The following is a 43,952-nucleotide window of genomic DNA, read 5'->3' on the forward strand; positions in this document are numbered from 1 at the left end:
ATCCGCACCGAGTACGTGAGGCGCGGCTACCAGGCCGGGGCCCTCGGCTGGCCCGTGGCCGAGGCCGAGCAGCTCGATGGAGGCGGGTCCCGCCAGCGCTTCCAGGGCGGCACCATCATCACCTCCGAGCACGGAACGTTCGAGATGGACGGTGAGATGGAGGACCTCTGGAACCGCCTCGGCGGCGTCTCGGGCCTCGGCTACCCGCTCACCAACGCCAAGCGCTTCAACCAGAACGGCGGGGGCTACGCGACCGACTTCGAGCGCGGCTCCATCCACTGGACCAAGACCACGCGTGCCGTCTCCGTGCGCTCGGGCGCCATCCGCACCGAGTACGTGAGGCGCGGCTACCAGGCCGGGGCCCTCGGCTGGCCCGTGGCCGAGGCCGAGCAGCTCGATGGAGGCGGGTCCCGCCAGCGCTTCCAGGGCGGCGTGATTTCTGTTAGCAATACTGGTTCTGTGTCGGTTAACACTAATTATTAGGGATTTCAGAACCCTGCTTACTTTTATCAGGTAAGCAACCGATCAGTTTCTATTCCTCACCAGGGGCAGGGGATATTTGGCTACAGAACCCCCCCCCTTCGCGCATTAGTCTTTATGCTACGAGAAACGACTGTATAGAAGCTGCTATTAGTCGTGCATACGATTATTTGGGTACTCCATTTCGATGGGATTATTTATGCTAATAACGTGTGGGGCGATCCAAGATTTAAGCACCTCTCGTTTTCTCAGGGGCGCCGTGTCGATTTGATTTGCTATCCGGGTCATACAGCGATTTATCTTGGAAACGATACGATTATCGAGGCATATCCACCGAGAGTTCGAATTTCCAGCGTTTATAGCAGTGGAAATATTAGAGGCGTCCTTAGGCCATTTTTGTAGTCCTCTCGTTTGGGATAGAGTTTTTATTGCTGAGAATTCTGCAGGAACGTTTTCGATGCTAAAGGGTGGCTTATATCCGATTTCTTTTTATGCTCATATGCATCAAAAGCTGCTAAGAGAATATCAGTTTTAAAACCTTTTTTGATTCGATATGGCGCTGCACCATCCTCGATATTGCTTCGATGGTGCAGCGTTTTGCTGTTAGATGCCTTTACATAAGGTGGAGCGTCAGGGTTTGGCCTGTCAGCGAACAGTTCTATTACGTCATTCCATCTAGTGCAGTTGTGGAATCTTGAGATGGGCCTTTTGCACCCGTATCCATTTCCTCTTGATAGAGTACGCAATTCAGGGATTGTCATTGCTGTCAAATAGCTGGATTATTGTCTTTCCTTCTTCATGTGATGAAAGGTGCCTCGTTTTTGTATTCGTTTAAAGCAGTTTTAAATGGTTATGCCTGTATAAATGCGGTATGCATTCTGCCTAATTCGATAAAGCTGTCGCGAAATATAATTAAACGAAAAGGATATCGACTTGTGTCGATATCCTTGAAACGGATGCATCTTTTGTCTTGAAGGCTGGCTTGTCTCGAAAGAATTTTTCCGGTTACTGAGCGCTAAATACTCCGCACGTTTTCTTGAGAATATCTTTAATCAATCGTTTGTTTGCTATCGTATGGATGGTTAACGCAAAAAGGATAATGGCAAATGCAAGCTTGATATCAAGCGTGGCGCAGGCAATTAAAAAGACAAGAGTAAAGCCTGCTTCTCCAATAGCTAGTCTGCTGTGAGCGATTTCTTGTCGTTTGTTTAAAATGAACTCGGAAATATTTGCGCGTAACGCGATGCTAAGCACCATGGAATACAGTATGCAATTGAGCGAATTAAATGCCAAGCTTATCATTGTGAATATGGCGCTCATGGCGACAGTGCTCAAATTAATCAGTAATAGCTTTCTTTCTAATCGCAGAACTTTGAAGTAAGTTGTGCCACAAATACTCATTTTTGCGTCATATGCACAGATGGGAAGCAGTACTGCAAAATAGGTCAGGCTGTCAATGTATTGCGGCAGCCAACTGCCGAGAATAATTACAGCTGGGAAATAGCAAAGGTATATGTAGGGCATAAAAAGCTCGAGTGAATCTCTGAGGTTAATGTAAAGGCCAACCTGCTCTTCTTTTGTTCCTCTGCGCAATGCTGGAAAGAGAACCATCGATGCTTGGTTCACAAACATGCTGAAGAAGTTAACTAATGAAAGCGCCATAGATACTTTGGCAAATACGTTTATGCCCCAGTTTGAATCAATAGCTTGGCGAGCTATTCCAGTTATAAGCATACTTGCAATTCCCGCAAACATCAGTTTTATGCCGACTTTTATGCTTGCGAGTGTTTCTTGAATAGCCGGTCCTAGAGGTAAAAAGCCCGAAGCAAGAAAGTCGCGCAATTGATTGGCGCAGTAGATGAAGCAAACTAGCTTACTTACGATAAAGAAGATTATATAAGGCTCAAATGACGTGCATTTCAGTGCTATGAGTATAACCAAGAAGGCTGCAAAGGATCCTCTGTCTAAAATTACTGATTTTGAGTATGATTTGGTTTCATTTATTGTCTGCAAAATGTAACCAAGGCCTGCCGACATTTGGCTAAGCACAGAATACAGTGCTGTTAAATAGAGCACTTCAACACGCGCTGCTTCGCTAACAAAACGCGATGCGGTGAGAGCAAATAGAAAGGAGAATAAAGCTACATAGCCGGTAGAAATCCAAAACTGTGAATTGATGCTGCGTTTGTTAATCGATTCTCGAGTCTTGCCGCCATTGATCAGGTAGACACCATCGATTGCACCCAGTGCGAAAAACCCCACGTAGGATGAGTAGAATATGAAGAGCTGCCAATATCCGAAATTGCTTACGGATAGAAGTTTAGGAACAATAAGTGATGTCATGCAGCTTGCAAGCATCGCTACAAATTGCGACGCGAATGCCATTGCTGTATTTGATAAAAGGGATCGCGTATCAATGGACCGCTTTTTTGCGGAAGGACTATTGGACATCTGCATTCTTTTCTAATCCATTTATGGAATGAACAAAGGTTTGTAAATCGGCTTTGAAGACTTCTTTTTCACCTTTAATCATCGATCTATAGGGTGAAAATTCCTCGATGAGCTGTTCGTAGTTATTAAGTACGTACTGGATGGTTTGCACGACTTCAATGGGGCTGACATCTGCTTGGTTAATGCTTGCCCATTCGGGAATCGGATAGTCGTTTTCAAACGCTGCTGCACCTTGTTTTCCAGTTATGACACACGTTCCACATGCAGCCGCTTCTCTGGGGAGACGATCTTTCCCCGGATGGAAACCGAAATCGATGTAAAGCATGCTTTCCTTCATTAAGGATACTAATTGCTGGTTTGAGTAGCCCTGCAGGGGAATCCAATGAAGGTTTGGGGCTAATTTAATGAGCTGTTCGGTGTAACGGCGCCCCTTCTTGGGGTTATAGAGTACGTTTTGCCTTCGATTGGAGAAGGATAAATAATCGATTCCAGTTCGATAGTCATCGTTCACGTAATCAGATAGTTTTATAAGAGCAGATGGTGCTATGCCGTGGGAAATGGCATACTGACGCGCATATTCTGATTGGTATAGATGAATAGGAGCTTTTTTTATCGAAGCAAATGCCCTCTTTTTTGTTTGAAGCATAAGGGCTTTGATTGCTTGTGGAATGCCCTGATTTTCAAATTTGTACTTTGGATCGCACTGGATTTTGAAAAAGTCTACTGATAGCCACCAAAAAATGGTAGTTGCGTTTTTGAATTGTTTTACATAAAAGGGTCGAGTTTCTGGAATTACGACATAGCTGTCTTTGGTATCGGGGATTAAATCTGCGGTAATAAATTCGCTTACATATCTTTTGTATTGTTGAGGTATGGAGGGCTCCATGTTGTTTTTAGAGCATCGGTCGTAGGCGATTACAGCGTCTAAGCCCATTTGATTAAGCTCGTATACAAGCTGATGGAGCAGTTCCGGGCCGCCGGTTGTGACATTTGCGGGCGCAATTATGTAAAACAATTCAATTCGCTTTCTCTTGCTAGGTTGTGAGATTATGTTAATAGAAATAAAGCGTGGCGATAGTATTTTCACCGTCTTTGCTTGAACCTTAAACGACTAATGTCTATTTGGGAAAAACATGAATTGCTTTTCAGAGAATAACGCTCAATCAATTTTTGTCGTCATTTTTGCTGGCGGTGTCGGCTCAAGGATGCGTGGGGCTAGAGTTCCCAAGCAATTTCTCGAACTCGGCGGAAAGCCCATTATCGCGCATACCGTTGATCATTTTGAGCAGCACAGCATGATAGATGGCATTGTTATCGTATGCGTTGAGTCTGGCATGGAGCACATGCGTGAGATCGTTGACAAAGCCCATTACCAGAAAGTACTTTCGATTGTTCCAGGTGGCGAGACGGGTCAGGATTCCATCTTTAATGGTCTTTCTGAGCTTAAACGACTTGGCGTAACGGATGAGGATTCCATTGTTTTGATCCATGATGGCGTTCGACCGCTAATTGACGAGCAGACTGTCACTGCCTGTATCGAATCTGTTTCCCAGTATGGTCCTACCGCAACGGTTGCTCCTTCGCCCGAAACGATTATCGAGGAGGAGAATGGCGTGGTAGAGCGCGTCGTCGACCGCTCGCGCTGTAAGCTTGCACGTGCTCCCCAGGGCTTTAAGTTTAATGATATTTATGCCGAGCATCTCCGCGCACGCAAAGAGGGCAGACATGATTTCATCGATTCAATCTCGCTCATGGCGCACTATGGACACAAGGCGCATACGGTTGAAGGACCTGCGGACAATATTAAGGTGACCACGCAGCGCGATTTCTTTGCGTTTAAGGGGTTTGTCGACTACAAGGAAATGGAGCAGCTATGGCCGCTGTAGATGGGTATTTGTTTGATCGAGCTGCGAAGATTGCCGCTGAGGTCGATCTTCCCTGGGCTGAGTTGGACGGTAAGACCGTTTTGGTGACAGGATCAACGGGTCTCATAGGATCTCAGATCGTGAGGACTCTGCTCTCTAGAAACGATCGCGTTGATGCCGGCATCAACGTGGTTCTGCCCGTTCGAAATACTAAAAAAGCGCAGGCTCTGTTTGGCGACCGAAGTGACGTTTCTGTTCTGGAGTGGTCGCTTGGCGATGAGCTTGTTGGTTCCGAGCACGTGGATTATGTAGCCCATGCTGCCTGCGGAACATCAAGTAAGAGCTTCCTCGAGACTCCCGCCACGACGATTATGCAGATTGTTCATGGTGGGGAGGCTGTACTGAGGTACGCTTGCTCTGTAGATGCGAAGAAGGTGCTGTTCCTCTCTACCATGGAGGTTTACGGCGAGGTCGAAGGTGTGGCTACTGAGGATAACCTTGGTAAACTGGACCCCATGGTCGTTCGCAACAGCTATCCCGAGGCCAAGCGTCTTGTCGAATGCCTGTGTGCTTCGTATGCCACTGAGCACGGTGTCCCTTCGGTTGTTATGCGTTTGGCTCAGACGTTTGGCGAGGGTGTCCATCCCGACGACATGCGAGTGTTTGCCGACTTCGGCCGTCATGCTATCGAAGGCAAGGATATCGTTCTGTTGAGCGACGGGCTTAAGCGCAATGGTTACCTTTCGGTCGACGATTCCGTGCGCGCTATCCTAATTGCGCTAGTTAAGGGTAAACCTGGCGAGGCTTATAACGCAGTTAACGAGGATGCGTATTGCAGCATCAGGGAAATGGCGCAGTTGGTTTTGGACCAGTTTGGCGCTGAAGGCGCACAGGTCCGCAGGGAGTTTGATCCTGAGCGTGAGGCAACGTTTAGGAAGGCTTCTGACCTTATGCTCGACTCGTCCAAGCTCAAGGCATTAGGCTGGAAGCCTTACGATTCGCTCTCTGATATGTATCGTGCCATGATTGACTGCTGGAGTGTTCATGACTAACGAGATAGCGCGAAAGCCGTCCGTCCTTGTGATGATGGCTACTTACAACGGCGAGAAGTATGTCGCTGAACAGATCGATAGCATCCTTGCTCAAGAAGGCGTGAATGTCACGCTTTTGATATCGGATGATGGTTCGAGCGATAGTACGCCTTCGATTTGTAGCCGTTATGCCCAAGATATGCCTAATGTTCAATTTGGCGTCAATGAGAAAAACAAGGGTCTCGCTCGAAACTTTATGGACATGCTTTACGGTGCTGATGCAATGTCCTTCGAATTTTTTTCGTTCTCAGATCAAGACGACTATTGGATGCCCAATAAGCTTGGAAAGGCAATTGAGGCAATTAGTTCAGCTGGCGAGGGCCCTCGCCTGTATTACAGTGACGTGTGCAATGTTGATGAGCATCTAAATGGCGGGTCTAGAGAATACGGCGCCTTTGCTTCGCATGCAAACTCTTTAGGGTTGTTACTGACTGTAAATTGGGCGTCCGGATGCACGATGGTGTTCAATTCGGCTTTTGCGTCTGTCCTTCAACGTTATGTGCCGCGGGATTGGCCTCGTATTCACGATGGCTGGGTTCACTTAGTCGCTAGAGTGCTTAATGCTCAAGTTCCCGATCTTGAGCATGCTTACATTAAGCGCCGCATCTCGGGCCAAAATCAGGTTGGCGAGCGTGGGCTAAACAGTTTGAGCGGCAAGCGTATAAAGAGTATTGCTAGTTCGCTTCTGTCGCCCTCGGAGCATGGTCTTACTGAAGCAGCTTCGCTTTTGCTTGATGGCTATGCCGATAGCATGAGTTCTGAGGACAAAGAACTCGTATCTTGCTTCGTTGATGGACGTCATAGCATTGTGAAGCGCTTGGGTATGATGTTTAATCCAGCTTTTGCGCAACCATTTCCGCTTGAAAACATTATGTTTAAAGGCAAGATGCTTCTAAACGTCTATTAATCCTGTGACAATTTTAGTTCTTTTACGTAGTGCACTCCCGCTCGACGCTTTTCTTTGGGCGGGAGCTGCATATAGTTGCCGTAATGCTTTGTTAGATAACCATCCCAGTCGGCAAACGTTTTGTATTTCTTGCTCTCAAACTCAATGGGGGCAAGGTCGTGCAGTCTTGCGAGTTCCTCGGTCTCAACTTCAATGCTGTAAGCTCCGCCAAATGGCATAGCATAGTGGCACGAGTCGTCTTGATCGTAAGTGCGCATTGCTTTGTCAATTTTACTGATAATCCAGTGTTGGGGAATGAAGAGACACAACGCCTTTGCCACATAATAGGCAGCTTTTTGTATTCCGCCCTTATTTTGAGGAAACTTATATCCGCATTTGACGATATATAGGTTCTTGAGGAACGAAACCTTACGATATTGTTTACTGCGTTCGGTCGAATCGTTCGAAACTCGATCATAGGGGAAAATATCTATCCATACACCCTGCGACATGTCGATATGAGAAGAGTAGGTTTCTGAATACACCGTTCCCTTTTTACGGGTCTTGCCAAAAACAAGGCCGCAATTAGGCTCGGTGTTCATGTCTTGGAATATAAAGCCATCGCTCAGTTCGGTTTTACAAGCTTGTGCAAAGCGGTCGTAGTCTTCGCGGAGCATGCCAACATCAATGTCGTCGTCCCACGGAATGAATCCCTTATGGCGTGCGGCGCCCAAACAGGTTCCGCCCGAGAGAAAATAGTCGATTCCGTTTGCATCGCAAATGCGGACAAACTCATCGAGCATTTCAAGCTCGATGAGTTTCAGTTGACATAGTTGATCGTGTGTAATGTCCATTTGCCCTTCTTATGGTTGATTTGCGTGGGTAATAACTTGATTCAAATTAAATGAAGTAAGAAATTCAAGATATCTCATCTAATTATTATTTTAAATTAGATGGTTTGTATTAAGTCGAGCCTTAAAAACGTGACACTTAATGACTGCTGTTAACTTATATTCAATAAATCATTAGTTTTAATATAGGGTTCATTTAAAGGCTGGTTATTGCTTTCGTACCGTATTGATTCAAGTCATTTAACAGGTCAGTGCTAATTGCTATTGATTTAACACGGCGTTATTTAAGCGCACCATATAGCGAACTGACATTAATTGCTGTGCGGTTAAATCGACGTGGTTCTATTAATGTGCCCCTTTAACTTGCTTTAATTGAATTTTTCGCATGAAAAAACTCGAGTCGGCAATGATCTGATATTCGAATGAGCCATATCGGCTCGAAATGCGGCTCTCTATTGTTTCGTAATTAGATTCGTTAATTGAGTGTTATATGCTTTACAGTCTATTCGATAATCGCATCAACGCAAATTTGACATCGAATGGCAAAAAAGAAAACGCCTTCATCCTTTTTGAGATACTTTTGTATGGCTTGGAATTGCGTGAAAATAACGCCATAAATCGTATTGGCGCTTCAGCTAAGCTATTCTATTAAAGTGAATATATTTGCCTGCTTGAGTTTTGATTTAAGGACATGCTTCTGTGGAAACTTCAAAAACGAAAAAAGTTAGTATCATTGTTCCATGCTACAAAGTTGAGAAATATCTTCCTCGATGCTTAGATTCCTTGGTGAGTCAAACGCTTGATGACATTGAAATTATTTGTATAAATGACGGTTCTCCTGATCATTGCATCGATATCCTACGTCAATACGAGGCGCGTTTTCCCGGAAAGATTGTCGTTATAGACAAAGAAAACGAGGGTGTATGGCGCGGTCGTCAGGATGCGATTTCTATTGCGAAGGGCGAGTACATCGGTTTTCTGGATAGCGATGACTATGCTGCGCCAACAATGATCGAAGATCTTTATACTGCCGCAAAGAATAACTCTGCTGATATTAGTGTCTGTGGTTTTTATCGGGTTGACGCTTTAACGGGCAAGCAACTTACGGAAGAGATGTCTGACATCCGTTCTTGTTTTTCAATCGTTGAAGACCCCAAGAAGCTATTGCAGCTCAACGGAGCTCCGTGGAACAAGTTATTCAAAGCTTCACTATTAAAAGGGATGTTTGACTTTAATAATCCTCCTAAAATATTCGACGACATGATGATGCATCTTCTTGTATATCCAGATGCTGATAGAGTGTGTTTTGTGCCCAAGGCGCTTATTTACTACGGTATTCGTAATGATTCCATTATGACGACTATCGGAAAGGAAAAAGTTGAGTCGACATATGCCTGCATGAAAGAAATTAAAGAGTTATATAGAAAGAAGCTCGTCCCTCCATCCCTTGAAGAGTTTCTGGATTTAGCAGCGCTTCTCCATCTGGGAATCTCTCTCATGTTTAGGCTTGCGTATGATCCAACGGCTAATTTGAGGGAGCTTGAATTTGAGAATCGTGAGTTTCTTGATAATAGTTTTCCATTGTGGAGAACAGCAGCGATTCCGATGAGCGACAAGGCAATGCGTAAGGTCGCTTTTTCTCGTCTCATTTATAAGCTTCATTTATTACGTCCCTCGCTTTCAATTTATCGTTTTATGATTGACAAGCTTGGGGTTGATATTAAATGGTAGCAACTAATCGGGATTATTTAGCCTTGAGAAATTACCGCATTTACGTTGGCTTAGGTATGGTCAGCAATTAGTTTAGATACTACAAGTGTCGGCCAAACATCATGAGAGATTATTGTGAATACACTAATTATTATCCCTGCTTATAACGAAGAGGAGTCTCTCGGGTCTACGGTCAGCAGGCTGACCGCTACCGTTCCCGATGTTGACTACCTGGTCGTTAATGACGGTTCCATTGATGGAACTGCCCAAATTTGCCGTGACAATGGCTATCCGTTTTTGGATCTGCCCTGCAACCTAGGTCTTGCTGGTGCATTCCAGGCGGGTATTAAATATGCCTATCGGCATGGGTACGACTGCGCCATTCAGTTTGATGCCGACGGTCAGCACTTGCCTCAGTATATCCATGACTTGGAACAAGCGCTCCAGACATGTGATATCGCGATTGGTTCTCGATTCGTCGATCAGCCCAAGGGCAGCTCGCTGCGTATGTTTGGCAGCAATATCATTCAAGGAGCTATTAAAGTCACGACAGGTCAAGTCATCCATGATCCCACCTCGGGCATGCGTGCTTTTAACAAGCGCATGATTAAGCTGCTTGCTCTCGGTCTCAATATGGGTCCTGAGCCCGATACCGTTTCGTATCTCATTCGATCGGCCAACGCCAAGGTTGTTGAAGTTCCAGTAACTATGGCAGAGCGCGAGGCGGGGGAGAGCTATCTTAACTGGAAATCTTCCGTTAAGTACATGCTTCGCATGACTCTGTCTATTCTGTTTATCCAGTTCTTCCGTAAAAGCCTGGAGGGCGATGCCGCATGACGCTTCCGCTTCGCATTACATTGTTTGCCGCGTCTCTGCTCACCTTTGGTTATATGACCGTCAAGATTCGCGATTCAAAAATGCGTCTTGAGGACTTTCTGTTCTGGTTTTGCTTTTCGGCGCTTTTGCTGCTTGTCAGTATTTTTCCACAGGTGTTTTTCTGGCTTTCGAATCTCGTTGGCACCATGTCGCCTTCGAACTTCGTGTTTCTGTTCTTCATCTTCATCTTGCTTATTGTTTGCTTTAGGTTGAGCGTTCGTCTTTCTCAGCTCGATACGAAGCTTCGCGAGCTTACCCAGCAGTTGGCGATCGAAAAGCTTGAGCGCCATCAAAATGACGAGCGTCATGCGAAAAGAGGCTAATTCATGAAAGGCATCATCCTCGCCGGCGGGTCCGGCACGCGCCTGTACCCGCTCACGCTCGTGACCTCCAAGCAGCTTTTGCCGGTCTACGACAAGCCCATGATCTACTACTCGCTGTCCACCCTCATGCTGGCGGGCATCCGTGACATCCTGGTCATCTCCACGCCGACGGACCTCCCCAACTTCGAGCGCCTGCTCGGGGACGGCTCGCGCTACGGCGTGAACCTGTCCTACGCCGAGCAGCCGAGCCCCGACGGCCTGGCGCAGGCCTTTACCATCGGCGAGGACTTCATCGCCGGCGAGCCGTGCGCCCTGGTGCTCGGCGACAACATCTTCTACGGCAACGGCCTGTCGCGCCACCTGACACGCGCCGTGCAGAACGCAGAGTCGGGCCGCGCCACCGTGTTCGGTTATCACGTCGACGACCCGGAGCGCTTCGGTGTCGTGGAGTTTGATCGCGAGGGCAGAGCCGTCTCCATCGAGGAGAAGCCCGCCGAGCCCAAGAGCTCCTACGCCGTCACCGGCCTGTACTTCTACCCGGGCGACGTGGCCGCCAAGGCCCACGAGGTCGAGCCGTCGGCCCGCGGCGAGCTTGAGATCACCGACCTCAACCGGATGTACCTGGAGGAGGGGACGCTGTCCGTCGTCACCCTCGGCCGCGGCTACGCGTGGCTCGACACCGGCACCATGGAGAGCCTCCACGAGGCTGCGGAGTTCGTCCGTGCTGTGGAGCATAGCCAAGACCTGCCCGTTTCGGTTCCCGAGGAGATTGCCTGGGAGAACGGCTGGATTACAACCGATCAACTTCTCGAGGCCGCGAAGGCCTACGGCAAGTCGGTCTACGGCCAGCACCTCAAGAAGGTCGCCGCCGGCGAGATTGTCAACAGCCCGCGCGAGTACTAATCCGATCCAATGGGAGATAGGAATATGTCTGAAGAGCTCTTCGAGCCCAGGAACATCATCGTCACGGGCGGCTGCGGCTTCATCGGCAGCAACTTCGTCCACTACGTGGTGGACAACCACCCGAGCGTCCACGTCACCGTCCTGGATAAGCTGACCTACGCCGGCAACCCCGAGAACATCGCCGGGCTGCCCTCCGACCGCGTGGAGCTCGTCGTGGGCGACATCTGCGATGCCGAGCTTCTCGAGAAGATCGTCCCGGGCCACGACGCCATCGTGCACTACGCCGCCGAGAGCCATAACGACAACTCCATCGCCGACCCGGAGCCCTTCCTGCGCACCAACGTCGAGGGCACCTTCCGCCTGCTGGAGGCCGTCCGCAAGCACGGCATCCGCTACCACCACGTCTCCACCGACGAGGTCTACGGCGACCTGGCGCTCGACGACCCGGCCAAGTTCACCGAGGAGTCTCCGTACCACCCGAGCAGCCCGTACTCGAGCACCAAGGCGTCCTCCGACATGCTCGTGCGCGCCTGGACCCGCACCTACGGGCTTCGCGCCACGATCTCCAACTGCTCCAACAACTACGGCCCCTACCAGCACGTGGAGAAGTTCATCCCCAGGCAGATCACCAACATAATCGACGGCGTGCGCCCCAAGCTCTACGGAAAGGGCGAGAACGTGCGCGACTGGATCCACACCGAGGACCACTCCTCGGCCGTCTGGGACATCCTGACAAAGGGCCGCATGGGGGAGACCTACCTCATCGGAGCTAATGGCGAGAAGAACAACATCACGGTCCTGCGCATGATACTTACGGCCATGGGCCGCGACCCCGAGGACTTCGACTGGGTCGCCGACCGCCCCGGCCACGACCGCCGCTACGCCATCGACTCCACCAAGCTCCAGCGCGAGCTCGGCTGGAGGCCGGCCCACACCGACTTCGCCGAGGGCCTGAAGCAGACCATCGACTGGTACGTGGAGAACGAGTCCTGGTGGCGTCCGGCCAAGGAGGCCACCGAGGCCAGGTATATGGCCCAGGGCCAGTAGACCGAACCCCGGCGAACCGCACCGCGGGGCACCGCGCGGGGCCACAGGGCATGGCGATGATCCTGCGTCCCCGTACGGGCGCCCCGGCCCCCCAACCTCTTCGATAGGAGCTTTTCCCACATGGCAGACATCGCATTCGAGAAGGACCTCTCCGTGGCGGAGACCGGCATCGAGGGCCTGAAGGTCGTCGACCTGGCCGTCCACGGCGACTCGCGCGGCTGGTTCAAGGAGAACTGGCAGCGCGCCAAGATGACTGCCCTGGGCATCCCGGACCTCCGCGTCGTCCAGAACAACATCTCCTACAACGACAGCCGGGGCGTCACCCGCGGCATCCACGCCGAGCCCTGGGACAAGTTCATCTCCGTGGCCCGCGGCAGCGTCTTCGGCGCCTGGGTGGATCTGCGCGAGGGCAGCGCCACCTACGGCAAGGTATTCACCTGCACCCTGAACTCGAGCAAGGCCATCTATGTCCCGCGCGGCGTGGGCAACAGCTTCCAGGCCCTGGAGGACGGTACCGCCTACACCTACCTGGTGGACGCCCACTGGTCGCTGGAGCTCAAGAAGACCTACACCTTCGTGAACCTCGCCGACCCTGAGCTCGCCATCGAGTGGCCCATCCCGCTGGATCAGGCCACCGTATCCGAGGCCGACCTCAACCACCCGATGCTCGCCGACGTCGTCCCCATGGCGCCCAGGCGTACCCTCGTTACCGGCTGCAACGGCCAGCTGGGCCGTGCGGTCCGCGCGCTGGCCGAGGAGCGCGGCTTCGCCAAGGACTTCGACTTCTGCGACATCGACACCTTCGATATGTCCGACCCGGACGCCTATTCACAGTACGACTGGTCGCTCTACGGCACCGTGATCAACTGCGGCGCCTACACGGCGGTCGACAGGGCCGAGACCCCCGAGGGCCGCGTGACCGCCTGGAAGGCGAACGCGACGGGGCCGGCGCTGCTCGCCCGCATCTGCGCCGAGCACGGGATCACCCTCGTCCACGTTTCCTCCGACTACGTCTTCGACGGCACCGCCGAGGTCCACACGGAGGACGAGCCGTTCAGCCCGCTTTCCGTCTACGGCCAGACCAAGGCCGCCGGCGACATCGCAGTGGCCGGCTGCCCGCGCCACTACATCATGCGCTCCAGCTGGGTCATCGGCGAGGGCCACAACTTCGTCAAGACCATGAAGTGCCTGTCCGACCGCGTCGCCGACCCCGTGGACGGGCTCGAGCAGGTCACCGTGGTCGACGACCAGCTGGGACGCCTGACCTTCACGCGCGACATGGCCGAGGCCATCTTTCATGTGCTGGGCTCACACTCCCCCTACGGCACCTATAACTGCACCGGCTCCGGCGCCGTCAAGTCCTGGGCCGACATCGCCTGCGCCGTCTTCGAGGCCGCCAACGGCAACGGCGACAGGGTCGTGCCGGTTTCGACCGACGACTACTACGCCGTCGCCGAGGGCCCCGTCGCCCCGCGCCCGGTCCATTCCGTGCTTGACCTGTCCAAGCTTGAGGCAGCTGGATTCCATATGCCTGATTGGGAAGAAGAGTTGGGGGAGTACCTTAAGGCGCTCTAGATCCGTTGTGTTGTATGGCCTGTCTGTTTTTACAGTGAGTTGAATCTTCAACGGACTATTTTTAGTTGAAGGATTAATGCATTTGTTGGTCATCCGGGGAAAGGGTGCATTTTCGAACGATTCATATCACTTTATTGCATTAGCCGTTAAATGTTTAGATGTCTAATTCGTGGCTTTTGTCTACCGGGCATACAGCGGCCAGCTTTGAGCCACCCGCTTTACGGATGGGGCCTAACGGCTTTAGAAAGCCACCCTTCCGACCGATATTGACGATTGTTCAGCCCGTCGGTATTCGAGTCGAAGGGGTGGCCACTGTGGCCCAGAAGGCTTGCAGCTTCTCTCGCACAAGGTGGATGAGCAGGTGTCACATCGTGTTCACGCCGAGGTGTAGGCACAAAGTAACTACAACCAAATCCGGAACGACATAGGGGAGATTCTGTTTATGTTAACTGAGAAGTGATTCGAGGGGCTACTGTGGAAATCTTGGTCTTCCTTTGGTCTAGGATTGTTAAAGGATATCGGTTACAGTTATTTCAGAAATAACTTTGGGTTACCGGATCTCCCGAGAAGATTGTCCGAACAGGTTGCAGCAGTTCGTTCATTCTTGGGTGTCGCCTCGCTTACGGTTCTAACAAAATCAGACCTTTCGATTAGTTTTAGAAGCTCGATGGAAAACGTTGACAAGAGGACCGTTGTCAAGGCGAATGCGATGACCCAGATTGCTATTAATTTGGCCCGGAAAGTCGATGCCCCTCCGTTTGACAAATCAAAATTCGAACTTGCGGTCAATGGCGCTTTGAAACAGTCGACGAATCATGGCAGTTTTTATCCCCTAATTTGTCAAGCATTTCTTGATTCTAGCGTGGTCCTTGTTGTACTTCCAAATTTGTCTGGATCTAAGACAAATGGGGCCACTAAAAAGATAGGCTCTAAAATTATGCTTATGGTGAATGATCGTAGGCTATACGCTGATTCTTTTTGGTTCACGCTCTTTCATGAGGCTGGTCATATTCTCAATGACGATCTTGGCATTTCTTTTGATCAAGATTCTGGAGAGAAGGAGGAGCGTGCCGATCGCTTTGCAGCCGATGCGCTTATTGATCCGGTAAAATACTCCGACTTTGTTGATCGTGGGGTTTTAGTTTGTCGGCCGTTATTTCTTTTGCCAATGAAATAAACCGTGATCCCGGCATCGTGCTAGGTCGTCTGCAAAATGATGGTTTGGTTCGCCACGATGACCGTCGTTTGGTGTCTTTGCGAACGCGCTACAGGGTCATTGCTGATTAACGGAAGTGGAAAACGTTCATTATGGGTGAGGGATGCAATTATTGCGAATGTATCTACGTTTGTTGAGGTTCGTTAAGCAGCGCTTCGAGTGATTGCCGGGAATTGACTACAGCAATCGTCATCAAGATTGTGGAGAGCTTTACTTGGGTGTTGATATTCATTAAGTAGGGGACTTATTCAGGAAGTTGCGCTAAGAAGCTAAGACTTAGCCTTTTGAACTCAATTATGAGGTTTCCAATACAATAAGCGCTCTTTTTTGTTACCTTGATTGTGGAGTGGATGAAATCCGTAAGCAATGGGAGGCTTTAGACTGTTTTCAATTCGGTTGCTTCATTTGCCGGTACGCTGCTCTTTAGCATTCGATTAACCAGCGGCACTTTTAACGAGAGGTTATTAATGCGGATGTTTACTACTTCTGTTTTGATCATCGTGTTCATTTTGTTTTTCCCCGGAACCCTGTTTTTACGCCTTGGCTTCAAAAAGGTTAACCCTCAATTCGTCTGCTTTGCTCCGGCACTGTCGGCATTCTTTTTTCTAGTTGCAGGCGTTATCGGAACGGGTTTGGGCCTTACTGGGGCGGCATTTTTTGTCTTGCTGACGATTTGTTTTACCGTTTTTCTTGCCCTTCCGATTCGTTCGATTAACTCAAGGTCGCGTCTATCAGACGATGGTTTTTCTAATGTCAGTCGACTGACATGGCCGGCGGTGGGGATATGCGCAGCTGCTGGCGCTACTCTCGTTGCCGCATTGTTTTTGAGTAATATCGACGGGTTTTCTTCCTTCATTCAGTACGATGACAACCTATCGCATCTCGCCTGGATTAAATCGATCGCTGATTCGGGCAATTTCTCAACAATACGTGTGACGTTTTACGATCCGGCTGTCTCTCCTTCTGCTTTCTTGGGCAGCGGGTCGTATTATCCGATTGTCTGGCATGTACCTGCAGCTCTGCTTGTTTCCCTTACGGGGGTTCAAACGTCTGTGGCGGAAAATGCTTCTATTTTTTGTTTTATAGCGTTTGCATATCCGTTAGGTATCTTGGCATTTTTAGATTCCATCTGTAGGAACACCAAAGTGTCTCCCTTTATCGTTGCGATCTCTTCTTTTGCCTCTGTTGCATTTCCTATGCGCATGCTTGCCGTTCACGGCCCGTTTCCGAATATTGCCGCATTTTGTTTGGTGCCCGCTGCTGTTACCTTCTTAGTTCGCTCCCTCTCTTTTGGTGAGCGTTTTTGCTTTTGCGGGGCAAGGTTCTACTCTTTTGTCTTGGCGCTTGTTGGCGTAGCTGGTGTTCATCCAAATGCTGCCATCTTCACCTGCCTTTTGATTGCACCATTTATTTTGCTGAGGATCATTCCGCTTGGGATTATGTCTAGGTGTGAGAAAACCTCCTCAAATAGTTCGATTCTTAGAACTAGATGCGCTCAGGTGATCTTTTGCATTCTCTGCGCACTATTATGGGTGATTGTCTATAATCTACCGTTTATGCGGGGAATCGTTTCTTTCACCTGGGAATGGGGCATGTCGCTTGAGTGTATTCTTCAGTCAATCGTTAGTGGCTCTTTCTTCTTTGGGATTCCTCAGGTCATCCTATTTCCACTATTTGTAATAGGTTCCATCTATGTTGTTATCCGTGAAAAAGAACAACGATGGATTTTCTTCAGTATCGCCATCATATTGCTGATATATATCGGCGCCGGGGCGTTTTCACCTGAGGCCCGTTCTTTTTTTTCAGGTTTTTGGTACACGGATCCCGAGCGAGTTGCCGCTATGGTTGTGATCTCGCTTGTACCGCTTCTGTATTTTGGTTTGCACTGTGTTGCCCTAGTTATATACAGTGCCATTAGGCATCCAAAGTTTTTTCCAGGAAACTTTGGCTTCAATCTATCTGCAGCGCTGATATCCCTACTGTTCTTTTTCCTTAATTGCTATCCATTCAATTATGCGTACGCGTGGGAAGATCATTCTAGAGGTGATTTGACCAATGCTTTCACGCTTAATTCTTACGATCTATATAATGGCTATTCGCGCTACCGTGTCCAAGCCTACACTGCTGCCGAACGGGATTTTATTCAACAAGTCAAGGAAGAGGTTCCAAAAGGCAGCCTCATAATTAATCTTCCTGTTGATGGCAGCTCATTTGCTTGGTCTGTCGACGATCTTAATCTGTACTATCATGCCAAGCTCGGTTCGGTAGAATCTGAGGACAGTCACGCTATTCGCAAATGTCTTTGTAATATCTCAACTGATTCTACAGTCAAAGATGCTGTCGCGAACATTGGAGCAAAGTATGTTCTCTTGCTTGATCGTAGCGACTATACGGCGGAGGACAAGCATGTACGCTATTCTCGCGATCTTCAATACAAGAAAAAAGACTGGAAGGGGATTACTGAAATAAACGATGAGACTCCTGGTTTTGAACCGATACTATCGTCGGGGTCAATGAGACTGTATCTGATTAAATAACGAGTTTAAGGTTCTCTAATGACAATACGCCGCCACTATATGGACGTTCTCAATGTTCTTTCTTGTTTTGCCGTTGTTGTCCTCCACTGCACGACTGTCGTATACGTTAATCAAGGCAACATGCAGTGGTTTGTTTCAGTTGTACTGCAGTCATTATTTATGTTTGCCGTGCCGGTCTTCTTTATGATCAGCGGAGCAAATCTTGTTGGATACCGTTCTCGGTACTCTACCAAAGTCTTTTTCCAAAAGAGGCTCAAGCGTGTTCTGATGACGCTCGTCAGCTTTAGTTTTTTTATTTATGTCCTTAGCTGCTTTGTTCCGGCCCAACTTGGTCTTCCATCGAGATCTTTCTCCCTTTTTGAGTTCATTAATCTGTTTCTAACCAATCAAATTTGCGATGTTTATTGGTTTATGTATTCGATTTTGATTCTGTATTTGATTACTCCGCTATTGGCTTGTTTTGCGTCGAATAAGCGTTTGCTGGAGTATGCAATTTGCCTCTGCGTTGTCTCTACTGCAGTAATTCCTTTTGCAAATCGTTTTGTATCAAACCATGATCTATTCTCAGTGTTTGCCGTACCCTATTTGACGGGTGCGATAATGTACTACTTAATTGGCTACTACATCGTTACGTATTCCCCTTTTGAAGACTGTGCCGATAGAATGCGTCCCGCTTTGCTGATCGTCGCGATTTGCTCCGTTGTTTTTATGGCACTTATGACAATTAAGACCAACGTACCGCACACGGTGCTGTCCGGGGCGTATTCGGATTACGATAATTTTTACAACAATTACCTAAACCTTCCGGTTTTGGTGTACTCAGTCTCACTTTTCATGTTGTTCAGATCTTTAGAGCCGCTTTTCCAATCTGATAAGCATCCGTTCATGACTGTATTTTCTAAACTGTCTTCCCTTAGTTTTGATGTCTACGCCATACATATGGTGTTTATTTGGGCTTTGGATGTCTATGTTCTGCATAATATTTTTTGGGATGCGGTTATTCGCCCGTTCGTAGTCTTTGTACTCTCTCTTTTGTTTGCATTTGTGCTGGAGTTCCTTAAGAAGTTCTGTCAAATAAAGCGAACTGCAAAAGTCTAAGGCTGTAAGCACAGCGTTATTTGGTTCAGTTGGCGTTCATAAAACGTACCGCCGCTGATCTTGAGGCTGGGTGTGAAAATAGAACAGGAGATGGACCCTGTTCCTTCCGGTTGGATTTTGGAAGGAGCAGGGTCCATTAATGTGCAGCCTTATTGTCGCTTGCTAGATTTCGATGGCCTACTTCTTTTTCCTAAGTGCCCTCACTGCTGATTTCATCATCTCTCGCCGCGCGCTACCGACCGGTGCGATGGGATCGATGAATTTGCGAAGCGGATTATCGGGTGATATCGCATGTTCGTGTATTTTGAGAGGGGAGGAGGAAGCCGTTCTCCCCGGTCCCGCCAACATGCTCATAAGGGATTCATAAAAGGGAGTCTGGCGCGCATAAGCCCAATAGGCAGCGCTTCGGTCACACGAGGAGAACTTCCAAGGCTTTTCGAATCCTGCATAGTGAATTATTTTTTCGTGATTGCGTGAATCGTTGAAGGCGTCAAATGCAGAAGCAGGTGCAAAAGAGAAGACGTTTGCAATGCGATTATTGCAGTCGATCATGACGTTCCAGTCGTAGTCGAGCCAAGTTACACGGCCTTCGCAGTGCGCGTTCAGAACATCTTGATCGTTGTAGATAAAGCGATCATCGGAAGCGTAATCGAGCCACGTCTCAATTGAATAGAGCTCGCGCATCTCAGCGGTATTGAGTACAAGAACGCCTGCCTGAAAGTAATTGTAGGGGTTTCTCATGCCCAAGACCTTTTTGGCGTAGGTAAGCCGCTTGCCGTTTTTCATGTTAAGGTTGCCCAAAAAATCGATATCGTGGGCAGCGGCGAGGAGGTTATTGCCCAAGTCCACGCCATAGAGTTCAGAAATATCACCCTGGACAATCAGGTCGCTATCAAGGTATAGAACCTTGTCGTAGTCAGGCAAAATCTCTTGAATCAAGAAACGGTAATACGTTTCAACGCTGATATGAGGGTTGTTGGTGCTCAAATCATGGCGAAGCACGTATTCGCTTACATCACAAAAACGCAACGACATGTTGTCAAACTGTCCAAAGAAGCGCTGCATGGTCGATTGATTATCTCCAGCAATATCCCTATGGAGAACAACCACATCGTAGAAGTACTCTTTGGAGGCGTTGAGTAGCGTGGAATAAACCGTGGTGGTAAGCATGGGGACATAGTTATTGTCTGCGGCGAAAACGACCGGGATAATCTGCTTGCTGTTTGCTTTTCCGTAAGGAGCCGTAAACGACGCGCGGCGATCCGGTCTTCTAAAGTGAACACACTGCAGCTCGGCCATCTTCCAGCCTGCTCCTATGCGTTCATGATGAATGAGGTAGATATTAAGTAGCCTCTCGGCAAGATGCCCGGGTGTACGTACGCCTTCTTTTGAATAACGAGACATATCGGTTATGGAAACGAACTCTTCTAGCAGGGGGAAGAGCCATGCGCAGTAATCGTTAAAAATCTCACGCTTCATGATAAACATGTTGCAGAAGCGCCCCATGTGGCCACTGAGGAACTTGTCGGCGTCCTGCCCATATTCCGGATGCTGCTTTTTGAGGATGGAAACGATCTTGTCCAGGTCTTTAACGAATAGTTTATCTGCGGCATCGTATTGAGAGCGCAGAGTGGCATTTCGTCCAGCATAGGTGCGAATGTCCTTGCGTTCGGTAGTGATGACGTCGTACTGAGTCACAAACTTCTCGATACTCTTGTCGTCCAATGCGTATTTCTTTTGAGATGCCGCATCGATGAAATCGTCCATGATCTCGCCGTAGATGTTCTCATCGTGGCGCGTGCCCGAGAAATCAAAATAGCGACGGTAATGGCAAAAACCGACATACTCGCTCGAGGTGTTTTTCCAAGCCCAATACTGGGTTGTTAGTTCGCAGTACATTGGATTGAGGCCCGAAATGTTATTGCCCTTATCGTCGTGGAATGCCCAAGGGAACCTTTCATTACGAAGGCTGCAGCCAACTTGCACTGGCTGGAGTATTGAACTGTCAAATAGCTCGACAGGTTTGTGGGCTGAGACAAAGATACGAATGTTTCGGTTTTCATAGCTTTTGCGCTTTGCCATGTTAACCAGATCGTTTACGTGGTCGCGAGCGGCTGTGTAGAACGCCATAAAACGTGGAGAAGTTGCAGCGCCAGTTGATGCAAGCTTCTTTGCATGTTCGTACCAATCGAGGGCCATGTCATTTGCGGGGGTGTTATTTGTCTGTAGAAGGCCATACGCTCTGTCGCGAGAAAGACGCATGAGCTCTTCGGCAACGGGCATTTTGCCCATTACCTTTGCCGCTTCGTCGGCAGCATCGAGTTTTTGATCTTCTGGTACGCGAACAAGCCAATCGTTGAAAAGCAACTCGTACATTTTTACAGCGGCTTCCGAGCAGGTCTTCTTTATGTCGAAGGCATCGAAAGCGACTGCAAATGTTCTCATGTGATCGACGTTAGCTTGAAAATCGGAAGCGCTTTTGAAGAAGGCCGATACCGAGAGTGAGGAGTCGGAATTGACGCCTCGACCAAGGTAATAGCGTACACCGACAATGTCGTTGGCGGTGTATTGCGAGCGCGCGTTCGCGAGTGTGACAAAAGACTCGTATGCGTCCTCAGCTCGCTCAAGCCTGTCGTTGGTCATCGCCGCAAACATTCTGCGGAAGAAGCCTCCCGCATAGACTCGCTGAGTGATACGCCAGTCCTGAAGATAACCCTTGCGTGCACTGAAGACGGCTTCAAATATGTCTTTATTGAACAGGGGATCAACGGGTGCATTGATGTAGTTCTGGAAGTTGGAAGCCTCGTTATCGCTTACGCCAGCATTAATGACATCGATGCCAAAGTGAAGGACATCACAGGGGGTGGCGTTGAGATAAGAGTCGAACTTGGCAAGGCAGTCGTCGCCGAGCTCGTCATCTGAATCCAGGAGAATGATGTAGTCGCCGGTGCTTTTTGCAACGGCAATTTTTCGCCCGATGTGAAGCCCGCGGTTCGTATCTTGGATGAGCGGTATGACACGGCTGTCCTTTTGAGCGTATTGCTCAAGTATCGAGGCGGTGGAGTCGGGACTTCCGTCGTCAACTACGATGAGCTCAAAATCGGTAAACGATTGAGCCAGGACGCTGTCGATGCAAGCGGGCAGATATTTTTCATCTTTATATGATGAAACGCAGATGGAAAAACGCGGCATGTCGTTCTCCTTACAGGGTACATGTCTTAACTTGACCATGATAATCTCGTGGCAGGGCACTGGGGCCATGGATAGGTTGGGAGTACAAACACAGCAGAAATAGCTCAGTTCTTTTCTTGCCTCGTAGCAAATTCGTTGATTGGCCATAGCTGATATGGGTACTTTTCCAGTTTTGCATAGGCTGGTTTTACCGACACGAGGGAGGGCTATACTTTCCACAGTTGTGTTTTACGAGATAAGGAGTTGGTTTGTGGCTGACAACGTAGAGAGTCAAAAAGCGGTGGCTAAACCGGCCTCTCACGCTAAAAATGATTATGAGAAGGATAAATTTATCCTCAGGCAGTTGGTTACCAAGGATTTTAAGATTAAGTATCGTCGCAGCGTTTTGGGCGTAGCTTGGTCCGTGCTTAATCCTTTGTTGATGATGATTGTCATGTCGATCGTGTTTTCGACTATCTTTGCCCAAGGTCGTAATGGCTCCATCACGCCTGAGATGTATCCACTTTATTTGATCGTCGGTAACGTGACGTTTTCCGTCATGTCCGAGTCTACGAACCAAGCGCTTATGTCCATCATTTGGGCTTCCTCACTGCTAAAGAAGGTCAAGGTGCATCGCTGGGTATTCCCGGTGCAGAAGGTGCTGTTCTCGCTCGTTAACTTCGCCTTCTCTTTGGTTGCTGTTGCCTTGGTTATGCTTTGGTTCCATGTGGTTCCTACTTGGCATTTAATCCTGTTGCCGGTTTGCCTCCTTTTGCTCATGTGCTTCTGCATGGGCTTGGGTCTGATGCTTTCGGCGTTGGCAGTCTTCTTCCGCGATGTCATGCATCTGTGGAGTGTTGTCATTACTGCCTGGATGTATCTGACGCCGATTTTCTGGACGACTGACTTCATTGGTCAAATGGCTCATTGGATTCAGGTGCTTGTTGTGGTGAATCCCATGTACAACTATCTGCAGTTTATGCGTGATATTTTCCTGTTCAACACCGTACCCTCTGCGCTTACGCTTGGCCTGTGTGTTGCTTGGGCTGTTATCGCCCTTGCTGCTGGCTATACCGTGTTCCACAAGACCGAGCACAAGTTTATTCTCTACATCTAAGGAGTGCTGTTCATGACTGAATCTGCTATTGATTACAGCAAGCAGCCCCTTGCTGTCGAGGTTAAAGACGTCACCATGATCTTTAACATGGCGTCTGAGTCGCTTACAAACCTCAAGGAATACTTTATTAAGCTCGCCAAGCACGAGCTGTTCTTTGAGGAATTCCGTGCGCTTAAGCACATTTCGTTTGATGTGCATCGCGGCGAGGTTGTTGGCCTTGTTGGTACTAACGGTTCCGGTAAGTCTACGATGCTCAAGATTATCGCTGGCGTTTTGGAACCCAGCGAAGGTGAGGTTAAGGTCCACGGCAATATCGCGCCGCTGATTGAGCTCGGCGCCGGCTTTGATCCGGAGCTTACTGCGCGTGAGAACATCTATCTGAACGGTGCACTACTTGGCTATACCAAGGAGTTTATCGACGCTAGCTTTGACGATATCATTGAGTTCGCTGAGCTTAAAGACTTCGTTGACATGCCGCTGAAGAACTTCTCTTCGGGTATGGTCGCGCGTATCGCCTTTGCTATCGCCACGATTACCGAGCCCGATATCCTCATCGTCGATGAGACTCTTTCTGTTGGCGATGTCTTTTTCCAGCAGAAGTGCGAGCGTCGTATTCAGCACTTTATCGAGAGCGGCGACGTCACGGTCTTATTTGTTTCTCACTCCATGGAGCAGGTTGAGCGTATTTGTCAGCGTGCCGTATGGATCGAGAAAGGCGATCTACGCATGGATGGCCCCGTGGATGAGGTTTGCAAGGCGTACCACGACCAGTTCAAGTAGGTTATAATTTATTAGCCGTGTGAACTTGTACCCGCTTGGACGTGCGGCTTTTATGCTCCATTAGCTCAGTTGGATAGAGCAGGGGACTTCTAATCCCAAGGTCGACGGTTCGAATCCGCCATGGAGCACCAGAGAAACAGCTGGCCGGGCCATGTACCCGGCCATTTTTATAAAAGCCGGGTTCGCTCGTGAGCGCATGACTTCTCGCAGAGCATGGTTCTATGCACCTTTTGGGCCGTCCATCTCAAATATGCTTTAACTTAATCGTGGTTCTTTATTTCCTTGTACACCTTCAACTCCCACTGCTTACGCTCCACCTTGGCTACGGAGTCCAGGATAAAGCCCGTAGCGAGCGAAAGCCCGCACAGGAACATGAACGCCGCGGCGAGCATAGCCGTGGGGAAGCGCGGTACGAGACCGGTGGCAAAGTACTCCGTAACGATGGGGATTCCCAATGCGAGGCCGATCGCCGCAAAGACGAGCGCAACAAGTGAGAAGAACTTAAGCGGGCGGTAGTCCTTAAAGAGGGTGCCAATCATGGCAATCACTCGAATGCCGTCGCTTACGGTATTGAGCTTGGACTCCGAACCGGCTGGACGGTCTCGATACTCGATTGGTACATCTTTAATGCGCCAGCGATGGTCTACGGCGTGAATGGATAGCTCCGTCTCGATTTGGAAGCCTTCAGAGAGTACCGGGAACGTCTTGACGAAGGGCTTGCTCATGGCGCGGTAGCCAGTCATGACGTCGTCAAAGCTGTAGCCGTAGATCCATTTAATCATGCTGCGAACCAGGTTATTGCCAAAGCCGTGGAAGGCTCGCTTGTTCTCTTCGGCGTATGTACCGTTGGAAAGTCTATCGCCTACGGTCATATCCGCTTCGCCGGCAAGGATGGGGTCGCACAGTGCGCGCGCTGACTCAGCCGGATAGGTGTCGTCTCCATCGACCATGAGATAACAATCAGCCTCGATATCACGGAACATTTGACGGCAAACGTTGCCCTTGCCCTGACGGGGTTCGAATTTAACGGTTGCCCCATGCTCGCGTGCAATTTGGGCGGTGCCGTCGCTAGAGTTGTTGTCATATACATAGACAGTGGCTTCGGGCAGCTCGCGGTGATAATCGTCTACTACCTTTGCAATGGTTAACGCTTCGTTGTAGCAGGGGATGATTACGGCAATATTGTTTGAGTTCACGTTGATCTCCAGAGTTTGGTTGTTGCCGTTAGAAGTATAGTCGATACATTTTTGCATTGGTTTTAAAGGGCTGAAAACCAGAGGGGACACATGCGTCTGCCGTGGTATTGTTTAAACACGGGCTGTACGACATGGGGATGACTTACAGCCTTTTTTCTCAAATGGAAATGGTGCGTTTCGATCGCTCCATAAATAGGCCCGGCACAGCAATGAACTGTGCCGGGCTTCCTGCTTGTGTGTTTATGACCGCCTTGTTTACGCCTCAGTCGGCTCCACGCCCAGCTCGTTGCGGACGAGCTCGAAGGCGGCGGCGATGGCCTTGTCCATGTCGTAGTACTTGTAGCCGCCCAGGCGACCGGCGAAGATCACGTCGCCCTCCTGCGCCGCCAGCTCCTCGTATTGCTTGTAGAGGGCCTCGTTCTTGGCGTCGTTGATGGGGTAGTAGGGCTCGTCGCCGGGCTTCCAGTCGGCCGGGTACTCGCGCGTGATGACGGTCTTGTCCTGCGTGCCGAACTCAAAGTGCTTGTGCTCGATGATGCGCGTGTAGGGGATCTCGCGCTCGGTGTAGTTGACCACGGCCACGCCCTGGTGGTCCTGCTCGTCGAGTGTCTCGGTCTCAAAGCGCAGGCTGCGGTACTCGAGCGTGCCCAGCTTAAAGTCGTAGAACGCGTCGATGGGGCCGCAGTAGATCGTCTTGGCGGCGATATCGGGCTCTGCGGCGATCAGCTCCTTGTACTCCACGCCGCAGCGCACCTCTATGCCCTCGAGCATGTTGGCGACCATCTTGGTGTAGCCGCCCATGGGGATGCCCTGGTAGCGATCGTTGAAGTAGTTGTTGTCGTAGGTGAAGCGGCAGGGGAGACGCTTGATGATGCTCGCGGGCAGGTCGCGGCAGTCGCGGCCCCACTGCTTCTCGGTGTAGCCCTTCACGAGCGTCTCGAAGATGTCGCGGCCGACGAGCGACAGCGCCTGCTCCTCCAGGTTCTGCGGCTCGCCGATGTTCTCGGCGGCCACCTGCTCGGCGATCTTGGCCTTGGCGTCTGCCGGCGTAACGACACCCGGCCACATCTTGGCGAAGGTGTTCATGTTAAAGGGCATGTTGTACATGTTGCCGTGGAAGTTGGCGACCGGCGAGTTGACGTAGTTGTTGAACTCGGCGAAGCGGTTAACGTAGTCCCACACGTCCCTCATGGAGGTGTGGAAGATGTGCGCTCCGTAGCGGTGGACCTGGATGCCCTCGACGTCCTCGGTGTAGATGTTGCCGGCGATGTGGTCGCGGCGGTCGATGACCAGGACCGACTTGCCGGCGCGCTTGGCGGCATTGGCAAAGACCGCGCCCGAAAGGCCGGCGCCGACGACGAGGTAATCGTACTGGGACATGGATATGCTCCTTTGTATGTCAATTTGACGGTTACTTTAGATTTGGGACAAACTTGCCCGACGCGTTCGTCCCAGGGATTAGTGTAGCAGACGCTCCCTCAGCAGCTCCAGCGCGTGAGCATAGCCCTGCAGACCCTCGCCGGTGATGGTGGCGAAGCAAGCCAGGCGGGCGTAGCTCACCTGACGGAAGTCCTCGCGCGTCTCGACGGCGCTGATGTGGACTTCCACTGCGGGGATGGCGACGGCCTTGAGTGCGTCGAGAATCGCCACGCTCGTATGCGTGTAGGCCGCCGGGTTGATGACGATGCCGTCGACCTTGCCGTAGGCCTCCTGGATCTTGTCGACGATGCTGCCCTCGTGGTTGGACTGGAAGACCTCGACCTCGTCAAATCCCTGCGCGGCGCCTGCCTCCTGGCAGATCTGGACCAGGCGGTCGTAGTTGTCACTGCCGTAGATGCCCGGCTCGCGAATGCCGAGCATGTTGAGGTTGGGGCCGTTGATGACGAGTGCTTTCATGGTTGCTTCCTTTGTGGTCTGGTTGGTGGAGGGGCTTGCTGTCTGCGGCGTTTGCCCAGATAAAACCTGCCAAAATAAACCTGTCCCTTTTTGGCAGGTTTTAGAGGGTGTCGAGGACGGCGCGTGCGGTGTTGGCGGCGCAGTCGCGTGAGTCGATGATGTAGTCGGCCCACGCGCGGTAGCGCGGCATACGCTGCTCGGCGAGCTTATCGATGCCGTCGCGGGCGGTGATGGGGCGGCCCTTGTGGGCGAGCTCCTCGAGCTTGCGGTTGAGCATCACGATCTGGCTGTTTTGGTGCAGCAGCGGGTAATTCTCGTCGCGTGTGACCACGCCGCCGCCGGTGGAGAGCACCAGGCCGCTGCGCTTGGAGATGTCGGCCAGCGCCGCCGTCTCCTGCTCGCGGAAGGCCGCCTCGCCACGTTCGACGATAAAGTCGGCGCAGGGCATGCCCAGGCGCTCCTCGAGAGCACGGTCCAAGTCGATGTGCTCGCGGCCCGTGAGCTGGGCGACCTGCTCGCCCACGCGGGTCTTGCCCGAGCCCGGCATGCCGATGAGCGCGATGTTCTGCTCGCGGCGAGACAAGCGCTCCGTTACGTCCAGGATGCGCTCGCGCGGTGTAATCTGGCCGGTGTAGCGCTCAACAGCCTGTGCCGCTTGGGCCACGAGCATCAGCAGGCCGCCGATGCAGGGGATGCCGCGGCGCTCGGCCTCGAGCATGAGTCCCGTGCGGGCGGGATTGTAGACAATGTCGATGACGCCTTCGAGCGCGTCAAGTCCTTCGAGCGTGCAAGGCGCGTCGGGGCAGTGGGGAAACATGCCAGCAGGCGTGCAGTTGACGAGCAGCGTCGCGTCGGACTGCTGTGCGATGTTATCGTAGTTGACCTCGCTCGTGCGGCCGACAGGCACAACGACGGCGCCCAGGTCACCGAGCACCATGCTGGCCGTGGTGCCGGCACCGCCGGTGGCACCGAGCACGAGGACCTTCTTGCCGGCAACCTCTACGCCCAACTCCTCGACTAGACACTGAAAACCAAAGTAGTCGGTGTTGTCGCCGCGCAGGCGGCCGTCGGGTAGGCGCGTGATGGTGTTGACGTTGCCCATGCGCTTGGCCAGCGGACTCAGCTCGTCCAGGTAGTCCATGACGGCGCGCTTGTAGGGGATGGTCACGTTGGTGCCCTCCCACTCGTCGCCCGTCATAAAGGCTTCGAGGTCCTCGGGCTCGCGCTCAAAGCGCACATACTCCAGCCCTGCGAGCTCCTTGTAGATGGTCGGGGTGTAGCTGTGCCCCAGCACGCGGCCCAGCACGCCGTAGGGGCGGGTTGCGGCGGTATCGGTCATCTAGAGCACCTCCGTGTAGCTGCCAAAGTAGGTAAAGCTCTCGCACACGTCGTCAATCGAGTCGAGCAGGTCGTCGAGGGCCTTGCTGCCAAAGGGGCAGTCCAGGTCAAAGTAGAACATAAACTCAAAGTCGTGCCCGGGGATCGGACGGCTCTCGAGCTTGATGAGGTTGATGTTGAGCGCGTAGAAGCGCTCGAGCACGCGGTAGAGGGCACCCGGCTCATTGGCCGTGGTGATCATGAGCGAAGTACGGTTGGCACCGGGATAGACGCGCGGCTCGCGGCTGATGACGACAAAGCGCGTGTAGTTGTTGTCCGAGTCCTGGATATTGGGCTCCAGCACCTCGAGGCCATACAGCGCGGCGCAGCTGCGCGAGGCGATAGCGGCGACGTCGGTGCGATCGGAGTTGGCGACCATCTCGGCCGACATAGCAGTGTTGGGGTACTTGGTGGCGTGCAGGCCGTGGGCCTCGATAAAGCCGGCGCACTGGGCGATGGCCTGGCCATGGCTGTAGACCTCGCGCACGTCGGCGAGCTTGGTGCCGGGCTTGACGAGCAGGTTGTGATCGATCTTGAGGCGCAGCGAACGCACGATATAGAAGTCGAACTGTGCGAGCAGATCGTAGACGGCGTTGACCGAGCCGGCGGTTGAGTTTTCGATGGGCAGCACGCCAAACTCGCAGAAGCCGTCGCGTACGGCGCGCATAACGCCCTCAAAGGTCTCGAAGAACGCAATATCGGGCACGTCGAAGAGCTTGCATGCGGCGATTTGGCTGTAGGCGCCCTCGACGCCCTGGCAGGCGACGGAGGCCGTTTGAGGGAAGGGCGTGTCAAATGCTGCTGCCGTGGCATGGGCCTTTTGCGACACGGTGATGCCCTTGAGCTCGTTGATGTAGCGCTGCTGCTCGGCCTTGCTCATGCTCATGAGGAGGCGGAACAGGGTAATGGTCTGGGCCTCGTAGCGCTCGGGTGCTCGGCCGGCGAGGTTGTTGAGTTTGGAGCGCTCGCGGGCGGGGTCAAAGACGGCCTTGCCCATCTCGACTTTTGATTTGGCGACCTCGGTGGCAATGTCCATGCGCTCGACAAAGCTATCGAGGAGCGTGGTGTCGATGCCGTCGATGGTCTTGCGAATATCGGCAAGGTCCATGGAGACCCCTTTCGTGAATCGTTGCCTGGGGTAGCTAATTTGGGACGGGGCTTTTTTAGCTACCCTTTGACTGGCGGCGAATCGATGGGTGCCGGGGCAAATACTCACTGGCATATGGGGGTAGCTAAAAAAGCCCCGTCCCAAATTAACTACCCTCGGGGTGGGCGGGCTAGCGTTGGGCGGCGTCCTCCAGGAGGGCGTCCCAGATGGCGAGCGCTGCGGCTGCCTCGGCTACGGGGACGGCGCGCGGGACGATGCAGGGGTCGTGGCGGCCGTGGACCGAGAGCTCCGCATTTTCCATGGCGTCCATGTCCACGGTCTGCTGCTCGCGACCGATGGAGGGCGTCGGCTTTACGGCCATCCGCCACATGACGGGTGCGCCGGTGGAGATGCCGCCCAGGATGCCGCCGGCGTTGTTGGACTCGACCGCAATCTCGCCGGTCTCGGCATCAACGCGATACGGATCGTTGTTCTCGCTGCCGCGCATGGCGGCCACGGCAAAGCCCATACCAAACTCCACGCCCTTTACGGCAGGAATGCCAAAGGCGATCTGCGCGATGCGGTTCTCGATGCCGTCGAACATGGGGTCGCCGATGCCCGCAGGCAGGCCGTAGATGCCGCACTCCACGATGCCACCGATGCTATCAAGCTCGTCGCGTGCGGCGAGAATCTCCTCGCGCATACGGCCGGCAGCTGCCGCGTCGATGCACGGTAGGTCGTTCGAAAGGATCGCCTTGCGGTCGGCCTCGCGATAGACCATGTCGTCCATGGGCAGGTCCGAGATGCCACCAATCTGAGCCACGTGAGCCATCACCCGAATACCGCGCGCCTCGAGTGCCTGCAGCGCAATACCGCCGGCGATGCATAAGGGGGCCGTTAGGCGGCCGGAGAAATGCCCGCCGCCGGCGACGTCGTGCATGTTGTGGTACTTCACGCGCGCCGGAAAGTCTGCGTGCCCGGGGCGGGGCTTGCGGCGCAGCTCGGAATAGTCCTTGGAGCGCGTGTTGGTGTTCTCAATGATCGCAGCGATGGGCGCGCCGGTGGTGTGCCCATCGACCACACCGGCAATGATATGCGCGGCGTCGGCCTCGCGGCGCTTGGTCGCGGTCTCGTCGCGACCGGGGGCGCGACGGTCCAAAAAGGCCTGCAACGCCTCCTGGTCAACGGCAATACCTGCCGGAATGCCATCGAGCGAGCAGCCGATGGCGGGGGAGTGCGACTGGCCGAAGATGCTTAAGTGCAAAACGTTGCCAAAGGTCGAGGACATGCTATTCCTCCTCGAGCGTGACCTTGCCGCCCAGCAGGCGGTAGTGGTCAAAGAAATCGGGATAGGACTTGTTGACGGCCTCGGCGCCGTGGATCACAACTTCGCCGGTGGCACGGCTCGCGGCGATAGCGGCCATCATGGCGATACGATGGTCGTTGTGCGAATCGACCTCGCCGCCGGTAAAGGCGTCGACACCCTTGATGATGAGGTCGTCGCCGGCAATGCGCACCTGCGCGCCCAGCGCGGTGAGCTCGCGGGTGGTAGTGGCAAGACGGTCGGATTCCTTGATGCGCAGGCGGGCACAATCGCGGATGAACGTGCGGCCTTGTGCCAGCGATGCCACGGCCGAGATAACGGGCACCAGGTCGGGGATGTCGTGCGCGCTCATCTCGAAGCCGGCGAGCTTATCGGACTGCACGGTGGCGGCGTTGGTGGAGCGCACGATGCGGGCGCCAAAGCGCGAGAGCGCGGCAAGCACGTTGCGGTCGCCCTGCGCGGAGCTCAGTGACACGCCCTCGACGGTGATGGGGTCGGAGCCGATGGCGCCGGCACACAGCCAAAAGGCCGCATTGGACCAATCGCCCTCGACAGCCACGTTGCCGGGCGTGCGGTACGAGCCGCTGCTTACGCGGAAGTTTGTGACCTCGGGCTTGCCATTCTTGGCGGGGATACGCTCGACGTTGACCTCGATGCCAAACGCCTTCATAGCCTGGATCGTCAGGTTGATATAGGGGCGACTCTCGATAAGGCCGGTCACCTGCACACAGGAGGGCTGGGCCAGCAGCGGGGCTGCCAACAGTAGACCGGAGATGTACTGTGAGCTCACGTTGCCCGGCAGGATAAAAGTACCCGGGCGCATGCGGCCACTTGTCTTGAGCGGAAAACCGCCCAGGCCCTGCAGGTCGCAGCCAGCGGCGATGATCTCGTCGGAGAGCGGGGAGAGCGGGCGGGCGCCCAGACGGCCCTGGCCCACAAACGTGGCCTCTGCCCCCAGCGCGCAGGCGACGGGCAGCATAAAGCGGAGCGTGGAGCCGCTCTCGCCGCAGTCGAGCGTGCCGCCGGCAAGTGCTTTGAGCAGGCCGAACTCAATACTCTTCATAGTGGGATGGACTTGGAAGCCATCCTCGACGGTCTCGATGCGGGCGCCGAGCGCCGTGAGGCAGCGCACCGTGGCCTCGATATCGGCGCAGGTGGTGTTGCAGGTCACATGCGTCTCTCCGTTGGCAAGGGCGGCGCAGATGATCAGGCGGTGCGCCATCGACTTGGATGCGATGGCGGGGACGGTGCCCTTGAGTGGGGACGGAGTGATGCGGGCTAGCATGTGGAGGCGTCTCCCTTCTGGCCGAGGCCCTCGGCAATTAAATCATGAAAGGCGGAAAGCGGCGTGCGGTCGATGCTGCAGCGGCCAATGTCGTGCGGAATTACCAGGTCGATGGTGTCACCGGCGCGTTTTTTGTCGTGCAGCGCCTCGGCAAAGACGGCGTCGGCGGAAAGCTCGCAGCGGGTCTTGAGGCCGTGGCGGGCGCAGAGCTCCTCGATGCGGCCGGGCAGCTCGGCGTCGCAAATGCCATGAAGCGCTGCGGCGCGCGTGATGATACCCATGCCGATCGACACGCAGTTGCCATGTCCCAGCTCAAAGTGCTCGCAGGCCTCGACAGCGTGTCCAGCGCTGTGTCCAAAGTTGAGCAGCTTGCGCTGGTTGGTCTCGCGCTCATCGGCGACAACCACGGCGCGTTTAATGTCGATATTGCGGGCGATGATGAGCGCCACACGGGCAACGTCGCGGTTGAGGAGCTCCAGCGTGAGCGGGGTCTTCTCCAACTCGGTGAAAAGCTCGGGGTCGGCGATCACGGCGTGTTTGACGACCTCTCCGCAACCGTCGGCGAACTGCTCGGGCGTGAGGGTGGCGAGACACCCCACGTCGGCAATAACAACACTCGGCTGCCAAAAGGCGCCGGCCAGGTTTTTGCCGGCAGCTAGGTCGATGGCCGTCTTGCCGCCCACCGATGAATCAACCATAGCGAGCAGGCTCGTGGGGATCTGCACAAATTTACAGCCGCGCATGTAGGTGGCGGCCACAAAGCCAGCCACGTCGCCTACAACGCCGCCGCCGAGTGCCACGATCACGTCGGAGCGCGAAAGCTCGTGCTCGGCCACAAACTCCAGGATGGCAATGTAGGTCTCGGCGCGCTTGTGGGCCTCGCCGGCCTCGAAGGTGCAGACACTCACCGTATAGCCCGCAGCCTCCAGGCTCTGCTTAACAGGCATTTGGTAGAGCGGGCCCACGTTGGTGTCCGTCACGATGACGGCGCGCGATCCGCCGGCGGTGGCGCGCACGAGCGGGCCCGCCTGCTCCAGCAAAAACGTGCCGACGTGCACCTGGTAGGGGCGTGCGGTGTCGATATCGATGGTAATCGCCATAAGCTTTGGTCCTTTCGACCTGGCGTGATAGGTGGTCTAGTGGGTGGCCTCGTCGTCGAGCGCGCGCTTAATGCGGTCGCCCTCGGCAAGGAGATTCTCCAGATGCCGCTGGTCGCGGTCCTTGAGCGCGCGGCTGTAGGCGCTAAGCGAGTCGATCAGATGATCGATCTCGAAGGCAAGTGCGTCGGCGTCGTCGATCATGAGCTCCGACCACATCTGGGGGTTGAGGTGCGCCACGCGGGTAAGGTCGCGGTAGCTTCCGGCCGAAAAACCGTGGTGAACCTGGGCGGTCGGGCTTTTGACGTAGGCGTTTGAGACGACGTGCGCGAGCTGGCTCGTAAAGGCGATCACGCGGTCGTGCTCGGCGGCGGTGGTCACGCTGAACTTGCCAAACCCTAAGGGGCGCACCATTTCGCGCACCTGGCCTAAAAGCTCCAGCTTGAGCGCATCGTCCACTGCAGGCGGCACGAGCACGAGTGGCGCGCCCTGGAACAAGTCGGCACGGGAGTGAGCGTAGCCCGAGTACTGGGTGCCCGCCATGGGGTGCGCGCCCACAAAGTAAAACCCATGCTCGCGGGCGAGTTCGAAGGCACGCTCGCACACGATGCCCTTCACGCCCACGGTGTCAATCACCACGGGCCCCATGATGGCCTCGGTATCGGTGGCGTCGGCGAGTGCTTGGGCGTGCGCCTCGAGCCACTCGATGCAGGCCTCGGGGTAACAGGCCAGCACGATGATGTCGCACTCGCCGAGCGTCTCGTCGTTGAGCTCGCCGGCGACGGTGCCCATGCTGGCGGCCGTCATGACGTCCTCGTCGGGGTCCCAGGCCAGCACGCGGACGCCCGCCTGCGCATAGCCGCGGGCAAAGCTGCCGCCGATGAGGCCCAGGCCCACAATGCCGGCGCATTTGGGGCCGCCCTGGTTAACGCGCGCGTTTCTCACCGTACCCATGGGCTACTCCATGGTCTCTTGGCAGACGACCTCGCGGATGGCGCGGATGCGGCGCATGGTGTCGTCAAACTGGTCGGGGGTGAGGGCCTGGGCGCCGTCAGACCACGCGCGGCTAGGCTCGTCGTGGACCTCGATTTCCAGGCCATTGGCGCCGCAGGCGGTCGCGGCGAGCGCCATGGGTTCAACGTAGCGGGTGTAGCCGGTGGCGTGGCTGGGGTCGGCCACGACGGGCAGGTGCGACAGGTGGTGCAACACCGGCACGGCGTTGAGGTCGAAGGTGTTACGGGTGCGGGTCTCGAAGGTGCGAATGCCGCGCTCGCACAGGATAACGTTGTCGTTGCCCTCGCTCATGATGTACTCGGCAGCCATGAGCAGCTCGTCGATCGTGCCGGACATGCCGCGCTTGAGCAGGACCGGGGTCTTGGTCTTGCCGACCTCCTTGAGCAGGGGGAAGTTCTGGGCGTTGCGGGCGCCGATCTGCATGACGTCAATCTTCTTATCCAAGAAGACCTGCACGTCGCGCGGGTCCATGATCTCGGTGACGATCGGCATGTCGAGCTCGGCCGAGGCCTCGCATAGCAGGTCCAGGCCGGCGGGGCCCATGCCCTGGTAGGCGTAAGGGGAGGTGCGGGGCTTGTAGGCACCGCCTCGCAGCATGGTGGCGCCGGCGGCCTTTACGCGACGGGCGATGCGAATGAGGTTTTCGCCCTCGACGGAGCAGGGTCCGGCGATGACCTGGAACTGGTCGCCACCGATCTTGATGCCGTGGCCGCAGTCGATGACGGAGTCCTCGGGGTGGAACTTGCGGTTGGCACGCTTGAACGGCTCGGAGACGCGCTGCACACGCTCGACGACGTCCATAGACTCGAGCAGGAACGGGTCGATCTTGGTCGTATCGCCCACCAGGCCGATGATGGTCTCGTTCTCGCCGCGCGATACGTCGGTTTTGAGACCCTTCTTCTCAATCCAGCTGACGATGTGGCCGATGGCCTCATCGCTTGCGCTCTGCTTTAAAATTGCAATCATGGTGTGCCTCTCACCTCGATGGATAACCCTTGCAAAAACGGCCCGCAGTGCGAGCCGTATCATATGGTGCATGAGAGTTTATACTAATTATTTCACTTTTGCGTCCTAAAGTGAGCCGTTGCGCTTCGTCTCCCACGTAATTGCAAAGCTTTTTCTGTTATGTTGTTAGCTCATGGCGCACTTGGGTATAATGCCAACCGTTGGCCCTATTAGCTCAGGGGATTAGAGCGTCTGCCTCCGGAGCAGAAGGCCGTTGGTTCGAATCCAACATGGGGCACCATCGAACGTAAGACCGTCCGAACCTCGCATGGTCCGGGCGGTTTTTCTTATACCGACGCGACGTGATAGGACGTGGTATGGCAACGACGGATATCGAGCGCGGACTTTCGACCGCCGAGGTCGAGGAGCGCATTGCCGCCGGCAAGATCAACCGCAACATGGAGCTCAAGACCAAATCGGTTCGTGAGCTTATCATCGAAAATCTCTGCACGCTGTTCAATCTGATCAACGTGGTTTTAGCGATTTTGGTCATTATGACCGGATCGTTTAAGAACCTGACGTTCCTGTTCGTGGTGTTCCTCAATACCGCCATTGGCGTTATCCAGTCCATGCGCTCCAAGAAGATGGTCGATAAGCTCACACTGCTGACCTCTAAGAAGGCCATCGCGGTGCGCGACGGCGCCGAGGTGGAGCTCGACTTGGACCAGATCGTGCTCGACGACATCATTCGTCTGGGGCGCGGGGACCAGATACCTGCCGACGCCGTGGTGGTATCGGGCGAGGCGCTCGTTAACGAAAGTCTGCTGACGGGTGAGAGCGACCTTATTAAGAAGCTACCTGGTTCCGAGCTCATGAGCGGCAGCTTTATCGACTCGGGCCTGTTGCGTGCCCGCGTGGTCCATGTTGGTGCGGATAACTATGTGGCCAAGATCAACAACGAGGCCAAGTACGTCAAAAAGGTCAATTCCGAGATCATGAACGCGCTCAACGCCATCGTGCGTTTTGCGAGCGTCATCATGATTCCGCTTGGTCTGGCTCTGTTCGCCTCGAGTGTAAGTGGGTTGTGGGACGCCGCGGGCGCGCCGGGCGATAGCGCGCTTTCGTGGTGCTTTTCCGAGCTGCTGGCCGGTCGCGTGCCTTCGTCGGCGCTGCTGTCCACGGTGGGCGCTCTTTTGGGCATGATTCCGCAGGGCCTGGTGCTGCTGACCTCGTCGGTGCTTGCCATCGCCACGGTGCGCCTGGCGCGCCGCAAGGTACTCGCGCAGCAGCTCTATTGCATCGAGACGCTCGCGCGCGTCGACGTGCTGTGCCTGGACAAGACGGGCACTATCACGTCGGGTCGCATGGAGGTCGAGGGCACCTATCCGTTGCCCGTTGAGGGTGTGGGCTTGGCCCCGGACGAGGCACCTGTCCCCGTCGATACTACCGTGCTCGATTTTGCGCTTGCCAATGTCGCGCGCGCGACCTCGGCTGATGCCAATGAGACCTGCCAGGCGCTGCTCAACTACTACGCCGACCGCCCGGTCGAGGTGTCCGAGCCGCTGTCGGTCATTCCGTTTTCGTCCTCCAAAAAGTGGAGCGGCGCCTCGTTTGCGCAGGGCTCCTATGTGATGGGCGCGGCGCAATTTGTGCTTTCGGAGCGTATCTTTGCGCAGGTCGAAAATCGTGTGGCCGAGCTTGCCGACACCTGCCGCGTACTTGTGGTGGCCCGTGTGGACGGCTTTACGCCCGATGGCGATATGGTGGGCGAGGCCGAGCCCGTGGGCTTTGTGACCATTCGCGATGAGATTCGCACTTCGGCCGCCGAGACCATCGGCTACTTTAACGAGCAGGGTGTGACCCTTAACGTGATCAGTGGCGACGACCCGCGCACGGTGTCGTCGATCGCACGCGTGGTGGGCGTGCCGGGGGCGGACGCTTATGTGGACGCCACGACGCTCGATACGCCGTCCAAGATTGATGCGGCGGTGGACCGCTATCACGTCTTTGGCCGCGTGACCCCGCAGCAGAAGCGCGAGCTCGTGCAGGCGCTCAAGCGTCGTGGCCATACCGTTGCCATGACGGGCGACGGCGTCAACGATGTGCTGGCACTCAAAGAGGCGGACTGCTCCGTGGCCATGGCCGCCGGTTCCGACGCCGCACGCAACGTGGCCGAAATCGTGCTGGTCGATAACGACTTTGCCTCGATGCCCGCCGTGGTGGCCGAGGGCCGTCGTTCTATCAACAACCTGCAGCGTTCGGCGTCGCTGTTCCTGACCAAGACGCTGTTCTCGATGGGCCTGGCGGCACTGTGCATCGCGCTGCCGCCGTATCCCTTTGAGCCTATCCAGATGACGCTCATTAACTTCTTCTGCATCGGCGCGCCGGGCTTTGTGCTGGGCCTTGAGCCCAACAATGCCCGCGTGAAGGGGTCATTCTTGACCAACGTGCTCAAGCGCGCGCTGCCGGCGTCGGTTGCAGTCATTTTGGCCGCGGCGCTCGATATCTTTGTGGCGCGCGTGTTTGGCTTTAGCCAGCTCACGCTGTCGACGATGTGCCTTCTCACGTCGTGTGCGGCAAGCGTGAGCCTGATCTGGCGTATCTCGCAGCCGCTCACTCCCTTGCGCGTGATGCTCTTTGTATTTGTCGTCGTCGGCATCTTGGTGGGCGTTATCGGGTTCCCCGAGCTGCTGTCTATCGCCAACTTGTCGATGGGCGAGGCAATTATCCTTCTGGTGATTGTGGTCTTTACTTGCAGCGTGTTCTTTAAACTCGCCACGATGATGGATTCGCTGAAGCCGCGTCGCCGTCATGCCGCCACTGGCTTTGGCCGCGGCGTGCGCGTTCGCTTGGGCCGCGGTGGCGGCAAGGTGAGCTCGACGGGCTCGACGGCCGAGCGTTTTGCCAAGCGCGTCGCCGCCGACATGGCGCAGCGCCGCGAGGAGCGTACGACCCGTGAGGCCGAGGCCCGAGCGCTCGAGGGCGTGGAAAAGACCCAGCCCAAGAAAAAGAAGGGCGCGGGCGCCAAGCGCTCGCGTGTGACCAAGTCCGCGCAGGGCATTAAGGTTTCGATGCCGAGCAAGAAGAAGAAGTAACCGCACCTCACAGGGTAGCTAATTTGGGACGGGGCTTTTTTAGCTACCCTGGCCGCCAATCGGCCAAATAGATCGCGTCATCAGCCGGGCAGCTAAAAAAGCCCCGTCCCAAATTAGCTACCCTGCGATGTTGAATTGGTGCCCTGTGCCTTTAGGGGCGTAGCGATGTTATGCTCTAACCTCGATGGTTCGAATGATTCCGAAAAGAGGATGCCGTGATTTGCCCGCATTGTCTCAAGACCATAGAGGACGGCTCCTCGTTCTGCCCCTATTGCAATACCTATGTTGGCCCGGGCGATGGCCCCGAGCACACCGAGTTTGTGTTCTGCGAAGGCTGCGGTGCCCGTCTGTCGCCTCATGACCGTACCTGTTCCAAGTGCGGGCGCCCTGCCCCGGGCATTCTATCCGAGGATGCGGCAGCATCCGACCTGGCTGCTGGGCGCACGGCTGGTTTTCCCCGCCTGACGCAGGAGCAGATCGATACCGAGGTGCCCCATGCGCCGGCCTCTGCCGCCGCGGTACTTTCCGATGCCGCCGATCCCAATGAGACCTGCGTGCTGCCGGCTTTCGACAGGGATTTTGGCATTCCCAAGGTCGATATCCCGCTGCCGGTGTCCCTTCGTGACGACGCTCAGTCCAAAAATCAAAAACCCAAGCGCAAGGTGCATCCTGACGAGGATGCCTACCACAAGCACAAGCGCCGTATTCCCAAGCCGCTCATCGTCATCGCGTTGCTCGCTGCCGTGTGCGGCAGTGCCTATTGGTTTGTGACGTCGGACCCCATGGGCGTTATGCCGGGCTTTTACGACCAGTTTGGCCAGGCCGCCAAGACGACGTTCCCCTCGCGCCAGAAGGGCGAGGCTACCGAGGAAGAGACCAAGTCCGACGATACCGCCGAGGTGGTCCAGGAGGAGACCGTCCTTTCCGACGACCAGCTCTATACCAAGCTCGACGGTCTGTATCAGACCATCTTGTCGTATGGCGACGATGATCAGATCGGCGAGGTTGTCGACTCGTTTAACAGCGGGTACCTGCGCACGCCGCTCTCCACGCGTCAGGAGCTGTCGCAGAGCGCTTATGCCCTGCGCGACCAGATCAAAAAGACCCAAGACGAGCTCAACAACCTTAAGGTGCAAGATGATACCGTCTACGCGGAGGATATCGAGCACCTCAAGCAGCTTGCCGAGTGGATGTACGAGCGCGTCGACATGATCTGCCAGAGCTGGGATATCTCGCTGTCCATTCCCGATGGCGAGTCGCTGAGCGCTCGCCAGAGTGAAATCTTGGCGCCCATCGCACAGGGCGGCAACAGCGCCCTTAACCAGTACGATGCCAATGTGAGCGCCTGGAAGCCGCAGCCGCGTTCGTAATTTGTTGCCCTCCGACGGCATAACCTGCGTGCGCAATTGATGGAAGCCCGTGCTTATTGCTACAATTCGTACAAATATGCTTTAAACGCACGAGGAAGGAACCACATGTTTGGTTTTAAGAAAGAGCTTTATACGCCCGAGTACCAGCTCGCTGGTGACGAGTGTGCGATCATCGAGACGTCGAAGGGTACGATCAAGGTCAAATTTGACGGCGAGGGCGCTCCCATCCATGTGGCGAACTTCTGCGAGCTTTCCACCATGGGCTTTTATGACGGCCTTAAGTTTCACCGCTATGTGCCCGGCTTTGTGATCCAGGGCGGCGACCCCAATACCCGCGATATGTCCGGCGCTGACGTCGCCGCCGGCCTTGAGGGCCCCGACGGTATGCCCGGCACCGGTGGCCCCGGCTACTGCATCAAGGGAGAGTTTGCCACCAACCCGCGCAACAGCCATGTGGACGGTGCGCTTGCCATGGCACGTTCCATGGATCCCGATTCCGCGGGCTCCCAGTTCTACTTCTGCCTGGGTGCCCAGCACAATCTGGATTCCGGTTACACCGTCTTTGGCACCACGGTCGAGGGCCTCGACGTGATTTCGCAGCTGCGTGCCGGCGACGAGATCGTCCATGTCGAGATCGTTCACGAGTAAAAGGGGACTTCCTTGAATAGCCAGCTGATTCAACAGGGTCGAGCCGCTTATCGTGCGGGCGACTTTTCCGCTGCCGCTCAGATGCTCGGTGCGGCAAAGACCCCCAGCGAGATCATGGGCGAGGCCGACCATCTGCGTGGCAACGCTCTGATGCACCTGGGTATGTATGCCGATGCTGCCGAGGCGTACGCGGCTGCCCTCAACGACGGCACCTATGGAAAGCGCGGCGCGCTGCTCACCAACCGCGGCAAGGCGCTCGCTGCCGTGGGTGACTATGTGACCGCAGCCCAGGCGTTCTCCGCCGCAACGCAGGATGCTTCCTATGCCACGCCGTTTAAGGCCTATCTGGGTCTTGGCAACGCGCTGTTCCAGTCGGGCGATTTCGCCAATGCAGGCACTGCCTTCCGCCAGGCCGCCATCGATGGCGCCAATCCAGCCCCCGCGGCCGCCCTTGGCGAACTCGGCCGCTGCTTCATCAAGCTTGGCCGACCGGCAGACGCTGTGGAGACCTATCGCACCGCTATCGACTTTGCCGGTCCGCGCGATGACACGCGTGCGCTTAACGCGGGTATGGGCGAGGCGCTTTCTGCCGCGGGTCGTCCTTCCGAGGCGCTCGATGCCTTTAATGCCGCCACCGCCGACGGCATCTATCAGCTCACGCCCGAGCAGGCCGATGAGCTTGCCCGCGTGCACGATTCACTTGCCGCGCTTTCGGCCCAGACCGCCATGGCCACGGCCCCGGCGCCCGCCATGGATACGACTGCTGTCGATTCGCTCGATCCCACGGGTGCCACTGGCCAGTTTATGCCCGATCCGTCCGACACGGGCTTCTTTACGCTGTCCGAGTCCGAGATGGTCCAGCAGGATCGTCAGGACCGCAAGCAGGCCAAGGTCCGTCGTCGCCATCGCCATACGGGCCTCAAGGTCTTCTTGGTTTTGCTTCTGCTGATTGTTCTTGCCGCGGGCGGTTTGGGCTTTGCCTACACGCGCGGCATGGGTATCCCCTCGCAGGAGTCCGTCATCACCGATCTGTTCCAGGCTGCCGGCGACGGTGATACCGCCAAGGCCGAGTCCTGCCTGGCCTCGAGCCTGTCCGAGGACGCCAAGGCGATGATTATCTCCTCGATCCCGCAGGGCGCCACCGTCTCCATCGAGGGCATGGATCAGTCCATGACCGAGACCACCGCGAAGGTGAAGGCTTCCCTGTCCAAGGGCGGCGAGCAGGAATATACCGTCAAATTCGTGCGCTCCGACAACCATATCGGCTGGGCGGTATCTTCGCTCGACATCGATTTCTCGGCCGCTGACAACCAGTAGTGACCTTATGAGATTTGGCGCTGCCCGGTGCTTCACCGCAAGTGAGGTGCCGGGCTTGCGCTAGTATGATGGCCTAGTAGTTTTCCAGCAATCATCCAACACATCAGGAGTTGCGTTGTTTTCTTTGATGGACATGTTCTTCGGTAGCTATGCGGGCGATTTAGCCATCGACCTCGGCACCGCCAATACGCTTGTCTCCGTGCGCGGCAAGGGCATCGTCATTCGCGAGCCTTCCGTCGTCGCCATCGACAAAAACGATGAGCGCATTCTTGCAGTCGGTATCGAGGCCAAGCGTATGCTTGGCCGTACGCCCGGCAACATTGTGGCCGTGCGTCCTCTCAAGGATGGCGTCATCGCCGACTTCGATGTCACCGAGGCCATGCTTCGCTACTTTATCGATAAGGCTTCCGAGAAGCGCTATCCGTGGACCCCTCGTCCGCGCGTCGTCGTATGCGTTCCCTCCGGTGTCACGTCGGTCGAGAAGCGCGCCGTGTTCGAGGCTACGATTCAGGCAGGTGCCCGCCAGGCCTATCTGATCGAGGAGCCTATGGCCGCGGCTATCGGTGCTGACTTGCCTGTCGAGGAGCCGACCGGCTCCATGGTCATTGACATCGGCGGCGGCACCACCGAGGTTGCCGTTATCGCCATGGGCGGTATCGTCGTGTCGCAGTCCATCCGTATTGCCGGCGACGAGTTCGATCAGGCTATCCTCACGCATGTTCGCGATGCCTACAATTTGGCCATCGGCGAGCGCACGGCCGAGGACATTAAGATTAAGGTCGGCTCTGCCGTGCCGCTCAAGGACGAGCTCGACGTCGAGGTCAATGGCCGCGACGTGATCACGGGCCTGCCCAAAACCGTGCGCATCGAGAGCGAGGAGATTCGTCGTGCGCTCAATAAGCCGCTCGACGAGATGGCCAAGGCCGTCAAGGACGCACTCGACGCCACACCGCCCGATCTTGCCTCGGACCTTATGTACTACGGCATTCTGCTGACCGGCGGCGGAGCGTTGCTACGCGGCCTCGACGTGCGCCTGCGCGACGAGACGGGCGTTTCGGTCAACGTGAGCCCCACGGCGCTCGACAACGTCGTAAACGGTTGCGCCCGCGTGCTCGAGGCCAACGCGTTTGACGGCGGTTTCGTCCAGACCAACGCTTAATTTCCAAAAGGTGGATTCCATTTGGCACGATCTTCGGGTTTCTCTTCAAATCTGAATACCAAACGACAATCAACGGGTATGCGCCCGTTGATTGTTTTCAGCCTGATTTCTGTGTTGCTGCTCACGTTTTACATTCGAGAGGGCGAGGCCGGGCCGATACATGCCGTGCGTTCGGGTGTTACGACAATCACCTCTCCGGTGCGTTTCGTTGGCTCGGCGGTGGCGGCGCCATTCAATGCCATCGGCAACGTGTTCTCCAACCTCACCGCTTCGCAGGAGTCGCTCGACGACCTTAAAAAGCAAAACGAGGTCCTCACTTCCAAGGTCGCGGAGCTTTCCGAGGCCCAAAAGACCGCTGAGCGCCTTGAGGGTCTGGTGGGCCTGCAGTCGACCTATAACCTCAAGTCCACTGCGGCTCGTATTGTCGGAGCCTCGGGTGACGCCTGGACGTCGACCGTCACCATCGATAAGGGTTCTGCCGACGGGCTTACCATCAACATGCCCGTGACGAGCTCGGCCGGCGTCATCGGCCAGATTATCGAGGTTTCGGCCAAGACATCGACCGTGCGCCTGATTGGCGACGAGAACTCTGGTGTGTCCGCCATGGTGCAGGACACGCGCGCACAAGGCATGCTACAGGGCCAGCCCGATGGCACGCTGCGTCTTGAGTACGTGAGTGTCGACTCCGATGTTAAGGTTGGCGATATCATCGTGACCTCGGGCATCGGTGGCGTGTTCCCCAAGGGACTGCCGCTCGGCACCGTGTCTTCGGTCGAGAAGTCGGCTAACGACGTGTACTACACCATTGTGGTGCGTGCGCAGACCACGGCCGAGAACAATGAGGAAGTGCTCGTCATTACCTCGCTGACCGACGAGCAGTCGGCTTCGGACGATGATGTGAGCTCGGCCAATAGTGCCCCGCAGGGCTCGTCGCGCGATGCTGCGACTCAGCCTAAGGACGAGAAATCGGATGATGATTCCGACACGGCCGAAGCGTCCGATTCTGGATCGAGCGAATAGGGAGGCATGTCCATGGATCTACACGAGCAGGGGGCTGGCTCCCGTGCCTTTGCAATCGCCGCTATCGTCTGCGTGCTGCTGCAGGCGGGACTGGCACCGCAAATCTCCATCGCGGGCGGCCGCGTCAACTTTATGATCATCTTGG

General features: G+C 54.8%; 35 protein-coding genes and 2 tRNA genes. 23 read left to right on the top strand and 14 right to left on the bottom strand.

What is annotated here, in order from left to right:
* On the top strand, positions 1 to 483 hold a 483-nt coding region (locus ACTQVX_RS07910), incomplete at its 5' end, for an LGFP repeat-containing protein (RefSeq protein WP_441560781.1).
* A 1,002-nt stretch (positions 484 to 1,485) separates the two neighbouring features.
* Here the strand turns inward: ACTQVX_RS07910 and ACTQVX_RS07915 are convergent.
* Positions 1,486 to 2,931 (bottom strand): lipopolysaccharide biosynthesis protein, encoded by a 1,446-nt coding sequence (locus ACTQVX_RS07915; RefSeq protein WP_441560783.1) that lies wholly within the window; start codon positions 2,929 to 2,931, stop codon positions 1,486 to 1,488.
* The gene (locus ACTQVX_RS07920; RefSeq protein ID WP_441560785.1) at positions 2,921 to 4,018 is read right to left on the bottom strand and encodes a hypothetical protein; all 1,098 of its coding nucleotides are present in this window, start codon (positions 4,016 to 4,018) and stop codon (positions 2,921 to 2,923) included. Before ACTQVX_RS07920 ends, ACTQVX_RS07915 begins: the two co-directional genes overlap by 11 nt.
* A 46-nt stretch (positions 4,019 to 4,064) precedes the next feature.
* On the opposite strand from ACTQVX_RS07920, the gene ACTQVX_RS07925 reads away from it, so the two are divergent.
* Genes ACTQVX_RS07925 through ACTQVX_RS07935 form a run of 3 tightly spaced genes read left to right on the top strand, consistent with a single transcriptional unit; the run spans position 4,065 to position 6,794 of the window.
* Entirely contained in the window at positions 4,065 to 4,817 is a 753-nt protein-coding gene (locus ACTQVX_RS07925; RefSeq protein WP_441560787.1) for an IspD/TarI family cytidylyltransferase, read from the top strand.
* Positions 4,805 to 5,848: an NAD-dependent epimerase/dehydratase family protein gene (locus tag ACTQVX_RS07930; protein WP_441560789.1), complete on the top strand. Its 1,044-nt coding sequence runs from the start codon at positions 4,805 to 4,807 to the stop codon at positions 5,846 to 5,848. The genes ACTQVX_RS07925 and ACTQVX_RS07930 overlap by 13 nt, the downstream gene beginning before the upstream one ends.
* The gene (locus ACTQVX_RS07935) at positions 5,841 to 6,794 is read left to right on the top strand and encodes a glycosyltransferase (protein ID WP_441560791.1); all 954 of its coding nucleotides are present in this window, start codon (positions 5,841 to 5,843) and stop codon (positions 6,792 to 6,794) included. The genes ACTQVX_RS07930 and ACTQVX_RS07935 overlap by 8 nt, the downstream gene beginning before the upstream one ends.
* Here ACTQVX_RS07935 and ACTQVX_RS07940 read toward each other — a convergent pair.
* The gene (locus tag ACTQVX_RS07940; protein ID WP_441560793.1) at positions 6,791 to 7,627 is read right to left on the bottom strand and encodes a LicD family protein; all 837 of its coding nucleotides are present in this window, start codon (positions 7,625 to 7,627) and stop codon (positions 6,791 to 6,793) included. The genes ACTQVX_RS07935 and ACTQVX_RS07940 overlap by 4 nt on opposite strands.
* Before the next feature lie 696 nt (positions 7,628 to 8,323).
* Here ACTQVX_RS07940 and ACTQVX_RS07945 point away from each other — a divergent pair.
* From ACTQVX_RS07945 to ACTQVX_RS07985, 9 genes are all read left to right on the top strand, one after another.
* A complete protein-coding gene (locus ACTQVX_RS07945; protein WP_441560795.1) occupies positions 8,324 to 9,355 on the top strand; it encodes a glycosyltransferase family 2 protein in 1,032 nt (343 codons plus the stop codon).
* Positions 9,356 to 9,469: 114 nt separating this feature from the next.
* On the top strand, positions 9,470 to 10,171 hold the full coding sequence (locus tag ACTQVX_RS07950) for a glycosyltransferase family 2 protein (protein WP_441560797.1): 702 nt from the start codon (positions 9,470 to 9,472) through the stop codon (positions 10,169 to 10,171).
* Positions 10,168 to 10,533: a DUF2304 domain-containing protein gene (locus tag ACTQVX_RS07955; RefSeq protein WP_441560799.1), complete on the top strand. Its 366-nt coding sequence runs from the start codon at positions 10,168 to 10,170 to the stop codon at positions 10,531 to 10,533. The genes ACTQVX_RS07950 and ACTQVX_RS07955 overlap by 4 nt, the downstream gene beginning before the upstream one ends.
* A 3-nt stretch (positions 10,534 to 10,536) precedes the next feature.
* Positions 10,537 to 11,436 carry a glucose-1-phosphate thymidylyltransferase RfbA gene (rfbA, locus tag ACTQVX_RS07960; RefSeq protein ID WP_441560801.1) on the top strand — a complete coding sequence of 300 codons (900 nt, stop codon included), beginning with the start codon at positions 10,537 to 10,539 and terminating at the stop codon, positions 11,434 to 11,436.
* Positions 11,437 to 11,460: 24 nt separating this feature from the next.
* Positions 11,461 to 12,483 (top strand): dTDP-glucose 4,6-dehydratase, encoded by a 1,023-nt coding sequence (rfbB, locus tag ACTQVX_RS07965; protein ID WP_441560803.1) that lies wholly within the window; start codon positions 11,461 to 11,463, stop codon positions 12,481 to 12,483.
* 120 nt (positions 12,484 to 12,603) lie between these two features.
* Positions 12,604 to 14,058, top strand: a complete 1,455-nt coding sequence (locus tag ACTQVX_RS07970) for a sugar nucleotide-binding protein (protein ID WP_441560805.1) — start codon at positions 12,604 to 12,606, stop codon at positions 14,056 to 14,058.
* Positions 14,059 to 14,767: 709 nt separating this feature from the next.
* Complete coding sequence (locus tag ACTQVX_RS07975; protein WP_441560806.1) at positions 14,768 to 15,235, top strand: ImmA/IrrE family metallo-endopeptidase; 468 nt, start codon at positions 14,768 to 14,770, stop codon at positions 15,233 to 15,235.
* Positions 15,236 to 15,747: 512 nt separating this feature from the next.
* Complete coding sequence (locus ACTQVX_RS07980; protein WP_441560807.1) at positions 15,748 to 17,811, top strand: DUF6541 family protein; 2,064 nt, start codon at positions 15,748 to 15,750, stop codon at positions 17,809 to 17,811.
* A gap of 18 nt (positions 17,812 to 17,829) precedes the next feature.
* Positions 17,830 to 18,909 (top strand): acyltransferase, encoded by a 1,080-nt coding sequence (locus tag ACTQVX_RS07985; protein WP_441560809.1) that lies wholly within the window; start codon positions 17,830 to 17,832, stop codon positions 18,907 to 18,909.
* 177 nt (positions 18,910 to 19,086) lie between these two features.
* On the opposite strand, the gene ACTQVX_RS07990 is transcribed toward ACTQVX_RS07985, so the two are convergent.
* Positions 19,087 to 22,101 (bottom strand): DUF4422 domain-containing protein, encoded by a 3,015-nt coding sequence (locus tag ACTQVX_RS07990; RefSeq protein WP_441560811.1) that lies wholly within the window; start codon positions 22,099 to 22,101, stop codon positions 19,087 to 19,089.
* Between the two features lie 250 nt (positions 22,102 to 22,351).
* On the opposite strand from ACTQVX_RS07990, the gene ACTQVX_RS07995 reads away from it, so the two are divergent.
* The 3 genes from ACTQVX_RS07995 (at position 22,352) to ACTQVX_RS08005 (ending at position 24,108) form a co-directional block, all read left to right on the top strand.
* A complete protein-coding gene (locus tag ACTQVX_RS07995; RefSeq protein ID WP_441560813.1) occupies positions 22,352 to 23,197 on the top strand; it encodes an ABC transporter permease in 846 nt (281 codons plus the stop codon).
* 12 nt (positions 23,198 to 23,209) lie between these two features.
* Positions 23,210 to 23,977, top strand: coding sequence for an ABC transporter ATP-binding protein (locus ACTQVX_RS08000; RefSeq protein WP_117639984.1), 768 nt, complete (start codon positions 23,210 to 23,212; stop codon positions 23,975 to 23,977).
* 54 nt (positions 23,978 to 24,031) lie between these two features.
* A tRNA-Arg gene (locus tag ACTQVX_RS08005) sits at positions 24,032 to 24,108 on the top strand.
* Between the two features lie 129 nt (positions 24,109 to 24,237).
* Here the strand turns inward: ACTQVX_RS08005 and ACTQVX_RS08010 are convergent.
* From ACTQVX_RS08010 to aroF, 10 genes are all read right to left on the bottom strand, one after another.
* Positions 24,238 to 25,173 (bottom strand): glycosyltransferase family 2 protein, encoded by a 936-nt coding sequence (locus ACTQVX_RS08010; protein WP_441560814.1) that lies wholly within the window; start codon positions 25,171 to 25,173, stop codon positions 24,238 to 24,240.
* A gap of 255 nt (positions 25,174 to 25,428) precedes the next feature.
* Positions 25,429 to 26,553, bottom strand: coding sequence for a UDP-galactopyranose mutase (gene glf, locus ACTQVX_RS08015; protein ID WP_441560815.1), 1,125 nt, complete (start codon positions 26,551 to 26,553; stop codon positions 25,429 to 25,431).
* Positions 26,554 to 26,631: 78 nt separating this feature from the next.
* Positions 26,632 to 27,069 (bottom strand): type II 3-dehydroquinate dehydratase, encoded by a 438-nt coding sequence (gene aroQ, locus ACTQVX_RS08020; protein WP_128620624.1) that lies wholly within the window; start codon positions 27,067 to 27,069, stop codon positions 26,632 to 26,634.
* A gap of 100 nt (positions 27,070 to 27,169) precedes the next feature.
* Positions 27,170 to 28,408, bottom strand: coding sequence for a shikimate kinase (locus ACTQVX_RS08025; protein ID WP_441560817.1), 1,239 nt, complete (start codon positions 28,406 to 28,408; stop codon positions 27,170 to 27,172).
* Positions 28,409 to 29,554 (bottom strand): prephenate dehydratase, encoded by a 1,146-nt coding sequence (gene pheA, locus ACTQVX_RS08030; protein WP_441560819.1) that lies wholly within the window; start codon positions 29,552 to 29,554, stop codon positions 28,409 to 28,411.
* 169 nt (positions 29,555 to 29,723) lie between these two features.
* The gene (gene aroC, locus ACTQVX_RS08035; RefSeq protein WP_441560820.1) at positions 29,724 to 30,821 is read right to left on the bottom strand and encodes a chorismate synthase; all 1,098 of its coding nucleotides are present in this window, start codon (positions 30,819 to 30,821) and stop codon (positions 29,724 to 29,726) included.
* 1 nt (position 30,822) lies between these two features.
* Complete coding sequence (gene aroA / locus ACTQVX_RS08040) at positions 30,823 to 32,142, bottom strand: 3-phosphoshikimate 1-carboxyvinyltransferase (protein WP_441536986.1); 1,320 nt, start codon at positions 32,140 to 32,142, stop codon at positions 30,823 to 30,825.
* A complete protein-coding gene (aroB, locus tag ACTQVX_RS08045) occupies positions 32,136 to 33,242 on the bottom strand; it encodes a 3-dehydroquinate synthase (RefSeq protein ID WP_441560821.1) in 1,107 nt (368 codons plus the stop codon). The genes aroA and aroB overlap by 7 nt, the downstream gene beginning before the upstream one ends.
* 36 nt (positions 33,243 to 33,278) lie before the next feature.
* Positions 33,279 to 34,193: a prephenate dehydrogenase gene (locus tag ACTQVX_RS08050; protein ID WP_441560822.1), complete on the bottom strand. Its 915-nt coding sequence runs from the start codon at positions 34,191 to 34,193 to the stop codon at positions 33,279 to 33,281.
* A gap of 3 nt (positions 34,194 to 34,196) precedes the next feature.
* Positions 34,197 to 35,219: a 3-deoxy-7-phosphoheptulonate synthase gene (aroF, locus tag ACTQVX_RS08055; RefSeq protein WP_441560824.1), complete on the bottom strand. Its 1,023-nt coding sequence runs from the start codon at positions 35,217 to 35,219 to the stop codon at positions 34,197 to 34,199.
* A gap of 203 nt (positions 35,220 to 35,422) precedes the next feature.
* On the opposite strand from aroF, the gene ACTQVX_RS08060 reads away from it, so the two are divergent.
* The 7 genes from ACTQVX_RS08060 to mreC all read left to right on the top strand — a co-directional run bounded on the left by ACTQVX_RS08060 (position 35,423) and on the right by mreC (position 43,807).
* Positions 35,423 to 35,499, top strand: a tRNA-Arg gene (locus tag ACTQVX_RS08060).
* A gap of 76 nt (positions 35,500 to 35,575) precedes the next feature.
* Complete coding sequence (locus tag ACTQVX_RS08065; RefSeq protein WP_441560826.1) at positions 35,576 to 38,293, top strand: HAD-IC family P-type ATPase; 2,718 nt, start codon at positions 35,576 to 35,578, stop codon at positions 38,291 to 38,293.
* Between the two features lie 215 nt (positions 38,294 to 38,508).
* Positions 38,509 to 39,663 (top strand): zinc ribbon domain-containing protein, encoded by a 1,155-nt coding sequence (locus ACTQVX_RS08070; RefSeq protein WP_441560828.1) that lies wholly within the window; start codon positions 38,509 to 38,511, stop codon positions 39,661 to 39,663.
* Between the two features lie 105 nt (positions 39,664 to 39,768).
* Positions 39,769 to 40,311 (top strand): peptidylprolyl isomerase, encoded by a 543-nt coding sequence (locus ACTQVX_RS08075; protein WP_154516178.1) that lies wholly within the window; start codon positions 39,769 to 39,771, stop codon positions 40,309 to 40,311.
* Between the two features lie 12 nt (positions 40,312 to 40,323).
* Positions 40,324 to 41,628: a tetratricopeptide repeat protein gene (locus ACTQVX_RS08080; protein WP_441560830.1), complete on the top strand. Its 1,305-nt coding sequence runs from the start codon at positions 40,324 to 40,326 to the stop codon at positions 41,626 to 41,628.
* Positions 41,629 to 41,755: 127 nt separating this feature from the next.
* The gene (locus ACTQVX_RS08085; RefSeq protein WP_006236061.1) at positions 41,756 to 42,787 is read left to right on the top strand and encodes a rod shape-determining protein; all 1,032 of its coding nucleotides are present in this window, start codon (positions 41,756 to 41,758) and stop codon (positions 42,785 to 42,787) included.
* Positions 42,788 to 42,865: 78 nt separating this feature from the next.
* Entirely contained in the window at positions 42,866 to 43,807 is a 942-nt protein-coding gene (gene mreC, locus ACTQVX_RS08090) for a rod shape-determining protein MreC (protein WP_441560832.1), read from the top strand.
* Positions 43,808 to 43,952 lie beyond the last annotated feature (145 nt).

It is taken from the genome of Collinsella sp. LCP19S3_A6, assembly GCF_052122015.1.
GTDB lineage: Bacteria > Actinomycetota > Coriobacteriia > Coriobacteriales > Coriobacteriaceae > Collinsella.

Excerpts from the sequence above, each read along its gene's own strand:
- ACTQVX_RS07935 (WP_441560791.1), top strand. The coding sequence starts at position 5,841 with ATGACTAACGAGATAGCGCGAAAGCCGTCCGTCCTTGTGATGATGGCT.
- ACTQVX_RS07980 (WP_441560807.1), top strand. The coding sequence starts at position 15,748 with ATGTTTACTACTTCTGTTTTGATCATCGTGTTCATTTTGTTTTTCCCC.
- mreC (WP_441560832.1), top strand. The coding sequence starts at position 42,866 with ATGCGCCCGTTGATTGTTTTCAGCCTGATTTCTGTGTTGCTGCTCACG.
- pheA (WP_441560819.1), bottom strand. The coding sequence starts at position 29,554 with ATGGACCTTGCCGATATTCGCAAGACCATCGACGGCATCGACACCACG.
- aroF (WP_441560824.1), bottom strand. The coding sequence starts at position 35,219 with ATGATTGCAATTTTAAAGCAGAGCGCAAGCGATGAGGCCATCGGCCAC.
- ACTQVX_RS07955 (WP_441560799.1), top strand. The coding sequence starts at position 10,168 with ATGACGCTTCCGCTTCGCATTACATTGTTTGCCGCGTCTCTGCTCACC.
- ACTQVX_RS07925 (WP_441560787.1), top strand. The coding sequence starts at position 4,065 with ATGAATTGCTTTTCAGAGAATAACGCTCAATCAATTTTTGTCGTCATT.
- ACTQVX_RS07915 (WP_441560783.1), bottom strand. The coding sequence starts at position 2,931 with ATGTCCAATAGTCCTTCCGCAAAAAAGCGGTCCATTGATACGCGATCC.
- ACTQVX_RS07990 (WP_441560811.1), bottom strand. The coding sequence starts at position 22,101 with ATGCCGCGTTTTTCCATCTGCGTTTCATCATATAAAGATGAAAAATAT.
- ACTQVX_RS08025 (WP_441560817.1), bottom strand. The coding sequence starts at position 28,408 with ATGACCGATACCGCCGCAACCCGCCCCTACGGCGTGCTGGGCCGCGTG.
- aroC (WP_441560820.1), bottom strand. The coding sequence starts at position 30,821 with ATGTCCTCGACCTTTGGCAACGTTTTGCACTTAAGCATCTTCGGCCAG.
- ACTQVX_RS07975 (WP_441560806.1), top strand. The coding sequence starts at position 14,768 with ATGACCCAGATTGCTATTAATTTGGCCCGGAAAGTCGATGCCCCTCCG.
- ACTQVX_RS08065 (WP_441560826.1), top strand. The coding sequence starts at position 35,576 with ATGGCAACGACGGATATCGAGCGCGGACTTTCGACCGCCGAGGTCGAG.
- aroQ (WP_128620624.1), bottom strand. The coding sequence starts at position 27,069 with ATGAAAGCACTCGTCATCAACGGCCCCAACCTCAACATGCTCGGCATT.
- ACTQVX_RS07930 (WP_441560789.1), top strand. The coding sequence starts at position 4,805 with ATGGCCGCTGTAGATGGGTATTTGTTTGATCGAGCTGCGAAGATTGCC.
- rfbA (WP_441560801.1), top strand. The coding sequence starts at position 10,537 with ATGAAAGGCATCATCCTCGCCGGCGGGTCCGGCACGCGCCTGTACCCG.
- ACTQVX_RS07970 (WP_441560805.1), top strand. The coding sequence starts at position 12,604 with ATGGCAGACATCGCATTCGAGAAGGACCTCTCCGTGGCGGAGACCGGC.
- rfbB (WP_441560803.1), top strand. The coding sequence starts at position 11,461 with ATGTCTGAAGAGCTCTTCGAGCCCAGGAACATCATCGTCACGGGCGGC.
- ACTQVX_RS08000 (WP_117639984.1), top strand. The coding sequence starts at position 23,210 with ATGACTGAATCTGCTATTGATTACAGCAAGCAGCCCCTTGCTGTCGAG.
- glf (WP_441560815.1), bottom strand. The coding sequence starts at position 26,553 with ATGTCCCAGTACGATTACCTCGTCGTCGGCGCCGGCCTTTCGGGCGCG.
- ACTQVX_RS08075 (WP_154516178.1), top strand. The coding sequence starts at position 39,769 with ATGTTTGGTTTTAAGAAAGAGCTTTATACGCCCGAGTACCAGCTCGCT.
- aroB (WP_441560821.1), bottom strand. The coding sequence starts at position 33,242 with ATGGCGATTACCATCGATATCGACACCGCACGCCCCTACCAGGTGCAC.
- ACTQVX_RS07985 (WP_441560809.1), top strand. The coding sequence starts at position 17,830 with ATGACAATACGCCGCCACTATATGGACGTTCTCAATGTTCTTTCTTGT.
- ACTQVX_RS08085 (WP_006236061.1), top strand. The coding sequence starts at position 41,756 with ATGGACATGTTCTTCGGTAGCTATGCGGGCGATTTAGCCATCGACCTC.
- ACTQVX_RS07940 (WP_441560793.1), bottom strand. The coding sequence starts at position 7,627 with ATGGACATTACACACGATCAACTATGTCAACTGAAACTCATCGAGCTT.
- aroA (WP_441536986.1), bottom strand. The coding sequence starts at position 32,142 with ATGCTAGCCCGCATCACTCCGTCCCCACTCAAGGGCACCGTCCCCGCC.
- ACTQVX_RS08050 (WP_441560822.1), bottom strand. The coding sequence starts at position 34,193 with ATGGGTACGGTGAGAAACGCGCGCGTTAACCAGGGCGGCCCCAAATGC.